At 66.5% G+C, this 56,866-nt stretch carries 53 protein-coding genes and 1 riboswitch (1 of these 54 running past the window's edge); of the genes, 11 read left to right on the plus strand and 42 right to left on the minus strand.

Annotated features, from left to right (window positions below; genetic code table 11):
* Nucleotides 1-57 precede the first annotated feature (57 nt).
* From fabI to ku, 7 genes are all read right to left on the minus strand, one after another.
* Entirely contained in the window at nt 58-861 is an 804-nt protein-coding gene (fabI, locus tag ABD050_RS02090) for an enoyl-ACP reductase FabI (RefSeq protein ID WP_343887475.1), read from the minus strand.
* On the minus strand, nt 858-1,826 hold the full coding sequence (locus ABD050_RS02095) for a YihY/virulence factor BrkB family protein (protein WP_343887476.1): 969 nt from the start codon (nt 1,824-1,826) through the stop codon (nt 858-860). Before ABD050_RS02095 ends, fabI begins: the two co-directional genes overlap by 4 nt.
* Nucleotides 1,827-2,029: 203 nt before the next feature.
* Nucleotides 2,030-2,962, minus strand: coding sequence for a DnaJ C-terminal domain-containing protein (locus tag ABD050_RS02100; RefSeq protein WP_343887477.1), 933 nt, complete (start codon nt 2,960-2,962; stop codon nt 2,030-2,032).
* Nucleotides 2,963-3,047: 85 nt separating this feature from the next.
* Complete coding sequence (locus ABD050_RS02105; protein ID WP_343887478.1) at nt 3,048-3,938, minus strand: transglutaminase family protein; 891 nt, start codon at nt 3,936-3,938, stop codon at nt 3,048-3,050.
* Nucleotides 3,935-6,415, minus strand: a complete 2,481-nt coding sequence (locus ABD050_RS02110; protein ID WP_343887479.1) for a circularly permuted type 2 ATP-grasp protein — start codon at nt 6,413-6,415, stop codon at nt 3,935-3,937. The genes ABD050_RS02105 and ABD050_RS02110 overlap by 4 nt, the downstream gene beginning before the upstream one ends.
* Nucleotides 6,416-6,496: 81 nt before the next feature.
* Nucleotides 6,497-8,980 carry a DNA ligase D gene (gene ligD, locus ABD050_RS02115; protein ID WP_343887480.1) on the minus strand — a complete coding sequence of 828 codons (2,484 nt, stop codon included), beginning with the start codon at nt 8,978-8,980 and terminating at the stop codon, nt 6,497-6,499.
* Entirely contained in the window at nt 8,973-9,854 is an 882-nt protein-coding gene (gene ku, locus ABD050_RS02120; protein ID WP_343887481.1) for a non-homologous end joining protein Ku, read from the minus strand. Before ku ends, ligD begins: the two co-directional genes overlap by 8 nt.
* 106 nt (nt 9,855-9,960) lie before the next feature.
* Here ku and pdxH point away from each other — a divergent pair, with 106 nt between their 5' ends.
* The 7 genes from pdxH to ABD050_RS02155 all read left to right on the plus strand — a co-directional run bounded on the left by pdxH (nt 9,961) and on the right by ABD050_RS02155 (nt 16,955).
* Entirely contained in the window at nt 9,961-10,542 is a 582-nt protein-coding gene (gene pdxH / locus ABD050_RS02125; RefSeq protein WP_343887482.1) for a pyridoxamine 5'-phosphate oxidase, read from the plus strand.
* Entirely contained in the window at nt 10,539-11,483 is a 945-nt protein-coding gene (locus ABD050_RS02130) for a cation diffusion facilitator family transporter (RefSeq protein ID WP_343887483.1), read from the plus strand. The genes pdxH and ABD050_RS02130 overlap by 4 nt, the downstream gene beginning before the upstream one ends.
* Complete coding sequence (locus ABD050_RS02135) at nt 11,480-12,289, plus strand: PhzF family phenazine biosynthesis protein (protein WP_343887484.1); 810 nt, start codon at nt 11,480-11,482, stop codon at nt 12,287-12,289. The genes ABD050_RS02130 and ABD050_RS02135 overlap by 4 nt, the downstream gene beginning before the upstream one ends.
* A 124-nt stretch (nt 12,290-12,413) precedes the next feature.
* On the plus strand, nt 12,414-13,451 hold the full coding sequence (locus tag ABD050_RS02140; RefSeq protein ID WP_343887485.1) for a hypothetical protein: 1,038 nt from the start codon (nt 12,414-12,416) through the stop codon (nt 13,449-13,451).
* 250 nt (nt 13,452-13,701) lie between these two features.
* Nucleotides 13,702-14,508, plus strand: a complete 807-nt coding sequence (locus tag ABD050_RS02145; RefSeq protein WP_343887486.1) for an SDR family NAD(P)-dependent oxidoreductase — start codon at nt 13,702-13,704, stop codon at nt 14,506-14,508.
* Between the two features lie 39 nt (nt 14,509-14,547).
* A complete protein-coding gene (locus ABD050_RS02150; protein WP_343887487.1) occupies nt 14,548-15,594 on the plus strand; it encodes an NAD(P)H-dependent amine dehydrogenase family protein in 1,047 nt (348 codons plus the stop codon).
* A gap of 59 nt (nt 15,595-15,653) precedes the next feature.
* On the plus strand, nt 15,654-16,955 hold the full coding sequence (locus ABD050_RS02155; RefSeq protein WP_343887488.1) for an Hsp70 family protein: 1,302 nt from the start codon (nt 15,654-15,656) through the stop codon (nt 16,953-16,955).
* A 5-nt stretch (nt 16,956-16,960) separates the two neighbouring features.
* Here the strand turns inward: ABD050_RS02155 and ABD050_RS02160 are convergent, their stop codons facing one another.
* Nucleotides 16,961-17,950 (minus strand): GNAT family N-acetyltransferase, encoded by a 990-nt coding sequence (locus ABD050_RS02160; protein WP_343887489.1) that lies wholly within the window; start codon nt 17,948-17,950, stop codon nt 16,961-16,963.
* A gap of 266 nt (nt 17,951-18,216) precedes the next feature.
* On the opposite strand from ABD050_RS02160, the gene ABD050_RS02165 reads away from it, so the two are divergent.
* The gene (locus ABD050_RS02165) at nt 18,217-19,281 is read left to right on the plus strand and encodes a LysR family transcriptional regulator (protein WP_343887490.1); all 1,065 of its coding nucleotides are present in this window, start codon (nt 18,217-18,219) and stop codon (nt 19,279-19,281) included.
* A gap of 10 nt (nt 19,282-19,291) precedes the next feature.
* Here ABD050_RS02165 and guaD read toward each other — a convergent pair whose 3' ends face one another.
* The 15 genes from guaD to ABD050_RS02240 all read right to left on the minus strand — a co-directional run bounded on the left by guaD (nt 19,292) and on the right by ABD050_RS02240 (nt 35,517).
* Nucleotides 19,292-20,578, minus strand: a complete 1,287-nt coding sequence (gene guaD / locus ABD050_RS02170) for a guanine deaminase (RefSeq protein ID WP_343887491.1) — start codon at nt 20,576-20,578, stop codon at nt 19,292-19,294.
* Nucleotides 20,575-21,507, minus strand: a complete 933-nt coding sequence (xdhC, locus tag ABD050_RS02175) for a xanthine dehydrogenase accessory protein XdhC (RefSeq protein ID WP_343887492.1) — start codon at nt 21,505-21,507, stop codon at nt 20,575-20,577. The genes guaD and xdhC overlap by 4 nt, the downstream gene beginning before the upstream one ends.
* On the minus strand, nt 21,500-23,815 hold the full coding sequence (gene xdhB, locus ABD050_RS02180) for a xanthine dehydrogenase molybdopterin binding subunit (protein ID WP_343887493.1): 2,316 nt from the start codon (nt 23,813-23,815) through the stop codon (nt 21,500-21,502). Before xdhB ends, xdhC begins: the two co-directional genes overlap by 8 nt.
* Complete coding sequence (gene xdhA, locus ABD050_RS02185; protein ID WP_343887494.1) at nt 23,808-25,211, minus strand: xanthine dehydrogenase small subunit; 1,404 nt, start codon at nt 25,209-25,211, stop codon at nt 23,808-23,810. Before xdhA ends, xdhB begins: the two co-directional genes overlap by 8 nt.
* Nucleotides 25,208-26,404, minus strand: coding sequence for a urate hydroxylase PuuD (locus tag ABD050_RS02190; protein ID WP_343887495.1), 1,197 nt, complete (start codon nt 26,402-26,404; stop codon nt 25,208-25,210). Before ABD050_RS02190 ends, xdhA begins: the two co-directional genes overlap by 4 nt.
* 4 nt (nt 26,405-26,408) lie before the next feature.
* Nucleotides 26,409-26,744, minus strand: coding sequence for a hydroxyisourate hydrolase (gene uraH / locus ABD050_RS02195; RefSeq protein WP_343887496.1), 336 nt, complete (start codon nt 26,742-26,744; stop codon nt 26,409-26,411).
* Nucleotides 26,741-27,220: a 2-oxo-4-hydroxy-4-carboxy-5-ureidoimidazoline decarboxylase gene (gene uraD / locus ABD050_RS02200; RefSeq protein ID WP_343887497.1), complete on the minus strand. Its 480-nt coding sequence runs from the start codon at nt 27,218-27,220 to the stop codon at nt 26,741-26,743. Before uraD ends, uraH begins: the two co-directional genes overlap by 4 nt.
* Complete coding sequence (gene hpxZ, locus ABD050_RS02205) at nt 27,217-27,597, minus strand: oxalurate catabolism protein HpxZ (RefSeq protein ID WP_343887498.1); 381 nt, start codon at nt 27,595-27,597, stop codon at nt 27,217-27,219. Before hpxZ ends, uraD begins: the two co-directional genes overlap by 4 nt.
* On the minus strand, nt 27,594-28,481 hold the full coding sequence (gene puuE, locus ABD050_RS02210; RefSeq protein WP_343887499.1) for an allantoinase PuuE: 888 nt from the start codon (nt 28,479-28,481) through the stop codon (nt 27,594-27,596). The genes hpxZ and puuE overlap by 4 nt, the downstream gene beginning before the upstream one ends.
* Entirely contained in the window at nt 28,478-29,659 is a 1,182-nt protein-coding gene (locus ABD050_RS02215; protein ID WP_343887543.1) for a pyridoxal-phosphate-dependent aminotransferase family protein, read from the minus strand. The genes puuE and ABD050_RS02215 overlap by 4 nt, the downstream gene beginning before the upstream one ends.
* 59 nt (nt 29,660-29,718) lie before the next feature.
* Nucleotides 29,719-30,954, minus strand: coding sequence for an allantoate amidohydrolase (locus tag ABD050_RS02220; protein ID WP_343887500.1), 1,236 nt, complete (start codon nt 30,952-30,954; stop codon nt 29,719-29,721).
* A 41-nt stretch (nt 30,955-30,995) separates the two neighbouring features.
* Nucleotides 30,996-32,576 (minus strand): gamma-glutamyltransferase family protein, encoded by a 1,581-nt coding sequence (locus ABD050_RS02225; RefSeq protein WP_343887501.1) that lies wholly within the window; start codon nt 32,574-32,576, stop codon nt 30,996-30,998.
* A 27-nt stretch (nt 32,577-32,603) separates the two neighbouring features.
* On the minus strand, nt 32,604-33,950 hold the full coding sequence (locus ABD050_RS02230; RefSeq protein WP_343887502.1) for an NCS2 family permease: 1,347 nt from the start codon (nt 33,948-33,950) through the stop codon (nt 32,604-32,606).
* A gap of 99 nt (nt 33,951-34,049) precedes the next feature.
* The gene (locus ABD050_RS02235) at nt 34,050-35,369 is read right to left on the minus strand and encodes an amidase family protein (protein WP_343887503.1); all 1,320 of its coding nucleotides are present in this window, start codon (nt 35,367-35,369) and stop codon (nt 34,050-34,052) included.
* Nucleotides 35,362-35,517: an AtzG-like protein gene (locus ABD050_RS02240; RefSeq protein WP_343887505.1), complete on the minus strand. Its 156-nt coding sequence runs from the start codon at nt 35,515-35,517 to the stop codon at nt 35,362-35,364. The genes ABD050_RS02235 and ABD050_RS02240 overlap by 8 nt, the downstream gene beginning before the upstream one ends.
* A 76-nt stretch (nt 35,518-35,593) precedes the next feature.
* Here ABD050_RS02240 and ABD050_RS02245 point away from each other — a divergent pair, with 76 nt between their 5' ends.
* A complete protein-coding gene (locus ABD050_RS02245) occupies nt 35,594-36,559 on the plus strand; it encodes a bile acid:sodium symporter family protein (RefSeq protein WP_343887506.1) in 966 nt (321 codons plus the stop codon).
* A gap of 1 nt (nt 36,560) precedes the next feature.
* On the opposite strand, the gene ABD050_RS02250 is transcribed toward ABD050_RS02245, so the two are convergent.
* The 5 genes from ABD050_RS02250 to rpiA are packed head-to-tail and all read right to left on the minus strand — an operon-like array spanning nt 36,561 to nt 42,324.
* The gene (locus ABD050_RS02250; protein ID WP_343887507.1) at nt 36,561-37,373 is read right to left on the minus strand and encodes a Cof-type HAD-IIB family hydrolase; all 813 of its coding nucleotides are present in this window, start codon (nt 37,371-37,373) and stop codon (nt 36,561-36,563) included.
* Nucleotides 37,370-38,437: a phosphogluconate dehydrogenase (NAD(+)-dependent, decarboxylating) gene (gene gnd, locus ABD050_RS02255; protein ID WP_343887544.1), complete on the minus strand. Its 1,068-nt coding sequence runs from the start codon at nt 38,435-38,437 to the stop codon at nt 37,370-37,372. The genes ABD050_RS02250 and gnd overlap by 4 nt, the downstream gene beginning before the upstream one ends.
* Complete coding sequence (tal, locus tag ABD050_RS02260) at nt 38,383-39,510, minus strand: transaldolase (RefSeq protein WP_343887508.1); 1,128 nt, start codon at nt 39,508-39,510, stop codon at nt 38,383-38,385. The genes gnd and tal overlap by 55 nt, the downstream gene beginning before the upstream one ends.
* Nucleotides 39,511-39,512: 2 nt before the next feature.
* The gene (gene tkt, locus ABD050_RS02265) at nt 39,513-41,609 is read right to left on the minus strand and encodes a transketolase (RefSeq protein WP_343887509.1); all 2,097 of its coding nucleotides are present in this window, start codon (nt 41,607-41,609) and stop codon (nt 39,513-39,515) included.
* Nucleotides 41,610-41,643: 34 nt separating this feature from the next.
* Nucleotides 41,644-42,324 carry a ribose-5-phosphate isomerase RpiA gene (gene rpiA, locus ABD050_RS02270; RefSeq protein ID WP_343887510.1) on the minus strand — a complete coding sequence of 227 codons (681 nt, stop codon included), beginning with the start codon at nt 42,322-42,324 and terminating at the stop codon, nt 41,644-41,646.
* Between the two features lie 110 nt (nt 42,325-42,434).
* Between rpiA and ABD050_RS02275 the strand changes: the two genes are divergently transcribed.
* Nucleotides 42,435-43,067, plus strand: coding sequence for a DedA family protein (locus tag ABD050_RS02275; protein ID WP_343887511.1), 633 nt, complete (start codon nt 42,435-42,437; stop codon nt 43,065-43,067).
* Between the two features lie 396 nt (nt 43,068-43,463).
* On the opposite strand, the gene ABD050_RS02280 is transcribed toward ABD050_RS02275, so the two are convergent.
* From ABD050_RS02280 to ABD050_RS02290, 3 genes are all read right to left on the minus strand, one after another.
* A complete protein-coding gene (locus tag ABD050_RS02280; protein WP_343887512.1) occupies nt 43,464-44,006 on the minus strand; it encodes a DUF1003 domain-containing protein in 543 nt (180 codons plus the stop codon).
* Between the two features lie 64 nt (nt 44,007-44,070).
* Nucleotides 44,071-44,910, minus strand: coding sequence for an arylamine N-acetyltransferase family protein (locus ABD050_RS02285; protein ID WP_343887513.1), 840 nt, complete (start codon nt 44,908-44,910; stop codon nt 44,071-44,073).
* Between the two features lie 198 nt (nt 44,911-45,108).
* On the minus strand, nt 45,109-45,699 hold the full coding sequence (locus ABD050_RS02290; protein ID WP_343887514.1) for an NADPH-dependent FMN reductase: 591 nt from the start codon (nt 45,697-45,699) through the stop codon (nt 45,109-45,111).
* Between the two features lie 75 nt (nt 45,700-45,774).
* On the opposite strand from ABD050_RS02290, the gene ABD050_RS02295 reads away from it, so the two are divergent.
* A complete protein-coding gene (locus tag ABD050_RS02295; protein WP_343887515.1) occupies nt 45,775-46,179 on the plus strand; it encodes a winged helix-turn-helix transcriptional regulator in 405 nt (134 codons plus the stop codon).
* A gap of 85 nt (nt 46,180-46,264) precedes the next feature.
* Here ABD050_RS02295 and ABD050_RS02300 read toward each other — a convergent pair whose 3' ends face one another.
* From ABD050_RS02300 to ABD050_RS02350, 11 genes are all read right to left on the minus strand, one after another.
* On the minus strand, nt 46,265-46,984 hold the full coding sequence (locus ABD050_RS02300; protein WP_343887516.1) for a DUF3142 domain-containing protein: 720 nt from the start codon (nt 46,982-46,984) through the stop codon (nt 46,265-46,267).
* Nucleotides 46,985-46,987: 3 nt separating this feature from the next.
* On the minus strand, nt 46,988-49,132 hold the full coding sequence (locus ABD050_RS02305; RefSeq protein ID WP_343887517.1) for a PA5441 family protein: 2,145 nt from the start codon (nt 49,130-49,132) through the stop codon (nt 46,988-46,990).
* Between the two features lie 180 nt (nt 49,133-49,312).
* Entirely contained in the window at nt 49,313-50,032 is a 720-nt protein-coding gene (locus tag ABD050_RS02310; RefSeq protein ID WP_343887518.1) for a DJ-1/PfpI family protein, read from the minus strand.
* A 17-nt stretch (nt 50,033-50,049) separates the two neighbouring features.
* Nucleotides 50,050-50,128, minus strand: a riboswitch (ZMP/ZTP riboswitch).
* Nucleotides 50,115-51,584 (minus strand): hypothetical protein, encoded by a 1,470-nt coding sequence (locus tag ABD050_RS02315; protein WP_343887519.1) that lies wholly within the window; start codon nt 51,582-51,584, stop codon nt 50,115-50,117. It overlaps the preceding riboswitch by 14 nt.
* Nucleotides 51,585-51,588: 4 nt before the next feature.
* Nucleotides 51,589-52,098: a DUF2306 domain-containing protein gene (locus ABD050_RS02320; protein ID WP_343887520.1), complete on the minus strand. Its 510-nt coding sequence runs from the start codon at nt 52,096-52,098 to the stop codon at nt 51,589-51,591.
* A gap of 84 nt (nt 52,099-52,182) precedes the next feature.
* The gene (locus ABD050_RS02325; protein ID WP_343887521.1) at nt 52,183-52,728 is read right to left on the minus strand and encodes a hypothetical protein; all 546 of its coding nucleotides are present in this window, start codon (nt 52,726-52,728) and stop codon (nt 52,183-52,185) included.
* Between the two features lie 14 nt (nt 52,729-52,742).
* Nucleotides 52,743-53,291 (minus strand): demethoxyubiquinone hydroxylase family protein, encoded by a 549-nt coding sequence (locus tag ABD050_RS02330; protein ID WP_343887522.1) that lies wholly within the window; start codon nt 53,289-53,291, stop codon nt 52,743-52,745.
* The gene (locus ABD050_RS02335; RefSeq protein WP_343887524.1) at nt 53,288-53,776 is read right to left on the minus strand and encodes a disulfide bond formation protein B; all 489 of its coding nucleotides are present in this window, start codon (nt 53,774-53,776) and stop codon (nt 53,288-53,290) included. Before ABD050_RS02335 ends, ABD050_RS02330 begins: the two co-directional genes overlap by 4 nt.
* A 108-nt stretch (nt 53,777-53,884) precedes the next feature.
* Nucleotides 53,885-55,222: a S41 family peptidase gene (locus ABD050_RS02340; protein ID WP_343887525.1), complete on the minus strand. Its 1,338-nt coding sequence runs from the start codon at nt 55,220-55,222 to the stop codon at nt 53,885-53,887.
* 94 nt (nt 55,223-55,316) lie between these two features.
* On the minus strand, nt 55,317-56,516 hold the full coding sequence (locus ABD050_RS02345) for a murein hydrolase activator EnvC family protein (protein WP_343887526.1): 1,200 nt from the start codon (nt 56,514-56,516) through the stop codon (nt 55,317-55,319).
* Nucleotides 56,517-56,520: 4 nt separating this feature from the next.
* Nucleotides 56,521-56,866, minus strand: the 3' portion of a protein-coding gene (locus ABD050_RS02350) for a 23S rRNA (pseudouridine(1915)-N(3))-methyltransferase RlmH (RefSeq protein ID WP_343887527.1). The gene runs 77 nt beyond the window's last position; only the last 346 of its 423 coding nucleotides appear in the window; its start codon lies off the right edge, out of view; it ends in the stop codon at nt 56,521-56,523.

The following is a 56,866-nucleotide window of genomic DNA, read 5'->3' on the forward strand; positions in this document are numbered from 1 at the left end:
CTCACCCTTCCCACCGCTTCGCGGCGGGCCCCTTCCCTCTCCCGCAGCGAGAGGGTGTTACGCCAGCGCGATATCCGGCGCGTCCTCGGCCTTCATGCCGATCACGTGATAGCCGGCATCGACATGATGCGTCTCGCCGGTCACGCCGCTGGCGAGATCGCTCAGCAGGTAGAGGCCGGCGCCGCCGACATCCTCGATCGTCACGTTGCGCTTCAAGGGCGAGTTGAGCTCGTTCCACTTCAGGATCAGGCGGAAATCGCCGATTCCCGATGCGGCCAGGGTCTTGATCGGCCCGGCGGAGATCGCATTGACGCGGATATTGTCGCGGCCGAGATCGACCGCCAGATATTTCACGCTGGTCTCGAGTGCTGCCTTGGCCACGCCCATCACATTGTAATGCGGGATGACCTTCTCGGCGCCGTAATAAGACAGCGTCAGCAGCGAGCCGCCGTTCGGCATCATCGCCGCCGCGCGCTGCGCCACCGCGACGAAGCTGTAGACCGAGATGTTCATGGTCTGCAGGAAATTGTCGAGGCTTGTGTCCATGAAGCGGCCGCGCAGCTCGTTCTTGTCCGAAAAGCCGATCGCATGAACGACGAAATCGATCGTCGGCCAGTCCTTCGCCAGCGAAGTGAAGGTGGAGTCGAGCGCCGCCATGTCCGAAACGTCGCATTCGATCAGGCGCGCGACGCCGAGCTGTTCGGCGAGCGGGCGAACCCGCTTCTCCATCGCTTCGCCCTGATAGCTGAACGCGAGTTCGGCTCCGGCTTCGCTCAGTTTCTTGGCGATCCCCCAGGCGAGTGACCGATCGTTCGCAAGGCCCATGATCAGCCCGCGCTTGCCTTGCATCAATCCCGTCACGCCGCTGCCGCCTCCTGTTTGTTGCTGCCGCCGAGGTCCTCTACTCCTTCATCGTCCGCTTCCGCCAGTGCCGCATTCAACTCAGCGCCGACGACGAGCCCCAGTCCGACGAAAAAGAAGAAGATCAACGAGATCATCACGCCGGCAAGGCTGCCATAGGTCAGGTCGTAATTGGCGAGATTGGAGAGGATGATCGGCAGGAGCGCCGTCACCAGCAGCCACCAGGCAGTGGTGAAAAGCGCGCCGGGCCATTTGGGGCATTTGCTCTCGCGATATTTGCGCGGGGTGAGCGCGTAGAACACCATATAGAGCGCCGCGAACAGCGCGAGACCGGGCGCGATCCGGCTCACCGACACCACCGTCGCCGTGCTCGCCGCATAGGGAAGCACGCGCAGGATGAACTGCTCGACCGCGAGCAGCATGATCTGGAAACTGAAGGCGACCAGGATCAGGATCATCGAGGCGAGGATCAGCCCGATCGACCAGAGCCGATAATGCCAGAAGGGACGGATCGATTTGACGCCGTAGGCGCGCCGCAGAATGTCGCGGATCGTCTCGATGAAGCTCGCCGTCGTCCAGAGACCGACGATCGCGCCGAACCACAGCAGCGAGCCCGACCGCGCGGCGAGCACATCGTGGATCGGCGTCTGCAGCACATTCGCCACGCTCGGCGGCACCGTGTGAAGAAAGGCCTCGACGGTGTGCAATCCCTCGCCCGTCTGGCCGAACAGCCGCGCGACCGCGGCGGCGACGATGAAGAAGGGAAACAGCGTGACCAGCGACATATAGGCAAGGTTGCCGGCATGGACGAAACCGTCGCTGTACACACCAACGAAGACCCGCTTCAGCACTTCTCGCGCATAGCTGCCGGGCTGCATGAAGGCGAGGCGGCGGCTGAGCTTGGTCCGTTCATCGCCCGGTTGCTTCCTGCGCTCCTCGGGCGACTGGGGCGATACTTCCTGCACCTCTAGGGCATCGCGCGTAAAATCTGATTCGCTCGCCCCGAGATGCCATCGAGGCGCCGCGCAGCGGCGTATCGAGCGGGCGTATCGAAGGACAGGCCACGAGCGACAACCTGTCCTTCGCTACGGACCCTCGATACGCCTTCGCCTACTTGGTCCCTACGCAGGACGAACGGGGTGGTGGTTCCGATTTCACACATGGCGCACTAAACGCCCAAATTGCCGCGCGGGTTGCCCTTGTCGCGATCCTTCCAACCGCGGACGAATTCGACCAGTGCGTCGTCGCCCACCGGCAAATCGACCATCAGCGTTACCATCTGATCACCGCGGCTGCCGTCCTTCTTGTGAAAGCCGCGCCCGCGCAGGCGCAGCACCTTGCCCGAGGTCGAGCCCGCCGGCACCGTCAGCATCACCGCACCCTCGACGGTCGGCACGCGCACCGACGCGCCGAGCACGGCCTCGGACAGGCTGATCGGCAGATCGAGCCGGACATCGTCGCCGTCCCGTGTGAAGAAGCGGTGCGGCTGGATGTTGATCGTCACGATCCCGTCCCCGGCGCCGCCGGGGCCGGGCTGGCCCTTGCCAGCCAGCCGCATCTGCGCGCCGCTCTCGAGCCCGGCCGGCAGCTTCAGGTCGATCGTCTTGCCATCGGCAAGGGTGATGCGCTGCGGGCTGAGCGTGGCCGCATCGGTGAAGGAGACATTCAGCCGATAGGCGACATTGGCGCCCTTTGGCGGCGGCTGCTTGCGGCCGAAACCGCCAAAGCCGCCGAAACCGCCGCCGCGATTGCCGCCTGAGAACATCCCTTCGAAAATGTCGCTGAGATCCGGGCCTTCGGCCTCGAAGGGCGAGCCGCCCGGCCCGGGGCGAAAGCCGCCCTGTCCGCCACCGCCGCCAAAGCCGAACGGCGCGGCGGGATTGCCGTCGCCGTCTATCTCGCCACGGTCGAAGCGGGCGCGCTTGTCCTTGTCGGTCAGCAGGTCATAGGCGTTGGTGACGGTGCTGAACCGCTCGCTCGCCTTGGGATTGTCCTTGTTGCGATCGGGATGGAGCTCCTTGGCGAGCTTCCGATACGCCTTCTTGATTTCGGCCTCGCTGGCGGTACGCGCCACGCCCAGCGTTGCATAGGGATCGGCCACTGTGTCCTCAGTCCTTCAGTTTCGTTCACTTTGCGGGATTTGCGGAGCAAGCGCAAACCTCAACCCCGCTCTCCCGGGAAGGTAGTTACGCCACGACCTCCATCAATGGCGCGACATCAACCGAGACCACCATCTTTTGCGCGCCGGAGCCGAGCACCACCCCGTCGATCGGCGCGATCTCGCCATAATCGCGACCGATCGCCATCACGATGTGATCGCCCGCCATCCAGATGCCGTTGGTCGGATCGACTCCGACCCAGCCGAGATCGGGCCCGCACCACAGCAAGACCCAGGCATGAGTCGCGTCGGCGCCGACCAGACGTGCCTGACCGGGCGGCGGGATGGTGCGGATATAACCCGAGGCATAGGCTGCGGGGAGGCCGGCGGCGCGCAGGCCGGTGATCATGATCTGGGCGAAATCCTGGCAGACACCGCCGCGTTTCATGAAAGCCTCGTGCGGCGCGGTATCGACCAGGGTCGCCTCGGGATCGAACGCGAAGTCGCGCTGGATGCGGCGGGCAAGCTCGATCGCCGCCTCCAGTACCGGCCGGTCCGGCCGCAGATCCTCGGCGCACCAGGCGGCGATATCGCGATCGAGCGGGATCAAGGGCGAGGGAAACAGGTAATTGGCCGGCCCCGCGGGCGACGGATCGCGGCTTGTCCGGGCGGCGACCGCCACCTGGCCGAGCGTCGGATCGCTGTCCGACGGCATCGGCACCGGACGATCGACCACCACGCGCGATACGCTTTCGATGACGAGATGGCGCACCGGCTCCTCGACCACCAGCCGAACGACATTGGCGAGGCCAGCCTCGGCGCGCGCCGGCGCAGTGCGGCCCGAGGGAGAGATGGTCAGGCGGTAATCGACGAGATCCTGGCCGGACCAGTGAATCGGCTTCAACCTCAGGTTGCAGCGCGCGAACTTGACCGACCCGCCATAATCGAAGCGGGTGACGTGGCGGATGTCGTAGATCACGCCAGGGTCAATCCGCCTGCCCGAAGCGGCTCGGCACCCTGCAGGAAATAGCGCCGCGCGATTGCCTCGGACAGCGCGAACAGGCGGCGCTCGAGATCGCCCAATATAGTCTCGTCGAGCGTCGCCGCGGTCGCCGTCGAGATGATCGCGACGAGGCCAGTCGCCTGGGCCTGTTGGGGCTCGTCCATGCCGTCATCGCCGAGCACCGGCAGCGCGCTCAAATGCTCGCAGATCCGCTCGATCTGGAAGGCGAGCGCGCGCGGGTTGCCGGGATCGAGCGCGACGAGATCGACCACCGGCACGCGGGCGATGCCGGTCAGATAGCGCTGGCGGTAACTGATCTGGCTGTCGGCCAGATCGAGCAGGGTCGACAGATCGTCGGTCGTCCCGTTCGGCATGCCGAAGACGCGGACCGCGCGAGTCACCATCAGCGCGCGTTCGATTCGGCGGCCGAGATCATGGAAGCGCCACGCCGAGGTGCGGCCCATATGCTCGGCCGACAGGCCCGACAGTGCCGCGTAGCGACGCTGGAGCGAGCCGGCGCGATCGAGCATGCCGCCTTTGGTCGGATAGGGCGCGTCGAGCAGGCGGACCATGTCAGCCGAGAGCCGGTCGCGCGAGCCCTGGCCGATGCCGCGGGCGAGACGATTGATCGCCCTGACGCTGTGCCAGCCGGCCGATTCCATCGCGGTCCGCGCGAAGGGGGTCAGCTCGGTGCGGCGAAGGCTCGCCGGATGCGGCGCCGCGCCGCCATTCACCACCAGCCCGACCAGCCGCCCGACCGTTTCCGGCCCGAGCGCAGCGCCGGCATCCGCATCGATCGAATTGCCGAGCATCACCCGGATGACGCCCAGCAACGCCTCGCCGCGCTCCAGATAACGGCCGAGCCAGAAGAAATTGTCGGCGACGCGGCTCGGCAGCGTGCCGGGGTTGCGGCGGACATGGATCGAATCGCTTGGCGGCAGCAGCGACACGGGTGCGACCGGTTCGGGGCCGTAGACAGCGACATCGGCCGACCAATTGCCCTCGCCCATCACGCTAGCGCGCGGATCCGGGTGCTCGCCGATCCGCGCGAAGCCGCCCGGCATCACCGTCCAGCTGCCGTCAGCGCCACGCGCGGCGAAGACGCGGAGCGTGAAGGGCCGTGCTGCCAGACCGGCATCGGTGACGACGGGCATGGTCGACAGCCGCGTGATCTCCTGCCCGACATAATCCTGCGGCCGCCGGCTGAGATCGTCGAACAGCGCCGCGCGCGCCGGGCCGGTGATCTCGGCGCCGTGGCGTGGCGCAATGCCTTCGAAACCGAGCGGCGCGACGCCGAACGCCGGGCCGATCAGCAATTGATCGAAATCCTCGATGACGCGGGCGCGCTCCTCGTCCTGGCCGCACCACCAGGTCGCAATATTGGGAAGCAGCAGGTCAGCGCCCATCAGCCGGGTTGCGAGCCGGGGCAGGAAGGCGCTGAACGCCGGCGATTCGAGCACGCCGGCGCCCGGAACATTGGAGACGACGACATTCCCCGCAGCCATCGCATCGACCAGGCCGGGCACGCCGATCCCCGAATGCGAATCGAAGGCGAGCGGATCGAGCAGGCGCGGATCGAGCCGGTTCCAGATCGCATCGACCCGCTTCAACCCACCGATCGTGCGGACATAAAGCTTGTCCTCAAGCGCGGCGAGATCCGCGCCTTCGACGAGCAGCAGCCCGAGATAGCGGGCGAGATGCGCCTGCTCGGCATAGCTGGGATTGTAGCGGCCGGGGGTCAGCAGGCCGATCCGCGGCTCGGCGCGCCGGCACGCGGCGGCGAGGCCGTCGCGAAAGGCAGCGAAAAAGGGAGCGTGACGCTTGACGTTGAGGCGCGACTGCAGCCCGCCAAGCGTGCGCGAGATCGCCAGCCGGTTCTCGAGCGCATAGCCGGCGCCCGCCGGCGCGCGGAGATGGTCGGCAAGGACGCGCCACTCGCCGGTCGGGCCGCGCCCCAGGTCGATCGCGATGAAGTGGAGGTGGTGGCCGCCGGGCGGCACCAGCCCGGCCATTGGCCTCAGGAAGAAGGGGCTGCCGCCGATCAGCGCAGCCGGGATCAGCCCGCGCTCGACGAGCTTCGCGTCGCCGTACAGGTCAGCGAGGACCATCTCGAGCAGTTCGGCACGCTGTTCGACGCCGGCGGCGATACCGGCCCATTCATCCTCCTCGATCAGCAGCGGCACCGGCGAGAGCGGCCAGGGCCGTTCCTCGCTTTCACCGATGATGCGGAAGCCGGTGCCGATATCCTCCGCATGGCGCTGCACGCGCTCGCGGGCATGGTTCAGGTCATCGCCGGCGACCGCAGCGAGTTCCTCGAACATCGCGGTCCAGGCGGGGTCCTTCGGTGTGGCGCAGAGCACGTCGCCCTTTTGCTCGCGCGCGCAATAATCGGCGATCCACCGGGCGGCGTGGATCGATGGATCGAGCAGTGAAGGCGCAGGCTGGGTGGCCATCGAGTAAGTGCAGTCCCCGAGCTAAGGCGCCGACTCGACCACAATCCTTTCGCGGGTGCAACAAGCATGAGAGATTTGGGATCAAAGATCGGGCAGGACCTGATCCGCGACTCCCCACCCCGCCAGCGCCCGGCTATTGGCGCGTTCGAGCAATTCGGCCGAGTCGCGCACGCCCCAGCGATGCGCGCTGTCGATGTCGCGAAGCTCGGTCCAGGTCACCGGTGCCGCGACCGGCGCGCCGGCGCGGGCGCGGGCGACATAGGGCAGCACCGCGGTCGCGCCGCGCTGGTTGCGCAGATAATCGATGAAGATGCGGCCCTTGCGCTTCGCCTTTGACATGTTCGCGACATAGCGATCGGGCTCGGCCTCGCCGAGCGCGCGGGCGAAGCGTTCCGAGAAGTCCTTCACGGCGGGCCATTCGGCCTCGGGCTTGAGCGGCACCACGACATGCACGCCCTTGCCGCCCGACAGCATCGGGAAACTGACCAGGCCGATCTCGGCGAGATGGTTTTTGATATCCTCGGCCGCCTTCTTGACCAGGTCGAAGCCGAGGCCCTCGTCGGGATCGAGATCGAATATCATGCGATCGGGCTTTTCGACATCGGCGACCGTCGATCCCCAGCCATGAAATTCGATCGTGCCCATCTGTACGCACATCACCAGCCCATCGGCATCCTCGATATAGAGATAGGGCTCGACCGAGCCGTCCTTCTCGCGGATCGGCACATGCTTCACATGCTCGCCAAAGGTGCCGGCGTCGTGCTTCTGGAAGAAACAGCGCTTGGCGCGGCCCTGGGGGCACCGCACCAGGCTGATCGGACGGTTGGCGGCCCAGGGGAGGACGACCGGCGCCATGCGGGCATAATAATCGGCGAGATCACCCTTGGTGACGTCCGAATCGGGGAAGATCAGCCGGTCGCGGTTGCTGACCTTCACATGCACCTCGGGCACCGGCGGATCATCGACGGGCACCGGTTTCTCGGCGACGACGTCCTTCGCTGCCTTGTCCTCGCGCAGGCCGAGAAAGCTCGGATGGCGCAGCACGCCGTCGGGCGTGGTTTCGGTAAAGGCGATCTCGGCGACCAGCTTCGGCTTCACCCAGTGCGCGCCGCGCACCGCCGCGCGCGGGGCCTCGACGGTGGGTTGCTTGTGCTCGAGCCTGGCCAGCTTCGCGCTCAGATCCATCATGGTATCGGTGTTGAAACCCGTGCCGACCTTGCCGGCATAAGTGAAGCCGTCCGGCCCGTTCAGGCCGAGCAACAGCGCGCGGAAGCCGCGCGACTTGTCGGACGGGGTCCAGCCGACGATCACGAATTCCTGGCGCTTGATGCATTTGACCTTGAGCCAATTCCTGCTGCGCTGGCCGCGATAGGGCGCGTCGGCGCGCTTCGAGACGATCCCCTCATAGCCTTCGCGGCACATTGTTTCGAACAATTGTTCGCCCGAGCCGACAATATGTTCAGCGAACTGGAGGCGGGCATCACCGCCCTGGATCAACGGCCGCAACCGCTCCTTGCGCTGGATGTTGGGCAAGGCGGCGATGTCCTCGCCGTCAAGCTCGAGCAGGTCGAAGGCGAACAGGGTCATGTCGCCGCCCTTGGCGATGGCGTCCTGCAGGGCCGAGAAACTGGGCTTGCCATGCTTGAAGGCGACCACCTCGCCATCAATCAGCGCGCTGGCGACGTTCAGGGTTGCCGCAGCCTCGGCCACGCCGGGGAATTTGTCGGTCCAGTCCAGACCCGAGCGGCTGTAGATCTTCACCGTGCCACCGGCGACCGCGATCATCACGCGATAGCCGTCATATTTGACCTCATGCAGCCAGCGGCTGCCGGCGGGAACGCTGTCGACCAGCGTGGCGAGCTGGAAATCGCGGAATTTGGGCAGCGCGCCCTTGGTTGGAGGCTTGCCACCAGCGGCGCGCCTGGTGCCGCCCCCTCCACCAGCGGCGCCGGTCCCCCTCCCCCGCTTCGCGAGGGAGGAATGAGGTTTTGCGCCCTCCGCTATTTCCATCATCGTCCGGCCGGTGGCGACACTGGTCAGTCCGGTCTCGACCAGCGTGTCAGTGCCGCCGGCATAGTCGTCGTCGATCTTGCGGAGCAGCCAATTCTCGCTCTTTTCCTTGCCGCGCGGCTTGAGGCGGATCAGCAGCCATTCGCCCTTCATCCGCTCGCCATCGAGGACGAAATGGAGATGACCTTTCTCCAGGTCCTTCGCGCTCTTGCCCTTGATCGGCGACCAGGTGCCGCGATCCCAGAGCATCACCGTGCCGCCGCCATATTGACCCTTGGGGATCGTGCCCTCGAAGGTCGCATAGGAGAGCGGATGGTCTTCGGTGCGGACAGCGAGACGCTTCTCGTTCGGGTCGAGGCTGGGGCCGCGCGTCACCGCCCAGCTTTTGAGCACGCCGTCGATCTCGAGCCGGAAATCCCAGTGGAGCCGTCTCGCATCGTGCTTCTGGACCATGAAGCTGTTGCCGTGGCCGGGCGCGAGCGTGCCCGCCGGCTCGGCGGTGAGGGTGAAATCGCGCTTGGCGTTGTAGCGCTCGAGCGGGTTGCGATCAGGCACGCTTTTTCGCCGCCGGCTTCTTCGCGGACGCGTTCTTGGCCGCGGGCTTCTTCGTCGCTGCCTTGGCGGCAGGCGCCGCGCCCGGCTTCTCCATCGACTTCTTCAGCGCCGCCATCAGGTCGACGACGTTCGAGCCCGAGCGGCCGGTCGGCTCGTCGCTGGTGTCCTCGATGATCTTGCGCCCCTTTGCCTTGCGCTTGCGCTCAACCAGATCCTTCAGCGCATCGACATAGCGATCATGGAATTCCTGCGGATGGAAGGGGCCGGTCTTCTTCTCGATGAGTGCCTCGGCAAGGTCCATCAGATCCTCGTCGGGCTTGGAATCGGGGATGTCGCGAAAATAGCCCTGCGCCTTGTTGACCTCATCGGCATAGCGCAGCGTCTCGAGCACCATACCGCGACCGCAAGGCTTGAGGCTCACGACATATTCGCGGCCACGCATCGCGAGCTGGCCGAGCCCGACCTTCTTCGTCCGCCGGAGCGCCTCGCGCAGCACGATGAACGCCTCTTCGGCGAGATCGTCGGCGGGCACCACGAAATAGGGCTTCTCGTAATAAAGCACGTCGATCTCGCTCGCGTCGACGAACTGGGTGAGCTCGAGCGTCTTCTTCGATTCGAGCTTCACCGCGTCGATCTCATCCTGTTCGAGCAGGACGAATTCGCCCTTTTCATACTCGAAGCCCTTCATGATCTCGTCGGTGTCGACCGGGCCGATGCCGGTGACGACCTTCTCGTAATGGATCGGCTTGCCGCTCGGCTCATGGATCTGCTTGAAGCTGACCTGCGCGCCCGATTTGGTGGCGGTGTAGATCTCGACCGGGATCGAGACGAGCGCCAGCCTGATCTGTCCCTGCCAATAGGCACGTGCGGCCATTCCCGATTCCTTTGTTGCCCCGGTTCCCTGCTGATCGATTCAATCCTCAAGCGGCTGAGTCGTTCCGTTTCTCGACACCGGCGCGGCGGAACCCTAAAGCGCGGGCATGCCCGAGGCCAACCCATTCCCCCTGTTCGCCGCCTGGTTCGCCGAGGCGCGCGAGACCGAGCTCAATGATTCGAACGCGATGGCGCTCGCCACCGCTGACGCGGAGGGGCGACCCGCGGTGCGAATGGTGCTGCTCAAGGGGCACGGACCCGACGGCTTCGTCTTCTACACGAACCGGGAGAGCCGCAAGGCAGCCGATATTGCCGGCAACCCGCAGGCGGCCCTGCTCTTCCACTGGAAGTCGCTCCGCCGGCAGATCCGCATCGAGGGCCCGCTCGCGCCGGTCACCGCCGCCGAGGCCGACGCCTATTTCGCCAGCCGCCACCGCGATTCGCAGCTCGGCGCCTGGGCTTCGGACCAGTCGCGGCCGCTCGATTCCCGCGCGACGTTCGAGGCGCGGTTCGAGACGGTGCAGGCGCGCTTTGCCGGCGGCGATGTGCCGCGGCCGCCGCATTGGGGCGGCTATCGCCTCGCACCGAACCGGATCGAGTTCTGGCAGGATCGCGCGCACCGCCTTCATGAGCGCCGCCTGTTCGTCCGCACGGAAGACGGCTGGAGCGAGGGCTTGTTGTACCCGTGACCGAGGACCAGCGCCGCGCCATTCCCTATGTCGTCCGCGCCGCGCTGGCGAGCGTGGCGATGGCGTGCTTCCTGCTCGCGCTCAAATCCTTCGCCGCCTGGCAGACCGGATCGGTCGCGATGCTCGGCTCGCTCGCCGATACCGGGCTCGACCTGCTCGCCTCGCTGGTCACCCTGTACGGCGTGCGGCTCGCCGCGACGCCCGCCGACCATGACCATCGCTTCGGCCACGGCAAGGCCGAGGCGCTGGCCGCTTTGTTCCAGGTGATGCTGATCACTGCGTCCGCTGCGGGAATCGCCTGGCGGGCGATCACCGCGCTCGGCACGGCCAACCCGACCCAGGATGCCGAGCTCGGCATCGGCGTGTCGGTCGCCGCGATCCTCGCGACCATGATGCTGCTCATCTATCAGCGCCGGATCATCCGGCGCACCGGATCGGTCGCGATCATGGCCGACAATGTCCATTACCAGTCCGACGTCCTACTGAACGGATCAGTGATCGTCGCCCTGGTGCTCGACCAGTATCTGGGGCTGCACGGCGCCGATCCGCTGTTCGGCATCGTCATTGCGGCCTGGCTCGCCTTCGGTGCCTTTCGCGCCTCGAGCAATGCGATCGACCAGCTGATGGACAAGGAATGGCCCGAGGAGGAGCGTGCCCGTTTCATCGAGCTTGCGGCGACTCATCCCGAGCTGCGCGGGATGCACGATTTCCGCACCCGGCGATCGGGCGCGCATGATTTCGCTCAGTTCCACATGTATGTCGCGCCCGAGATGACGATCGCCGAGGCGCATGTCGTGATGGACGCAGTCGAGGCCGAGATCCGCAAGGCATTCCCCAAGGTCGAGGTGCTGATCCATCTCGACCCCGAAGGCCAGATCGACACCGACAACCCGTTGATCGAGGCGGACGTCACCCCGCACTGGTTCGGGAAACGCATATGAGGCTTCCCTTCGTCCAGATCGACGCCTTCGCGAGCGCGCCCTTCACCGGCAATCCGGCGGCGGTGGTGCCGCTTGCCGCCTGGCTCGACGATGCGACGCTGCAGGCGATCGGCGCCGAGAACAACCTCGCCGAAACCGCCTTCATCGTGCCCGATCAAAGCAGCGCCAGTGACGGCGAGGGGGCTGATTTCGAGCTGCGCTGGTTCACGCCGACGACTGAAGTGGCGTTGTGCGGCCATGCGACGCTGGCGAGCGGGCATTTCGTGCTGTCGAGCGATCCTGCGCTGGACAAGGTCAGGTTTCGCACCCGCCAGGCCGGCACGCTCGAGGTATCGCGCAAGGGCGATGGCTATAAGCTGGCGCTGCCGGCCTGGGCGCCGAGCCCGACGCCGCTGCCGGAGATCGTCGCGGCGCTCGGGCTGACCGATGCAGTCGAGACATTGTGGCAGCCGGCCCGCTACGCCCTGATCGTGCTCGACAGCGCCGACCAGGTCCGCGCCCTCGACCCCGATTTCCGCGCGCTCGCCGCTCTGGGCAATATCCTGACGATCGCGACGGCGCCCGGCGACGAGACCGACATCATCAGCCGCGCCTTCGCGCCCGGCGGGGGCATCGACGAGGATCCGGTGACTGGATCGGCGCATGCGGTGAGCGTCCCTTATTGGGCAAAGCGGCTCGGGCGGGACAGCTTCACTGCGTATCAGGCGAGCGCGCGCGGCGGTCATCTGGCGTGCCGCCTCGAGGGCGACCGGGTGGTGCTGGGCGGCACCTGCGTGACGGTGATCGAGGGGACCTTCTTCCTCTGACGCGAGGCAGGCCCGTCCGGTGAAGGGCGAGATTGAGACATGGCTTGGCCGGCTCGAATCAGCGGCGACGGCTTTCCCTACGGGCGTCGTTGACAGGCGACCCCACGCCAAGCACCCTGCCGCCATGCGGATACGCCTGTTGATTCTGCTACTCGCCTGCCTGGTCGCTGCGCCGAGCGCGGCCTCGGCGAAGGAAGCCAATACATGGGACAAGCGCTGCACCTTCGCCTCGGCGACCGCGACGACGATCAAGGCGATCACCCTCGATTATCATCGCTGGACCGGGCGTTGCGTTCGGCTGAGCGGCATTCTGGCGGGCCGGCATCTGCTCGATGGTCGAAAGGCAGTGCTCGAACCTGAATCGCCCTGGGATGAAAAGACGAAACACCGCCTCCTGCTCTACGCCCAGCCCTGGCGCGACATTGCACCGCTGCCCAAAGGCCGCCCCATCACGATCGAGGTGATCGGCAAGATCGGCAGCTGTGCGGACGCCAACGCCGCGGTTGAACAGATGAGCCGGGACTCGGGCGACATCGTGATGGTCGGTGGATATTGCCACACATCGCTCGAGACCTATGTCACCCCGGACATCGTCCGGGTGCTTTCCCGCGCGCCGATAGCGCGGCTGACCGAGGCCGAGGTGCCCGCCGAGCGCCGCAAGCTGGTCGAAGCACGGCCGATATCGGGCGGCCGTGACGCCCATGTGGCGGCGGCGCGGGCGTTTGCCGCGGCGATCGAGGCCCATGACGAGCCCACCTATCGACGCCTCCGTCATCCGGACGTCGCGGATGACATCGCGAAGTTCGCCGGCGCGTCGCCGCCGGACTGGCTTCGGGAGAATATCCGCGACGCGCATCGCGATTTCGCCCGCCAAGCCTTGCCGCGCTTTGCGCTAACGACGGGCGCCCGGGAGGAGCGGGTTTTCGTCGAGCGGGCCGACGCCGATGATAACGGCGATTCGCCCGACCGCTACGTCGTCTGCTGGTGCACCGGCCCGAACTGCACCGGGCGCTGGCCGGTCATTCCCGCGGATGCGGACAATGATCCGGTCCGACCCTATTTCTGCGCAACGACCGGTGCGTATGAGCTGGGCGCGGGTCGCGGCACCGTAATCGAGGTGGAAGCTGCCCGGCGTATCGATGGGTTTGCCGAGCCGGACTGAACGGGACAATCAAGCAGCTTCTCGTCGCAGTCTCGGTTTCGCAGATTGAAGCTGCCGGTCCTCCTGCTCCCTCGCGTTTTTCGCAATTTCTGTCGCCCGACTACCGAGAAATCTGCATCGCCCCGGTGATGCCGCATCCTCCCATCTGGGGATAGGTTCACCCGCCGACCTGTGATGTCGTGAGGCAGAGGCCGGTCCAGGCAATCGCCGGGCGATAAGCTGGCCAGGAAGCATCGCGGAGAGGAACATCATGGATTTGCAGCTCAAGGACCGGCGCGCGCTCGTCACGGGCAGCAGCAGCGGCATCGGCGAAGGGATTGCCCGCATGCTCGCGCAGGAAGGCTGTGCGGTGGTCGTCCATGGCCGGAACCGCGAGCGCGCCGAAAAGGTCGCGACCGAGATCGGCGCAGCCGGCGTCGCGATCGGCGATCTCGCGACTGACCAAGGCGCCGCGACGGTTCATGCCGAGGCGGTGGCAGCGCTCGGTGGCACGATCGAGATTCTCGTCAACAATGCCGGCGGCAGCTCGACCGGAAACACGACGAAGACCCCGATCCAGATCAGCACTGACGACTGGGTTTCGAACTATCATGCCAACGCGCTTTCATCGGTGCGACTGTGCCGGCTCGCCGTGCCGGACATGGTCGCGGCGACATTCGGGCGGGTCATCAATGTGTCGAGCGCGGTGGCCGTCCAGCCCAACAATCTGGGCGCTGATTATTCAGGCGCGAAATCGGCGCTGAACAATTTCACCGTCAGCCTCGCCGGATCGCTGAAAGGCGTCGGGGTGACGGTCAATACCGTCTCGCCCGGTATCATCATGGTCGATGGGCTGCTCCGGTTCGGACGCCTGAAATATGGCGACCCCAACCTGACGATCGAGGAGGTCACGCAGAGGCTGGCTGCCGACAAGGTGTTCGACCTGCCGCCGGCCGGCCGGCTCGGCACCCCGCGGGATCTCGCTCTGGTCGTCTGCATGCTCGCCAGCCCGATCTCGGGCTTCGTCACGGGTGCGAACTACCGGGTCGATGGCGGGCAGGTCCGCAGCGTCAACTGAGCCCCTTATCCCGACGATCTGAACAAGGCAGCGCACGCAATGTCCGAGAAAATCTATCGCGTCATCCAATGGGCCACCGGAACGGTCGGCCAGGCGACGCTCAGGCACTTCATCGAGAATCCCTTCATCGAGCTGGTCGGCGTGCACGTCACCAATCCCGAAAAGGTCGGCAAGGACGCAGGCGACCTGGTCGGCCTCCCCGTGACTGGCGTGATCGCCACCAACGATGCCGAGCAGCTTATCGCGATAGAGGCGGATTGCGTTCTCTTTGCCGGACTGGTGGCCGACGTGGACCTGTTCTGCCGTCTCCTGCGATCAGGCAAGAACGTCATCTCGACTGCCGGCCCGTTCATCCCCAACAAATGGTTCGAAGAGGCGAACGCAAGAATCGAGGATGCCTGCCGCGAGGGCGAAACATCCTATCATGGCTGCGGAATCCACCCCGGTTTCTCGGGCGATATCCTGCCGCTCACCTTGTCACGCCTGATGAGCCGGATCGACAGCATCGAGGTCACCGAGATCATCGACAAGCTCAGAAACCCGATGATCTATACCGAGATCATGGGCTTCGGGCGCGATCCGGACGATCTGCTCGCCAAGCCGAGCCGATCGCCCGACGCGCCGCGTCATTTCTACCAGTCAATGGCGATGGTCGTCGAAGGGCTCGGCAAGACGATCGAGAAGGTCACGACCGACCTCGAAGTCGCCAAGGCGACCCAGGACATCCACTATGATACGGGCGTCATCAAGCAGGGCACGGTCGGCGGCCAGCATTTCACCTGGACTGCCTGGGTCGATGGCGCGCCTTTCCTCTCCTATCATTTCTACTGGACGATGGGCAGGAACCTCGACCCGCTCTGGGACAATGGCGACAGCTGTTACCGGATCCGAATCAAGGGCGATCCGCCGCTCGAACTGAAACTGATGGGCGCCGAGGCTGAAGACGGGCGCACGCCGTTCCTCGGCCTGCCCTGGACCGGGCTGCTCGGCGCCACCGCCCTGCCCGCGGTCTGCGACGCGAGGCCGGGGGTGATCACGCATATCGAGCTGGGTGTCGTGCGGCCGAAGGGGCTGGTGAGGAAGTGATCCGCTGATCCGGAATGGCCTTTGCCTAACCGGGCCGCGCCGTGTAGCGGCGTCCGCCCATGCCGAATCCCACCCCCTCCTCGCCTTTTTCGCTGGGCCTCGATTTCGGCACGACCAACTCGGTCGCAGCGGTCGCGCGGGGCGATGCGTCCGAGCTGGTGCCGCTCGAAGCGCCCGACAGCCCGGAGGCGGTCTTCCGGTCAGCCTTGTGCTTCTGGGAAGATGAGAGCGTGCGCGGCGGGGCCGCCTGCGAGGCAGGGCCCTGGGCGATCGCCGAATATCTCGACTTTCCGCAAGGCAGCCGCTTCCTCCAGTCGTTCAAGTCAGTCGCGGCAAGCGCGAGCTTCGAGCATGCGACGGTGTTCGAGCGGCGCTATCGCTTCGAGGATCTCGGCCGGCTGTTTCTCGAGAAAATGGCAGCAAGGGCCGGCGGCGCGCTGAGCGGCGCGGCGCGCGTGGTGGTGGGCCGGCCGGTCGAATATGCCGGACACCGGCCCGACGAAGCGCTGGCTCGCCAGCGATACGACGCGATGTTCGGTTCGCTCGGCGCCGAGCTTCACTATGTCTATGAGCCGCTCGGCGCCGCGTACAGCTACGCCTCGCGGATAACCGACCCGGCGACCATCCTGGTGGCCGATTTCGGCGGCGGTACGAGCGACTTCTCGGTGGTTCGGATTGCTGCACCGGGCGCCGAGCGGCGCTGCGTTCCGCTCGGCCATGCCGGTGTCGGGATCGCCGGCGACCGGTTCGACTATCGGATCATCGACAATCTCGTCCTGCCGCTGCTCGGCAAGGGCGGCTCCTACCGATCCTTCGACAAGGTGCTCGAGATTCCGCGGGGTTACTTCACCGAGTTCGGCGACTGGTCCCGGCTCGCGCTGATGCGCAACCGCAAGACGCTCGCCGGGCTGGAAAAGCTGCGCCGCGCAGCGATCGATCCGGATGCGATAGGCCTGATGATCGGGGTGATCGAGCAGGAGCTCGGCTACCGGCTCTATGATTCGGTCGGCCGGGTGAAACGCGATCTGTCGTCGGCCGAAACGGCACATTTCCATTTCAGCGGCGCCGGCCTGACGGTCGAGGCCGATGTGACGCGCAGCGCCTTCGAGACGTGGATCGCCCCCGACATCATCCGGATCGAGGCGGCGATCGACCGCGCCCTGAGCGCATCCGGCGTGGCGGTGGACGATATCGACCGCGTGTTCCTGACCGGCGGCTCCTCGCTGATGCCGCGCATCCGCCGCCTGTTCGCGGAGCGCGTCGGCGAGGGGCGCATCGCGAGCGGCGGCGAACTCACCTCGATCGCCCACGGCCTGGCACTGATCGGCCGCCAGGACGACATCGCCGCCTGGGCTGCCTGATCCGATCAGTGCGCGCCGCGCCCGATCGTCCGCATGTCCTGGAAAAAGCCGGCGCGGCTCGGGCGCAGATTGGAGAGCTCGAGCGGCCCCGGCTCGTTCCAGGCGCCTTCGGGACGGATCGTCACCATGGGATCGTCGCCGATACCGATCGGATGGGCATGCGCATCGAGATCGATCACCATCTCGCGATATTCGACATCGGCGAATTTGAAGATGTCGGTATCGGGCAGCACGCGGGCGCCGAACATCCCCCAGAAAGGCACGAGATCAAGCCGGGCATGGCCATAGATCCGCCTGAAGCCCTTCTGGCGGGCCAGTGAGATCGCCTCGCGCACCAGCTTGAAAGCGAGCCGGCTGTTGCGATATTCGCGCCGCACCGCGAGCCGCTCCACCTTCACGAAATCGCCGAAATAGCGCATCCGGACGCAGCCAGCCGGATCGCCGTCGACCGAGCCGAGCAGATGAGTCGCGCAGAAATCATTGCCGTCGAATTCCTCGCGATAGAGGCACGGCTGCTCGCTGATATAGGTCGCCGCCCGGATCGCGAAGATCTTCGCCATATCCTCGAACGAGCGCACCGGGCGAACCTCGATCCTGGGCATTTGATGGACGGGCGCCGGCATCTCACGCTCCGGCAGTACGACAAGAAGCCATTCGGGCGCGCCGGGATAAATCTGCGATCCGGGCTGGAAGCCCATGGTGGCATGGATCCGGCGCGCATGCTCAGTGACCGCGCGCGAGAATAGCGGACAGCCGACCGGAGTAAGGCCGGAAAAAATCTGTGCCATGGCGGGAAGCACCCTGGCCAGCTTGCCCGGTGTCCACACCATCCAGATGTAGATGGCAGTGGGAACCTCCTTCTCGGTCACGATCCATTCGGGGAGCGGGGCAAGGCCATCGAACCCTCCATCGACCAGGCGATCGGCACCCAGCTCGGACAGCGGCAGATAGGCGAGCATCAACGGCTCATCGTTGCCGCCAACCGTTTCAATCATCTGGATAATGTTCGGGTTGCGGGCCCGCATCCGATCAACGGCCTCGCGCGAGGCGATGGGAAACATCCGGCCCGCTTTTTCAAGAACTGACTTGACATCTTCGTCAGTCGCCCGACGGCAGACCAGTTGAGTCGAGGATCTGGCGAGGCAGCGTTCGACGTTCCTGGAGAAGCGAAGGCGCCCGAAGCTGTTGGAATCGTTGCTGTGCGTGTCTACTCGCATTTTCCGGCTCCACCTGTTACCATGAACATTATCAGGGGAACCTAATGGCGAGTAAGCTTCCTGCTGCGATCCAGAATCAGGAACGAGGTGTTCCTAGCTGGAACACAAGCCATGTCCGCACCCTGGCGCGTGATCTGGATTGGGACGATCTTCGCGCCCTGTTGCATGTCGTTGACCAGGGAAGCTTCCGCGCCGCCGTCGAGACCTCGCGCCTCGCTCTAAACACGTTACGCCGCCGTATTGAAAGGCTCGAGAACCGGATCGGCACTGAATTGCTGCGCCGGTCGCGCAGCGGCGTGGTGCCCACCGACATCGGGCAGATGCTCGCCCGGGCTGCGCGCGAAATGGCCGGCGCGACGATCTCCGCCGACGAAGCCGGCAATGCGAATGTGCTGATCAACCCGGGCGAGTTGACGATCGGCTGCACCGAGGGCCTGGGCACGATGTGGCTGACGCCGCGGCTCAACGACCTGCTGCCCCAATTGCCGAAGCTGACGGTGTCGCTTCAACTCGATTATGACGTGTCACGCGACCGCAGCGACGATGTCGATGTCGGCATCGCCTTTGGCGCGCCACAGCGCCCCGATCTGGTGCGGGCGCGGCTCGCCACCGTGCATTACGCGCTTTTCGCCTCGGACGATTATCTCAAGCAGCATGGCGAGCTGAAGGCGCTGAGCGAAATCCGCGACCATCGCTTCGTCGAGCAGAGCGGGCCGGGCTATAATTCGAGCCTCATCAAATTCCTGGTCGGCGCCGAACTGCCCGAAGGCTTCATGCCGATCCGGTCAAACTCAGCGCTCGCCGCTTATTGGGCGGTGGTCAACGGCGCGGGGATCGCCGCGCTCCCCACCTATACGCGCGCGCTTTCGAAGCATGTCATCCCGCTGGCGCTGACCTTGCCGATCCGCTTCGACCTGTGGCTCTATTACCATGTCGAGGCGCGGCATTCGCCGGCGGTGCGGGCGACCGTCGACTGGTTGCGGGCTGCGTTCGATCCGATCCAATATCCCTGGTTTGCCGATCACTTCGTCCATCCGCGCGATTTCGCGCGCGAAAAGGACGGCAAGGTCGTGCCCCTGTTCGAAGGGCTGCTCGACCCCAAGGGATGAGCCGACGCGCCTAGGGGCGTGACCACGCGCAGCGCCCGGCGACATAGGTGCGGGCGATGGCGCGGTCGTCGCCGAGGATCTGCAGCGCGAACAGGCGATCGCGCAGCGTCGTGCCGGCGGTGCGGCGCGCGAGGAGCGGCGTGGCAGCGGAATCGAGCAGGACGAAATCAGCCTCCTGGCCCGGCTGGAGGCCGCCGATCCGCTCTCCCAGGCCAAGCGCGCGGGCGCCCCCGGCAGTAGCGAGGTGCAGGGCGCGGAACGGATCGAGGCTGGCGCCGCGCAGCTGGCCGACCTTATAGGCTTCGCCGAGCGTCGCAAGCAGCGAGAAGCTGGTGCCCGCGCCGATATCGGTGCCGATCCCGACCTTGACGCCGCGCGCGTCGGCGCGGGCGAGATCGAACAGGCCCGAACCGAGGAACAGGTTGCTGGTCGGGCAAAAGGCAATCGCTGCGCCCGCCTGGCTCATCCGCGCCAGGGCATGATCGTCCATATGGATGCAGTGCGCGAATACAGATCGAGGACCGACCAGCCCGAACCGATCATAAACGTCGAGATAGTCGCGCGCTTGCGGGAAGCGGGCGGCGACGGCAGCGATCTCGTCGTGATTTTCGGCGAGGTGGGTGTGCATCAGCACCTCCGGGTGCGCGGCGACGAGGGCGCCTGCACTGGCGAGTTGCTCGTCGGAGGAGGTGAGCGCGAAACGCGGCGTCACCGCATAGCCGAGCCGGCCACGCCCGCGCCACCGAGCGATCAGCGCTTCGCTGTCGGCGCGGCCGCTGCCCACGCTGTCGCGAAGCGTCTCCGGGCCACGATCCATCAGCACCTTGCCGGAGACGATCCGCATGTTCCGGGCGAGCGCTGCCTCGAACAGGGCGTCGACTGACTGGGCATGGACGGTGGCGAAGACAAGCGCGCTGGTGGTGCCGTTGTGCAGCAATTCGTCGAGGAAGAAGGCGGCGACAGTATCGGCATGGCCGCGATCGGCAAATTCCGCCTCGGCGGGGAAGATATGGCGATCGAGCCATTCGAGGAGCTGTTCGCCATAAGCGGCGATGCGATCGGTCTGGGGGTAGTGGATATGGGTGTCGACAAAGCCCGGGACGATCAAACCGGGCAGGGTTTCAACCGGGACATCGGCGAAGCGGGGGGCGAGATCGGCATGGGCGCCGAAGGCGACGACAAGGCCGTTCTCGACCACGAGCAGGCCGTCGGCATGATGGCGGATCGCCGTGTCGCCTGCCCGGGCGGGATCCTCGGGAACGCTCAGTAATTCAGCGCGGAACGCAGTGAAGCTCATGGCGCGGTCGTCAGGAGCTGGGCGAGGGTCGCCACCGCAATGACGCCGGGTTCCTTGCCGGTAATGCCGGGCAGGCCGATCGGGCAGGTGAGGCGGGACGAATCGATCCCGTCCGCCTGCAACCGCGAGACAAAGCGCGCGCGCTTGGTCCGCGATCCGATCAGGCCGATGAACGCGGCCGCGCCGGAGAGTGCTGCTGCGGTCAGGCGATAGTCGAAGGCATGATCATGGGTGAGGATCAGGACCGCGGCATCGGGCGCGGCGGCACGGGCACAGGCAATCATCGCATCGTCGGTTTCAAGCATCACGCCGAGTGTCTCGGCCATATCGGGGCGATTGTCGAACCAGGCGAGGTGAAAGGGCAGGCCGGGCAGCCGGGAGGCGATCGCGCGGCCGACATGACCGGCGCCGAACAGGATCAGCGGGGTGCCGGTGGTTTCAACGGGTTCGATGAATTCGGTTCCGGCGCCCGGAAGCGGTCCCCGTGCGCCAATGCTTTCCACCAACAAGCCAGCCGCAGCCGGGCCGCGGCCTTCGCCAGGGAGGGAGCTTCGTTGTATCTCCCCCGCGCCTAACTTCGTCAGAAGCTGTCCAGGTTCCTCGACGCTATCGATCCACCCGCTCTGACCGGGATCGAGCCGCTCGACCAGCAACCGCACCCGTCCGCCACAGCACTGCCCGAGCAGCGGCCCGAGCGGGTAATCCTGCACCCGCCAGCTCCCCGGCAGCAGATCGAGGATCGCGCGCGCCTGCTCGGCGACGCGATATTCGAGCGCGCCGCCGCCGATCGTGCCGAAGAGCGCGTCAGCAGTCACCACCATGCGCGCGCCCGCGCCACGGGGCGCCGAGCCCTCGGTGGCGAGGATCGTCACCAGCGCGACCGGGCCCCGCGCCAGGGCGATCCGGGCCGCTTCAGCCCAGTCAGCCATCGCGCGCCTTCAGCTCTTCGATCGCGGCGAGAATCCGCTCCGGCGTTGCCGGCGCATCGAAGCTGGGCAAGCCCTTGCCCGGCGCCGCGGCGGCGACTGCGTGGGTCAGCGCCGAGAAGACCGAGATGGCGAGCATGAAGGGCGGCTCGCCGACCGCCTTGGAGCGGTGGATCGTCGCCTCGGCATTGCGCCCGCGTTCCCACAGCCTGATGTCCATCCGGCGCGGACGGTCGCTCGCGGTGGGGATCTTGTAGGTCGAGGGCGCGTGGGTGAGCAGGCGGCCGCGATCGTCATAGACGAGCTCTTCAGTCGTCAGCCAGCCCATGCCCTGGATGAAACCGCCCTCGACCTGGCCGAGATCGATCGCGGGATTGAGCGAATGCCCGACGTCGTGAAGGATATCGACCGCGAGCACCCGGTGCTCGCCGGTGAGCGTGTCGATCACCACCTCCGACAAAGCGGCGCCATAGGCGAAATAGAGGAAAGGCCGGCCGCGGTGCGCCGCGCGGTCATATTCGATCTTCGGCGTCGCGTAGAAGCCTGTCGAGGACAGTGAGATACGGCCGATATGCGCCATTCGGCACAGGGCTTCGAACGGGACAATCTCGCCATTGGCCACCACTCCGTCGCCGGTGAAGCGTACCGCCTCGGGCGCGCCGCCGAACCTGTCCGCCGCGAAATCGGCGAGCCGTGCGCGGATTTGCTGCGCAGCATTATAGGCCGCCATGCCGTTCAGGTCGGCACCCGAGGAGGCGGCGGTGGCGGAGGTGTTGGGCACCTTGTCGGTGCGGGTCGATGTGACGCGCACCCTCTCCACAGGCACGGCGAAGACGTCGGCGACGATCTGCGCGACCTTGATCATCAGCCCCTGGCCCATCTCGGTGCCGCCATGGTTCAGCTGGATCGACCCATCGGCATGAAGCAGCACCAGCGCGCCGGCCTGGTTGAGATGGGTCGTGGTGAAGCTGATGCCGAACTTGACCGGAGTCAGCGCAAGCCCCTTTTTCAGCACCCGGTGGCTGGCGTTGAACGCCGCCACCGCCGCGCGGCGCACGTCATAGTCTGTCCGCTCAGCCAGTTCCTCGATCAGCTCCGGCGCGACATTGTCCTCGACGCGCATATGATAGGGCGTGATGTCCCGGCCCGGCGCGTAAAGATTGGCCCAGCGCACCGCGAGCGGATCAAGCCCACGCGCGGCGGCGATCGCATCCATCACCCGCTCGATCGCCATCATGCCCTGCGGCCCGCCGAAACCGCGAAACGCCGTGTTGGAGACGGTGTGGGTCTTCAGCCGGTGGCTGACGATCTCGACCGCCGGCAGCCAGTAGCAATTATCGGCATGGAACATCGCCCGGTCGTTGATCGCCGAGGACAGGTCGGCAGTCGCGCCGCAGCGCGAAGCGAGTTCGATCCGGACCCCCGCGATCCGGCCCGCATCGTCGAAACCGACATCGTAGCGGACGGCGAAGTCATGGCGCTTGCCCGTCATTGCCATGTCATCGTCGCGGTCGGCGCGGATCCTGGCCGGCCGGCCCGTCTTCGCCGCGACCAGCGCGCAGGCGACGGCATAGGCTGCGGCCTGGGTTTCCTTGCCGCCGAACGCACCGCCCATGCGGCGCACCTCGACCGTCACATCGGCATGCGAAAGCTTCAGCACCTTGGCGATCAGATGCTGCACCTCGCTCGGATGCTGGGTCGAGGACAGGACATGCAGCTGACCCCCTTCGCCGGGCGTCGCGAACGCGGCCTGGCCCTCGAGGTAGAAATGCTCCTGGCCGCCCATTTCCAGCCCACCGGTCAGCCGGTGCGGCGCGGCAGCGAGCGCCGCGGCAGCATCGCCTCGCGCCATGACCTGGGTGTCCTCGATCGCCGATTCCGCCGCCAGCGCCTGATCGATCGTTACGAGCGCCGGCAGCGGCTCGACCTCAGCCTTGCCGAGCCGCGCTGCGCGCCGTGCCGCAGCGACGCTGGTCGCGGCGACCACGAACAGGGGCTGGCCCGGATAGAGAATCTCCTTCTCGGCGAAGAGCTTGTCGTCGCCCTTGACCGGGCTCACGTCGTTGACGCCCGGGATATCGGCCGCGGTCAGCACGATCACCACGCCCGGCGCCGCGCGGACGGCCTCGAGATCGAGCGAGAGCAGCTTTGCATGGCCGTCGGCTGCGAGCCCGAAGGCGAGATGGAGCAGCCCCGGCGCTTCGGGCATATCATCGACATAGCGCGCCGTGCCGGCGACATGCTCGAGCGCGCTGTCGTGGTGGAGCGGCCGGTTGACCGCGCCGGTAGACTTGAAACCCGCGTCAGCCATCGAGCACCATGTCGAGCACGCTGACCGGCTCGCCCGATTGCTCGATCCACAGCCGGCGCAGGAGATTGGCGGCGGCGGTCAGGCGGTAAGCGCTCGAGCCCCTTACATCGGTGAGCGGCGTATAATCCTGCGCCAGCGCCTGCGCGGCGGCGTCGGCAGTGGCCTCGGACCAGACCTGCCCGATCAGCGCCGCCTCGCAGGCAGGCGCGCGCGCCGGAATGCCGGCCATGCCGCCGAAGGCAACCCGCGCATCGGTCACCAGGCCATCCGCGACCGAGATCGCAAAGGCGCCACACACTGCGGAGATGTCGCTGTCGAACCGCTTCGTCAGCTTGACCATGCTGACGATCGTGTCGGGCGCCGGGCGCGGGATATGGACGCTTTCGACGAACTCGCCCGCCCCCCGGTCCTGCACGCCATAGCTTTTGAAGAACGCCTCAAGCGGAATCGTCCGCCGCGCATCGCCGCGCCTGAGCGTCAGCGTGGCGCCGAGCGCGATCAGCGCGGGCGGCATGTCGCCGATCGGCGAGCCATTGGCGATATTGCCGCCGATCGTCCCGGCATTGCGGATCTGGAGCCCGCCAATCCGCCGCACCAGCTCGCCGAGATCGGGGCGGATGCGGGCGAGCGCCGCCTTCGCCTCAGTGTAGCGCACACCCGCGCCGAGGGTCAGGCCGCGCTCGTCCTCCTCGATCGCCTTCAGGTCGGCGACGTCGCCGATGAAGATCACTGTGCCGAGATCGTGGTGCCGCTTGGTGACCCATAGCCCGACATCGGTTGCGCCGGCGACGATCCGGGCGCCGGGATGTTCGATCAGCAGCACGGCCAGGTCATCGGCGGTGCGCGGTGCGAACCAGCCCTTGCCCGAAGTGCCGCGCGTCATGCTGCTCAGCATGACGGCGACATCGGCGTCGTCCGGAGCGCTTGCCGGCACCGCCTCGCCGGCATCCAGGATCGGGCCATAGCCGGTACAGCGGCACAGATTGCCGGCGATGACATCAGCGACCGGTTCGCCTTCAGTTCCCGCCGCCCCGATGCTGCGGCCGTACAGCGACATGACGAAGCCAGGGGTGCAGAAGCCGCATTGCGAACCATGCCGCTCGACCATCTCGCGCTGGACCGGGTGGAGCCCGCTGCTGCCCGACAGGCTCTCGACCGTGCGGAGCGCCTTTCCGTCGAGCATCGGCACGAACAGGATGCAGCTGTTGACCGCCCGCCAGCGCACCGCCTCGCCGTCGAGCTCGCCGAGCAGCACGGTGCAGGCGCCGCAATCGCCCTCGGCGCAGCCTTCCTTGGTGCCGGTGCGGCGGAGGCCGTAGCGGATCAGGTCAAGCGCCGTCTCGGTCGCGCCGGCCTCGACCTCGATCACCGCGCCGTCGAGGACAAAGCGGATCATCGCGGCGTTCCCGCCGCGATCCACTCGCCCAGCGTTCGACGCTCGGCGCTGGTCATGCCAGTGCTATTGCCGAGCGGCATGATCTCGGACTCGACCGCCACCTTCCGGATTCGCGGGGCGACGGTGCGGACGTGATCATAGCTGTCGAGCACCACGCCGAGCGGCGGCGCCGTGAATGCCGCGTTGGTGGGACGCAGGCTGTGGCAGGCAGCACAATGCGTCACGAGGATCGGCCGGATGTCAGCGTATGTTGGGTTTGGGGCCGACGCCGCCTCTCCCGTCGTCGCCACGACGCCGGTTTTCTCCAGGGAAACATAGGTCACACTGGCGAAGGCGAGGGCCAGCGCAAACGCAATTGTCGGCCCTGTTGCCTGCCCGCGATGCCGCAGGTTGAACACATGACGGACGGCCACGCCGGTCAGCCCGAGCAGCGCCAGCACGAGCCATGGCCGCTCGGCGCCATAGGTCATCGGATAGTGGTTGCTGATCATGATGAACAGCACCGGCAGCGTCATGTAATTATTGTGCAGCGAGCGCTGCTTGGCTGCCTTGCCCAGCGCCGGATCGGGCGTGCGGCCGGCTATCAGGTCGGCGACCACCTTGCGCTGGTTGGGGATGATGATGAAGAACACATTGGCCACCATCGCCGTGCCCATCATCGCCCCGACATGCATATAGGCCGCGCGCGCATTGAACAGGCGATCGAGCAGGATGGCCGAGGCGAGCAGAAAGGCGAACCAGACCAGGCCGAGCAGCCGGTTGTTCCTGCCCATCGGCGATCGGCACAGCAGGTCGTAGAAGAGCCAGCCGGCCGCGAGCGCTGTCACCCCGATGGAGACTGCCTCGGCGGGGCTGAGCGCCGCCTTGGCCGGATCGATCAGGAAATTCTGCGCGCCGACATAATAGATCAGCACCAGCAGCGAAAAGCCACTGATCCAGGTGAAATAGGCCTCCCATTTGAACCAGTGCAGCTGGTCCGGCATCTGGGCAGGCGCCACCTGATATTTCTGGTTGTGATAGAAACCGCCGCCATGCACCGACCAGAGCTCGCCCGAGGCCTCGCCACTGGCGGGCGGGGTCAGATGATTGTCGAGCCACACGAAATAGAAGGACGAGCCGATCCAGGCGATACCCGCCGTCAGATGCAGCCATCTGATCGCGAGATTGAGCCATTCGGCGAGGTCGATCGTCATGCTGTCAGCTGCCCCGGTAGGTTGAATAACCATAGGGAGAGACAAGCAGCGGCACATGATAATGCCCGCCATCCGCCGCCATGCCGAAATCGATCACCACTTCGTCGAGAAACGGCGGGTCGGGCAGCTCGACACCGAGGCTGCGGAAATAGTCAGCCACTCGGAAGCGGAGCGCGTAACGCCCCGATGCGAGCTCTTCCGACACGAGATCCGGGCAGCGGCCGTCGGCGTTGGTCGTGCCCCGCACGATCTCGCCGTCCGGCCGGGTCAGCGCCAGGGCAATGCCGGCCGCGGGCCTTCCGTGCATCGTGTCGAGCACATGGGTGGAAAGCGTGTTCATGCCACATCCTTGAGGCGGAGCGCGGTGATCTTGCCGATTTCGGCCAGCGCCGTGGCAATCTCGGTGTCGCGGTCATTGGCGAGCCTTGCTTCCATGGCGGCTAGGATGCCGGGCTTGTCGGTCAGTCGGACGCAGATGATGAAGGGAAAACCGAAGCGCTCGCGATAGGCGGTATTGAGCGCGTGGAAGCGAGCATATTCCTCCGGCGTCATGCGATCTAGGCCGGCCGAGGCCTGCTCGGTCGCGGACGCCTCGGTCAGGGTGCCGTCGATCGCAGCCTTGCCGGCAAGCTCCGGATGGGCGCGGATCAGCGACAGCTGTTCCTCGGGCGTCGCTTCGTACACGATCGCCATCAGGCCGGCATAGACATCGCCGAGCGGCAGCCGCGCGGCGGCGCGCATCACCACCCAGGGACTATGGTCGAACAGACCCCCATATTGGCGAATGAAGGCGTCCGGATCCGTATCGGGAGTCACGACGTCGATCCCTCCATCGAGACATGGGCTGAGACGACCTTCCACCCGTCAGCGAACTTGACCCACGCCTGACTCTGCCGGCCGCGCCGATCACTGCCGTCGCGGAAGAATTCGGCATTGGCGGTGGCGAAGCTGTCGCCATAGGTAGTGATCGCGACGCGGCCGAGCCGGCGCTGCGGCGACCCGCCCCGGCCTTTGCGGAAGGCGCGGATTTCGTCGGCACCATAAAGAACCTCACCGACCCCGTAGCGGACCGTGGTCGGCGCGTCGGCGAACAGCCGGTCCATCGCGGGCACATCGTCAGCCATCAAGGCACGCTCATACTCGTAAAAGGCTGCCGTAGCCTCGGCGAGGATTGCGGGATCGTCGATCGTCATGCCGGATGCACCTCCATCCAGTGCCGCGCGATATCGATACGGCGCGCGATCCAGGCGTCGCCGCTGGCGACGACATGATCGAGGAATTGCGCGACCGCGATTGCTCGGCCCGGCCGGCCGGCGATGCGGCCATGCAGGCCGACCGACATCATCCGGCCGCCTTCTTCCCTCAATTGCTCGAACGTATCGACGAGATAGCGGAAAAACTGAACACCCTCGGTGAAGCCGTTGAGCGCGACCATCTTCATGTCGTTGGCGTCGAGCGAATAGGGTACGATCAGCTGCGCCCTGCCGTGCCGCCGATCGTAATAGGGCAGGTCGTCGGCATAGGAATCGGCATCGTAGAGAAAGCCGCCCTCCTCTGCGACGAGGCGCGCCGTATTGGGTGAGGTGCGGCCCTGGTACCAGCCGAGCGGGCGCGTGCCCGTCAGCTTCGTGTGGAGCTCGATCGCCTTGGCGACATGCTCGCGCTCGACCTCTTCGGGCACATATTGATAGTCGATCCAGCGATAGCCGTGGCTGGCGATTTCCCATTCAGCGGCGAGCATCGCCTCGACAGCCGCCGGGTTCATCTCCATTGCCGTCGCGACGCCGAAGATGGTGATCGGCGTCTGGCGCTCGGTGAACAGCCGGTGGAGCCTCCAGAAGCCGGCCCGGCTGCCATATTCGTAGAGGCTCTCCATCGCCATCGCCCGCGCCGAATGGCTGGCGGCGCCGACCATTTCGGAGAGAAAGGCTTCCGAGCCCTTGTCACCATTGAGGATGCTGTTTTCCGCGCCCTCCTCGTAGTTGAGGACGATGTTGACCGCGATCCGCGCGCCGTTCGGCCAGCATGGGTCGGGCGGGGTCGGGCCGTAACCGATGAGATCGCGGGGAGCGCTCATGCTCGCCACGCCTCCAGCGCCGCATCGACCCCCGCGCCCGCCGGTGTCGCGAATCCCTCGGCCCGCAACACCGCCTCGAGCGCGCCCAGCGTGATCGCCACCTTATGCTTCATCGCATTGTAGCCCATTGCGCCGATCCGCCAGATCCTGCCCTGGAGCGGCCCGAACGCAGCGCCGATCTCGATCTCGAAATCCTCGCGCATCCGCCGCCGCACCGCCTCGCCATCGACGCCGTCGGGGATCAGGATGCCGGTGACATTGGTCATCCGATAGGCATCGTCGCCGAACACGGTCAGCCCCATCGCCCGGGCGCCCGCCACCACTGAAGCGCCGGCGCGCCGATGCCGCTCGAACCGTGCCTCAAGCCCCTCGCCAAGCACGACGCGGGCGCATTCGCGGGCGCCGTAGAGCATGGTCGTCGCCTCGGTGTGATGGTTGAGACGTTTCTCGGACCAATAATCCATCACCATGGCGAGATCGAAATAATTGGAGCCGATCCGCGCACCGGTGCCGTTCGATATGTCGTCCCGGACGATGCCCTTTTCGACATGGCGCCGCGCCGCGATATGCTCGGCGGCGCGATCGGAGATGGTGATCGGCGCCGAGCCCGAGGGTCCGCCCAGGCATTTCTGCAGACCGCCGGTGACGACATCGACTCCCCACAGGTCAGTCTCGATCGCCATGCCGCCGATCGTCGCTGTCGCATCGACATAGGAGAGAGCCCCCGCCGCGCGACACAGGGCGCCAAGCCCGGCCAGCGGCTGCGCCATGGTGGTCGAGGTGTCGCCGTGCACCGCCGCCACGACCTTCGGCCCGGTGCGCTCGATCGCGGCGGCAATTGCCTCCATCGGCACGATCTCGCCCCAGGGCGCGTCGACCGTTTCGATCACCGCGCCGATCCGCTCGCAGATCTCGCGCAGCAGCAGCCCGAAGCGGCCGAAATTGACGATCAACACGACGTCGCCGGGCGCGATCAGGCTGACCAATGCCGCCTCGATCGCAGCGCGCGCGGTGCCGTCGACCAGAAAGGTCCAGCGGTTCCGCGTCCCGAAGACCGGACGGTAGAGCGCCATCACCTGGTTCATATAGGCGGTCATCTCGGGATCGAACTGGCCGAGCAGATCAGCCGACATCGCCCGCAGCACCCGCGGATGCGCATTGACCGGACCCGGGCCCATCAGCAGCCGCTGTGGCGGGTCGATCTCACCGAACAGGTCGACGGGCAGGTCGGATATGGTCAAACAGCCTCTCCAAGTCGGTCGATGAAGCCGAGCATCGCCTGCAGTGCCGCGTCGGCGTCAGCCGGGTCGACATGCTCGTCAGGATTATGACTGATGCCCGCCACGCAGCGGATAAACAACATCGCCGTCGGGCACAGCGCCGCCATCACCATCGCATCATGCCCGGCGCCGCTGACCAGGCGGCGAACCGGCAGCCCCTCGGCCGCGACCGCTTCGGCGAGCCGGTCAGTGAGCCCGGGATCGCATGCGCTGGCCGCGAGATTCTGCACCCGCTCCGCCGAGATGGAGATGCAGCGCCGCGCGGCGATGGCATCAAGTTCGGCGAGGATAGCCGTTGCCGCCGCGTCACGAACCCCTTGGTCGCCCGACCGGATGTCGATGGTGAAGTCGACGCGCCCGGGGATCACATTGGCAGCGCCTGGCACCGCCAAGAGCCGGCCGACCGTGGCGACGAGATCGCCGGCGCCGCTACGCGCGACACGCTCGACCATAAGTACCGCCTCGGCCGCCGCGGCGAGCGCATCCCGGCGCAGGGCCATGGTGGTCGTGCCGGCGTGCCCGGCCACGCCCACGACGCCGACCTGATAGCGAAGCTGCGCGGCGATGCCGGTAACGACCCCAAGCGCCAGGCCCTCAGCGTCGAGCACCGGCCCCTGCTCGATATGCACCTCTAGATAAGCGAGCGGCGCGGCACGGCGCGCCGACCCGAAATCAGCGATGCCGCCAAAGGCCGGCTCCTCCTCGCGCTTGGATTGCCAGCCCGCAACCAAGCGGCGATAGGCAGCGAGCGCTTCGTGAAGCGTCACGCCGTCGCGGTCAGCCACTGCCAGCGCGGCCGGATCGAGCGTTCCCGCGACCGCCCGGCTGGTCAGCATCGCGGCGGGGAAGCGTGAGCCCTCCTCGTCGCCGAAGGCGATCACCTCGATCGGAAAATCGGGGCGGCGCCCAGCGGCGTTGAGCGCCGCGACCGCCTCGATCCCTAGCATCACGCCAAGCGGCCCGTCATAGCGGCCGGCGTCACGGACGCTGTCGATATGGCTGCCGATCAGCAAAGGCGGAGCAGCGAAGCCCGGGCCACCCTCGTATCGGCCGATCAGATTGGCTGCGGCGTCGATGCTGACTGTCATCCCCGCCTCGATCATCCATCCGGCGACCGCCTCCTGCGCGGCGGCATAAGCCGGCGTCAGATAGCCGCGGAACAGCCCGTCGGGCGTATCGCTATAGGGCGCCACGCCAAGCGCATCGCACCGCGCTACCGCCCTTTCTCCGCCACTCACCACGCGGCGACCTGCCCGTCGCTGCGCGGATCGGTCGCGCCTTCGAGCACACCGGTCGGATGCCGCACGATCGCGCCGGCATGGCCCATCATCGAGGTGAAGGCAGGCATCAGCTCGACCCGATGGCCGGCCGCGCGGAGATCGTCATAAAGATCGAGCGCAAAGCGATCCTCGATCTTGAGGCTGGTGCTCGATTCGCCCCAGGTCCTGCCGAGCAACCAGCGCGGGCGGCTGATCGCCTCCTGCAGGCCGATGCCGTAACGGGCATAGCGCGTGAAGAGCGCTGCCTGGGTCTGGGGCTGGCCCTCGCCCCCCATCGTGCCATAGGCCATCACCCGCCCATCATCGAAGCGCGCCAGCGCCGGATTGAGCGTGTGGAACGGCTTGCGGCCCGGCTTCAGCGCGTTCCAGCCGCTTTCGGCGAGGCGGAAGCTGCTGCCGCGATTCTGCCAGATGATGCCGGTCTGGGGCAGGACGATTCCCGATCCGAACTCGAAATAGGTGCTCTGGATGCAGCTGACGACGCGCCCCTGCGCGTCCGCCGTGCCGAACCAGCACGTGTCGCCGGCAGAGGCGGGCTGCGGCCAGGGCAAAGCGCGATCGAGATCAATCTGCATCGCCATCTCGTCGAGCGCCGCCGGACTGCCGAGCAGCGATTGCGGATCGACTGCCATATAAACGGGATCGCCGACATGGCGGTCGCGGTAGAGGAACGCCTGCTTCGTCGCCTCGACCAACCCGTGGACATAGTCGAATCCCTCAGCCTCGGCCGCGTGAAGGCGGTCGAACAACGCGAGGATCAGCAGCGAGGCGAGGCCCTGGGTCGGTGGCGCTGTGTTGAACAGGGTCGCGCCCGCCACGCCGACGCTGAGCGGTGCCGGCCGGGTCGCGCGGTGCGCGGCGAGATCGGCAGTGGAGACCGGGCTGCCGAGCGCCGCGAGATCGGCGGCGATCGCGTGGGAGAGCGGGCCGTCATAGAAGCTCTGCAGCCCGTCGCGCGCCAGCACGGTCAGCGTCGCGGCAAGCGCCGGCTGGCGAAGCACATCGCCTTCGACGAGCAGGCGACCTCCCGGCTCGAAAATATCCGCCCAGGCGCCCGGCTGCGCGCGAAGCTCAGCACCCTTCGCGGCCGCGATCCCGGCGCCGCCGCGCGTCACGACCACGCCGTCCCTTGCTTGGGTGATCGCGGGGCGAAGCAGGCGGCTGAGCGGGAGTGCGCCGCCATTGGTTTCGAGCGCTGCCGCCCAGCCCGAGATCGTGCCCGCCACGGTGTTCGCGGCAAGCGGCCCGCGCCATGGGATCGCATCGAGCCCGCGGTAGAGCGACAGGTCGGCTGCCTGCGCAGCCGCGCCACAGGCATGGATCGCATGGGTGCGCCCATCGGGCTCGGCGATCACCCAGAAGCCGTCGCCACCGATGCCGGTCATGTGCGGATAGACGACCGCAAGGCATGCGGCGACGGCGACTGCTGCTTCAACCGCGTTGCCGCCGTCCTGAAGCACACCGAGCCCGGCCTGCGCTGCCCGGTGGTGCGGCGCGGTCACCATGCCGCGCAGGCTCCTTACTTCATGCTGCATCGTGTCTCCATGAACCCGCGCGCCGTTTCACGCCACCGCCAGCCACGCAAAGCGGACGATGAAGAGCGCGGCCAGCACGAGAAGGAGCCAGTCCGTGCGGGTGATCCTGCCCCGCAGCAGCTTGAGCAGTGCATGGGCGGTGATCCCGAACGCTAGGCCGTTCGCGATCGAGAAGGTAAGCGGGATCATCGCGACCGTCAGGAACGCCGGTATCGCCGCCTCGGGATCGTCCCAGGCCACTTCGATCAGCGGCGACATCATCAGCGCACCAACCAGGATCAGCGCCGGCGCGGTCGCGGCGAGCGGCACGAGCTGCGCGAAGGGCGCGACGAACATCGCGGCGAGGAACAGCAGCCCGGTGACGATCGCGGTCAGCCCGGTACGTCCGCCCGCCTCGACGCCGGCGGCGCTCTCGACATAGGAAGTGACGGTGCTGGTGCCCGCGCAGGCGCCGATCATCGTCGCGACTGCATCAGTGAAGAGCATGCGGTTGAGGCGCGGGATCCTGCCATCGGCGCCGACCAGTCCGGCGCGCTTCGTCACCGCAACGAGCGTGCCGATATTGTCGAACAGGTCGACGAACAGGAAGACGAACAGGATCTCGAGCACCCCAAGCCCATGCTTGCCCCCGGCGCCGAACACCCCGCCGAGATCGAGCCTGAAGGCGGTCTCGGTCAGTGCCGCGATTGAATAGGGCTGCGGGGTGAAGGTGACGAGGCCCATCAGCCAGCCGACCAGGGTCGTCAGCACGATGCCGATCAGCACCGCGCCTTTGACCCGCCAGGCGCTCAGCACGGCAATCACGACCAGGCCGATCAGGGCGAGCACCGCGCTCGGTGCATGGAGATCGCCGAGCGCAACGCTGGTCGCCGCGTTGTTGACGACGATGCCTGCATTTTTCAGGCCGATGAAGCCGATGAACAGACCGATGCCGCCCGCCACCGCGGCGAGCAGGTGCGGCGGGATGGCGGCGAGGATCATCTGGCGGATGCCCGCCGCGGTCAGCAGCAGGAAGGCGACGCCCGAGATCAGCACGCAGCCAAGCGCAACCGGCCAGGGCACGCCCATGCCCTGCACCACGGTGAAGCTGAAATAGGCGTTCAATCCCATGCCCGGCGCGAGCGCGAGCGGGACATTGGCGATCGCCCCCATCAGGATGCTCGCCACCCCGGCCGCGAAGCAGGTCGCTGCGGCGACGGCGGCGACCGGCATGCCGGCCTGGCCGAGGATCGCCGGGTTGACGACGATGATATAGGCCATGGTCAGGAAAGTGGTCGCGCCGGCCAGGACTTCGGTTCGCACATCGGTGCCGCGGGCGGCAAGGTCGAACCATGCCACCTGCCTGCCCGTCTTCGCTTCCCCCGCAGTCGACATTGGCGGTCCCCCGGCTGCCTGATCCGCTCCCGCCGATTTCCGGTCGGCGCCGGATTAACGGACGAACATAGCGCGACTTTCCGCGAGCGGAAGAGGGGTTCAGGCGGGCGGGCTGAAGCCGATGACACCATCCGCCTCGAGACGCTCGGCAAGCGCGAACAACGCTCCCTCGCGCCCCGGCGTGCCGACGAGCTGCAGGCCGAGCGGCAGCTTGCCCGGCCGGTACAAAGGCACCGCGATCACCGGCAGGCCGATGAAGCTGAGCGGCTGGGTCAGCCGGCCGAGATGCGCGCGTGCCGGGACGCGGGCGCCATCGACGGTGATGAACGGGTCCTCGATCAGCGGCGCGACCTCGCCGACACAGGGGGCGATCAGCACGTCATGCTGCTCGAACAGGGCGCTTACGGCGCCGCTGAAGGTCGCGCGGAATGCCTGGGCGGCAAGATAGTGCGGCGTGGGCAGCATGGCGCCGGCGATCAGCCGGTCGCGGGTTGCCGGGTCGAATTCCATCGGGCGACGGCGCAATTCGGGGAGGTGGCGCGCGCCGCCTTCGGCCGCCGTCATCAGGAAGGCGGCCGAGCGAGCGCGGTCTACCTCCGGGAATTCAACGCGGGCAAGGCCACCGAGATGGGCGCCGAGCCGGTCGATCGCCTCGACAAGCTCAGTGGAGATATTGGCTTCGAACCAGCCGCCGAGCCGCGCGACCCTGACGCCGCTCGCGCCATCGACACCACCGAGCACCTGCCATGCCAGCTTCAGATCGGCGATCGATGTCGCAAAGGGACCGATATCGTCGAAGCTGTCGACAAAGGGGTAGACGCCGGACATCGCCAGGCTGCCATGGGCTGGCTTCAGGCCGTACAGACCGCACAGCGCGGCGGGGACGCGGATCGAGCCATTGGTATCCGAGCCAAGCGCCAACGGCAGCATGCCGGAGGCAACCGCCGCGGCCGATCCACCCGACGATCCGCCTGCGAGCCGCTCGCCATCATGGGGGTTACGGGTCGTGCCGAACGCCGCGTTGACGGTCGCGAAGCCATAAGCGAACTCGTCCATGTTGAGGGTCGCGACCAGTACCGCCCCGGCCCCGCGCATCCGCGCTATGGCTTCAGCGTCACCGGTCGCGGGAGCGGCGCCGCGGCGCATCGCCGCGCCGGCGGTGTTGGGCAGGCCGGCAACATCGAACAGGTCCTTCACGCCATAAGGGACGCCGGCGAGCGGGCCGGGATCGCCGCCCGCCGCGACAATGGTATCGACCGCGCGCGCCTCGGCCAGTGCGCGATCGTCAAGCAGCCGGGTGACGGCGCCGATCGCGCCGTTGCGCGCCCGGATCCGCGCGATGGCCTCCTCCGCAACCGACAGCGCCGAGCGCCTTCCGGCGCGGACCGCCTCGGCGATGGCCGCTGCCGTCTCAGTCATCGAGATCGCCGACCAGCCGCGCATGCTCAGCGAGCAAGGCGAGATTGGCGCGAACGCCTGGCAGGCATTCGGGCGGCACGTCGAGATCGAGCAGCGTCCGCGCTGCCTCGGCGATCGCCGCGTCGCTCAAGGAAGAAGGATCGGACATCGCCCAAGCTTAGAACGAAAAGCCGCGGGCAACGCAAACCCATTGCGAGCCGGCACCGATCGCGCGAAGGGGCCTGATGCTGAAGCGATTCTTCGTGCTGTTCGAGCCGTTCATCCTCACGCTGCTCGGAACGGTCATCCTTGCCTCGATCTTGCCGCCACGTGGCGGCGCCGTGCCCGTGTTCGAGACAATCGCCGACGCGGCGATCGTGCTGCTGTTCTTCCTCCACGGCGCGAAGCTGTCACGCGAAGCGATTCTTGCGGGCGCGAAGAACTGGCGGCTGCATCTCGCAGTGTTCGCCTCCACCTATATCCTGTTCCCGATCTTCGGGCTCGGCATCGCCGCCTTGCCGTTCCTCGCGCCGCCGGTCGCGGCGGGCTTGCTGTTCCTGACGCTGCTGCCCTCGACGGTGCAATCCTCGATCGCCTTCACCGCGATTGCGCGGGGCAATGTGGCGGCGGCAGTGTGCAGCGCCTCCTTCTCCAACCTGGTCGGCATCGTCCTGACCCCGGCGCTCGCCGCCCTGCTGATCCGCTCGGGCGGGAGCGCGAGCATATCCTTGTCCTCGATCGAAACGATCCTTCTCCAGCTGCTGCTCCCGTTCGTGCTCGGCCATCTGCTGCGGCCGGTGATCGGCAGCTTCGTCGCGCGGCAGAAAAGGCTGGTGACGATGGTCGATCGCGGGTCGATCCTGCTGGTCGTCTACACCGCCTTTGGTGCGGCGGTTGTCGGCGGGATCTGGCACCAGCTGTCGGGGGGGTCGCTCGCGGTGATCCTTGCGGTCTGCTCGGTGCTGCTGGCGCTGGTGCTGCTCGCGACCTGGGGCGCGGGCAAGCTGATGGGGCTGAGCCGCGAGGATGCGATCGTGCTCGTCTTCTGCGGCTCCAAGAAGAGCCTCGTCTCGGGCGTGCCGATGGCGGGAGTGCTGTTCCCGCCCGCGCAAGTCGGGCTCGTCATCCTGCCGCTGATGCTGTTCCACCAACTCCAGCTGATTGCGTGCGCGGTCATCGCGCGGCGTTACGCGGACGACCCGATCACCTGAATCAGCCGGTGCGCGGGAGGATGATCGCGTCGATTGCCCGCGCCACGCCATCGGCGTCGTTGCTGGCGGTGGTGAAATCGGCCTGGTCGCGCACCTCGATGGGCCCCTGCCCCATCGCCACCGACAGCCCCGCGCGCTCGAACATCGCCACGTCATTGGCCTGATCGCCGATCACGGCAAGCTCGGTGAGCGGCGTGTGCATGGCACTGGCGAGCAGGGTGACGCCGTCTCCCTTGTTCGCGGCCAGCGCCGTCACATCGAGATAATAGGTCTGCGACTGGACCACCGTCGCGCGGGTGCCGATCGCGGCACTTGCGCGGTCGTGCAACCCGGCGAGCAATGCGGGATCGTCGCTGACGAAGGTGATCTTGTCGGCACGGTCGAACAGCGGGGCAAAGTCCCGGGTGACGATCGGCGCCTGGTTGGAAGCGACCCGTTCTGAATCGACGTGATGGCCTTCGGCGCTGCTCGCATACCAGCGGTCATCAGCGAACAACCAGCGATCGACCGGCGCATCGCCGACAATCTCGAACATCGCGGCGACGAGTTGCGGATCAATCCGGTGCTGGACCATCACGGTGCCGTCGCGGCGGAAGATCGTGCCGCCGTTGAAGGCGCCCATCGGATCGTCGATCGCCAGCGTATCGGCGATCGGCATCATGCCCGAGCGCGGCCGCGCGCTGATGATGGTGAAACCAACCCCCGCCGCGCGGAGCCGCTCGACCGCGGCGACCGTGCCAGGCGTGAGCTTCTTGTCCTTGTCGACCAAAGTGCCGTCGACATCCGAAACGACGAGCCGCACGGGCTCGCTCATTGCGGCATCTCGACATGGCCGCCAAAGCCGAAGCGCATCGCCGAGAGCAATTTGTCGCCGAAGGTATGATCGACCCGGCTGCGGTAGCGCGCGAACAAGGCGGCGGAGAGCACATTGACCGGCACTGCCTCCTCCATCGCCGCCTCGATCGTCCAATGGCCTTCGCCCGAATCGGCAACCTTGCCGGAGAATTTCTCGAGCATCTGATCCTCGGCGAGCGCCGAGGCCGACAGATCGAGCAGCCAGGACGAAATCACGCTGCCGCGCCGCCACACTTCGGCGATGTCGGTCAGGTTGAGATCGAAGCGCTCATCCTCGGGCAGCTTGTCCGACGACTTGCCCTTGAGGATATCGAACCCTTCCGCATAGGCCTGCATCAGGCCGTACTCGATGCCGTTATGGACCATCTTGACGAAATGGCCCGCGCCGGCCGGCCCGGCATGGATATAGCCTTTCTCGGCGCGCGGATCCTCGCCTTCATTGGCCATGCGGTTGGGGGTGCGCGGAATGGTGCCGAGTCCGGGCGCCAGCGCCTCCAGGATCGGGTCCAGCGAATCGACCGCCGCCTTCTCACCGCCGACCATCATGCAATAGCCGCGCTCAAGCCCCCAGACGCCGCCTGAGGTGCCGACATCGACGTAGCGGATGCCCTTTTCGGCGAGCGCTTTCGAGCGGCGGATATCGTCCTTGTAGAAGCTATTGCCGCCGTCGATGATGATGTCGCCTTCGCCCGCGAATCCCGCGATCGTCTCGATCGTCTGCTCGGTCGGATCACCGGCCGGGAGCATCACCCAGAAGATCGCGGGCTCTTCGAGCTTCGCGTGCATGTCTTCGAGCGAGTCGGCGCCGACCGCGCCGTGCCCGACGCTCTCGGTGACGGCCTTGGGATCACGGTCATAAACGACAGTTTCGTGTCCTGCCCGCATCAACCGCTGCGCGATGTTGCCACCCATCCGGCCAAGGCCGATGATTCCGATACGCATGGACTGGTCTCCGGATGGTGGGCTGGTCAGTTCGCCGTTTCGGGATGCTTGGCGGCGATGGCGCCGAGCAGATCGTCGAATGCCTTGGAGAAGGAGGCGACACCTTCCTCGACCAGCGCATCGGTAACGCCATTCAGATCGAGGCCGAGCCGTTCGGCCTCGGCAAGGACATGGCGTGCGCCCTCGACATCGGCCGTCAGCGTCTCGGCGACGGTGCCGTGATCGCGGAACGCGTCCATCGTCTTTGGTGGGACGGTGTTGACCGTATCCTTGCCGATCAGCGTGTCGAGATAGAGCGTGTCGGGATAATCGGGGTTCTTGGTGCCGGTCGACGCCCAGAGCAGGCGCTGCGGCATCGCCCCCTTGGCGGCGAGCGCCTGCCAGCGATCCGACGCGATGAATTCCTCATACCAGGCATAAGCCAGCTTGGCGTTGGCGATCGCGACCTTGCCTTTGATCGCCTTCAGCGCCTTGGCCTCGGCATCGCCCGCCTTGACCCGCGCATCGATCGCATCGTCGATCTTGGTATCGATCCGGCTGACGAAGAAGCTCGCCACGCTGGCGATCCGGTCGATCGGCTCGCCACGCGCAACGCGAGCCTCGAGACCGGCGACATAGGCAAGCGCGACCGCCTTATAGGCTTCGATCGAGAAGAGCAGCGTGACGTTGACGTTGATCCCGGCGTCGATCGTCGCGGCAATCGCCGGCGTGCCCGCCGGGGTGCCAGGGATCTTGATCATCAGGTCAGGCCGGTCGACCAGCCCCCACAGCTTCGCTGCCTCCGCGATCGTGCCGTCGGTATCGTTGGCCAGATAGGGCGACACCTCGAGGCTGACATAACCGTCCTTGCCGCCGAGCCGGTCATAGACCGGGCGCAGCGTATCGGCGGCGGCCTGAATGTCCTGGATGGCGAGATGCTCGTAGCGCGCCATGGTCGAGGCATCGGGGTGAGCTCGGTCATAGTCGGCGAGCGCTGAATCATAGGCAGTGCCGTGGCCCATCGCCTTTTCGAAGATCGACGGGTTAGAGGTGACGCCGGTCAGCCCGTCCTCATCGACGAGCTTCTGCAGCCCGCCTTCAGCAAGGAACTTGCGGTCGACGAAATCGAGCCAGACTGCCTGGCCCTTCGCAGCGAGATCATTGAGACGGCCCATGATCAATCCTTTCCGAGCAATTGGCGGGCGACCTTGACGACATTGTCGACGGTGAACCCGAACTTGTCCTGCAGCTTCGCGATCGGGGCCGAGGCGCCGAAGGTCGACATGGTGATCGTCTTGCCCTCGAGCCCGACATAGCGATCCCAGCCGATCTCGCCGCCCATCTCGATCGCGACCCGTGCCTTGACCGATCCGGGCAGAACGCTGTCCTTGTAGGCCTGGTCCTGCAGCTCATAGCGGAACCAGCTGGGCATCGAGACAACGCGCGAGCGCACGCCCTGTGCCGTCAGTTCCTCATGCGCCTTGACCGCGAGCGACACTTCGCTGCCGGTTGCGATCAGGATCAGCTCCGGATCAGCATCGCCGGCCAGGACATAGGCGCCCTTCATCAGCCCCTCGGCCGAGGCATATTTGCCGCGGTCGAGCGTGGGGAGTGCCTGGCGCGAGAAGATCAGGGTGGTCGGGCGATGCCTGTGCTCGAGCGCGGCACGCCATGCCCAGGCGACCTCGTTTGCGTCGCCGGGGCGGATCGTGTCGAGGCCGGGGATCGCGCGCAGGGTCGCGAGATGCTCGATCGGCTGGTGAGTCGGACCGTCCTCGCCGACGCCGATCGAATCATGGGTGAAGACGAAGATCGCGGGCAGTTCCATGATCGCCGCGAGCCGAATCGGCGCGCGCATATAATCGGCGAAGACGAGGAAGGTGGAGCCGTAAGCGCGCAGGTGAGTCAGCGTCATGCCGTTGACCACCGCCCCCATGCCATGCTCGCGCACGCCGAAATGGAAGTTCGAGCCGCCATAGCTGCCCGCCTCGAAGGAGGGCTTGCCCTTCACGTCAGTCTTGGTCGAGGGGGCGAGATCGGCCGAGCCGCCGATCAGATAGGGCACCCGGTTGGCGATCGCGTTGAGCACCTTGCCGCCGGCGTCGCGCGAGGCAATGCCCTTTTCGTCAGCCTCGAATACAGGAATGTCGGCGTCCCAGCCTACAGGCAGATCGCCCTTGAGCAGCAGGTCGAGCTCTTTCGCCAGATCGCCATTTTGCGCGCGATAGGAAGCGAACATCGCCTCCCACGCCTCGCGGAGCGGCCGGCCGCGATCGGCGATCGCTTTCTCGAAGGCTTGCGCGACGCCGTCGGGCACCAGGAACTGGGCATCCTCGGGCCAGCCATAGGCTTTCTTGGTCTCCCGGATATTGTCGGCACCGAGCGGCTCGCCATGCGCCTTTTCGCTGCCGGCGCGGGGGGAGCCCCAGCCGATGACTGAATGGACGAGGATGAAGGTGGGGCGATCATCGGTGGCGCGGAAAGCGGCGAAGGCGGCGGCGAGCGCTTCGCAGTCATTGGCGTCGTTCACATGGATGACGTTCCAGCCATAGGCCTCGAACCGCTTGCCGACATCCTCGTCAAAGGCGAGGTCAGTCGAGCCCTCGATGCTGATCCGGTTGCTGTCGTAGATCCAGCACAGGTTCGAGAGCTTGAGATGGCCGGCGATGCTCGCCGCCTCGCTCGAGACGCCCTCCATCATGTCGCCGTCGCCGCACAGCGCATAGACGTCGTGATCGAACAGATCGAAGCCTGGCTTGTTGTAGCGCGCGGCGAGCCAGCGCTCCGCGATCGCCATGCCGACCGAGTTGCCGCAGCCCTGGCCGAGTGGTCCGGTGGTGGTCTCGACGCCCGTCGTGTGGCGATATTCGGGGTGACCCGGGGTCTTGGAGCCGAGCTGGCGGAAATTCTCGATGTCGGTGAGGCTGACCGCCAGGTTGCCGGTCTTGTTGCCGTCGCGGTCGATCTCCTTGATGCCGGCGAGGTGCAGCAGCGCATAAAGCAGCATCGAGGCATGGCCGACCGAGAGCAGGAAGCGGTCACGATTGGGCCAGTCGGGCGTGTCGGGATCAGTCCGCAGGAATTGTGACCAGAGGGTGTAGCCGACCGGCGCGAGCGCCATCGGCGTCCCGGGGTGGCCCGAATTCGCCTTCTGCACTGCGTCCATCGACAGGGTGCGGATCGTGTCGATCGCGAGGCGCGATGGCGAGCCGTCTTCGTGGAGGCCGGGAACCGGTGCGCTGGTCGTGGCCACCGCGGGCATGGGGTCGGACATGAGAATTCACTTTCGTAGATGTAGGTGCCGAACGCTAGGCAGTGCCGGAGGTTGCCTGCCGCTCGAGCCGAATGACGCGGTCGCCATCGCCGATATAGGCGCAATCGACCTCGTCAAGGAAAAGGCCGTGCCCGAGCATGCCGGGGATCGCGGAAAGATGGGCCGCCAGCGCGCAAGGATCTGGCATTTCGGGAAATATGCAGTCGATGATGAGATTGTCCTGATCAGTGCGATAGCCCTGCCGCAGCATGGCGCGCGCGCCCATGGCTTCGAGTCGGGCCGTGACGAAGCTCAGGGCGAAAGGCAGGACTTCGACAGGCACCCTGGCCGCCCCGATTCGGGCTACGCGCTTCGACGCATCGGCGATCACAATCATGCGGCGCGAGGCGGCGGCGACGATCTTCTCGCGGAGCATCGCGCCGCCCGCGCCCTTGATCGCGAAGAGGCGATGGTCGATCTCGTCGGCGCCGTCGATGGTCAGGTCGATTTCGGCGAGGCCGGCGAGGTCGATGATCGGGATGCCCATGGCCCGGGCAGCCTGTTCGGTGTGGACAGAGGTGGCGACCGCCCTGATGCTCAGGCCGGCGATGACCAGCTCGCCGAGGCGAGTGATCGCAAAGGCAGCGGTGGTGCCGGTGCCGAGGCCCACCAGCATACCGGGCTGAACCTCTTCGACCGCGGCGAGGGCGGCGGCTTTCTTGCCCGCTTCGTTCATCTCGGCGATCCCGTCATGGTTGGGAGATGGTGTCGTTTCGCGCGTCCGCCAGACGCCGGTGCGGCGATATTTTGCTGGCGGCGGACGCCGGCTTCGCGGAAAGGGCGGGGATGATCGAGAAAATCCTGACCCTCCTCGCCAGTTTCGCCATCGCCGTGATTTCGGGCGGCGGCTATCTCGGCATCGTGCTGCTGATGGCGATCGAATCCGCCTGCATCCCGCTCCCGTCCGAGATCATCATGCCATTCGCCGGTTATCTCGTCTCGACCGGGCGTTTCGACCTGTATCTGGCCGCGACCGCGGGGGCGATCGGCTGCAATCTCGGTTCGATCGTCGGCTACGAGATCGGCAAGCGCGGCGGACGGCCGGTCGCCGAGCGCTGGGGACGCTATGCGCTGATCGGCCCGGCTGAGCTCGACATGGCCGATCGCTTCTTCGACCGCTTCGGCGGGATCGCGGTGCTGATCGGGCGGCTGCTGCCGGTGATCCGCTCCTTCATCGCTTTCCCCGCCGGCGTCGCGCGAATGAAGCTGGTACCGTTCCACATCTACACCTTTATCGGTTCCTGGCCGTGGTGTTTCGGGCTGGCCTGGGTCGGCATGACGCTCGGCGACAAATGGAACAGCGATCCGCGGATCAAGACCGCCTTCCACAGCGCCGACGCGCTGATCGCGGTCGTGCTGGTCGCGGCAGTCGGCTTCTATATCTGGCACCGGATACGCGGACTGAAGAAGAAGGTGTGATTCTATTGCGGGGTTTGGACAAGAATGATTGAATTTGCCGCCGGAGAAGAAAAACAAATTCGCGCTTTTGACACGACCTTTTGCGATAATATTTCGGCCTTCGCGAGTTTTGCGAGGTGACGTTGCGGCGCAGCGTCCGCCTGAAGCTGATAAGCGATGACGTTCTCTAGTCATCTTTGCTGAAAGGCTGGCGACGAATACCCCGTCTATATTGCGGATTATTCTTTCAATACAGATAGAGTTCATTGGTTTTACTTCGATAGTTTCACAAGCTGAGATCGTGTTTCCGGTCACCGTACGGCATCCGCTCTCGCTTCGAATCCGCCATGCGGCTGCCGCGCCGCCGGCCCGTGGCGCGACCATCAATTCTCTATCCCGCCAGCCCTTGCCGGTGAATCAGCCGGCGGAAGGCTTCTGGGCTGCCGGCGCACAGAGGCCCGACCGGTTGATCAGATCGGTGAGGTCATTCACTGCCTTGGTCAGATACTGGACCTCGGTCTCGCGCAGCTGATCGAGCTTCTGGTGGAGCAGCTCGATCTCGAGCTCGGCCTTGATGTTGATGTGATAGTCGGTCTCAGCCGCGCGCCGGTCGATATCCTGCTGCCGGTTCTGGCTCATCATGATGAAGGGCGCCGCATAAGCCGCCTGGAACGACAAAGCGAGGTTGAGCAGGATGAAGGGATAGGGATCCCAATGCTTGATATAGGCAGTGATGTTCAGGGCGATCCAGAAGAGCAGGATGGTCGTCTGGATGATGATGAACCGCCACGAGCCCATCGTCGAGGCGACGGTATCGGCGATCTTCTGGCCGGCGGTGAGTAGCGGCACGCTACCGTCGGCAGTGCCTCCCGGTGTTCGCGCGACCCGGCGCACCCTGCGCAGCTCTTCGAGCAGCGCTTCTTCCGCTTTCGCGATGTCCTGTCCGATGGCTTGAGTCATTGCGTCTGCCCTCCCCGCATCGTTGTGCGGCGCGAGCTTAGATGTCGGGCGGTTTGCCGTCGCGCTAATTCATCGCATCGGCAGGCTCGAACAGCCCCAATTTCGCGACTTCCTCCACGGTCAGCTCGATGCCGAACGCCTCGTCGAGGCGCCTGCGATAGGCGTGGGGGTCAGTAATCTCGATCGCGATTTCCCCATCACCGTCACGCTCGCGATACTCTCGCCCGTTCAGGCTCGCCATGCCCCGGGGCAGGACCCTGGAGGCGAGGCGGACCTGCAGGAAGCGACTTTCCGGCGCTGCCGAGGTCCAGCGATTGCTGAGCGTCAGATCGGCATCCCAGACGGTCGCGAGGGCGAAGCTGTATTGCGGCTGGAAGCCGGCGCCGGTGTTGCGCCCGTCGGTCGTGCCGGGATGGCCGTCACGCGACAGCATCCAGCCATGGACCGGGTCGCGCGCAAGCCTGAAGCGGGCGCCGTCCGACGCTTCGACTTCGGTCTCCACGGCAAGCCGCATGATCGGCGCGTAGCTGCCGCCGAAACCGGCATCGGCGATCCAGTCCTCGCCGGCGATCGTCACCAGGCTGAGCGCATGGGTAACCGGCGGCGTCTCGATCGCGCCGAGCCAGACTCGCGCCAGCAGCGGCCGCGCCTCGAAGCCGAGCGCGGCCAGGGCGTCGAGGAACAGGCGGTTATGCTCGAAGCAATAGCCCCCGCGCCGCGCCGTCACGAGCTTGGCGAAGACCGACTCGCTGTCGATCCGGATGCCGCGGCCGAGGATGACGTCGAGATTCTCGAACGGGATGGCAAGCCGGTGCGCACGCTGGAGCATGGCGAGGCCATCGGCATCGGCGGCCGGGCGTCGTTCAAGGCCGATGCGGGCGAGATAAGCGTCGAGATCGATCATGACCCGCCTATAGCATCTCGGCCAGGGGCGTCAGCCTCCGGGCAGACCCGATCGGCTTTTCCGCACCGACTGTTCTTCATCCCGGTCGAATTCGTCTCGCCCGATGCCCTGCGCCCGCCGATGCGCGGGAGCCGAGGAGCGGCAAAGAGGATTCGCCGCGCCTCGCCATCCCGGCGGCCTCAGGCGGCTCGCGATCGCTCAGGCGTCAGCCGCGCGAGCCGGCATCGTCGCCCGCGCCCACCATACCAGCTCGTCGAGCGCAGCACTGGCGGACGGGATCAGGTTGGCTTCGATCGTCTCGATCGGCTGCTTCCCGAAATAGGGATGGATCGCCATGAAGTCGCCACCGCCGATATGGACGGCGGATTTGGTGGAGACCATCTGAAGCTCCACGCCGATGCCCCGCAGATGCTCAATCGCACGCGTGGCACCCGTGCCACCATAGCCGATCGCGGTGAACGGCTTGCGGTTCCACTCCTTATAGGCCTGGTCGAGCGCGTTCTTGAGCACGCCGGTGATCGAATGGTTATATTCGGCAACGACGAAGATATAGCCGTCATACCGGCCGATCGTCTGCTGCCAGCGGACCGCTTCCGGATTCTCGCTCGGCGCCCAGAGATTGGACATGGCCTCGTCGAAAAAGGGCATCGGATGGTCGCGCAGGTCGACGAGCTCTACGTCCATGTCGCCGCGCGCCTCGGCCTGTTTCAGCATCCACTGGGCTGGCGTGTCGGCAAAGCGCGTCGCGCGCGTCGAGCCGATAATGAGAGCGATCCGGGGCTTCGTCATTGGTGACCTCGTATTTTGTAGTTTCTTGAGGTAACCTAATTACGTATTGTGAGTGGGGTTCAACAAGGAGGCACCTTGGCGACACTAGATAACCTGATGGAAACCGTCCCGGTATGCGAGGCGGGCAACGCGGCGGCTTGCGAGCATATCAGCCGCACGCTGGCGCGGATCAGCGACAAATGGTCGATGCTGGTCGTGCGCGTGCTCGGACGGGGCCCGTGCCGGTTCAACGCGCTGCGGCGCGAAATCGGCGAGATCAGCCAGAAAGTGCTCGCATCGACGCTGCGGGACCTGGAAGAACATGGCTTCGTGTCGCGCAAGGTGACGCCGGTGACACCACCCCAGGTCGAATATGCGCTGACCGAGCTCGGGCGCGAGTTTCTCGAGCCGGTCCGGACACTCGCCGAATGGGTGATGGTGAACACGCCGCGCATGGATGCCGCGCGTGCCGCCTACGCGGCAAAACGCGCGAGCGACTAGCGCGATCGTGCGGCGCCATGGCGCACGTCATGACCCCCGGGCGATATCGAATGGTGCCAGCCGGGAGAGCCGGAGCGCTGCGCCCTCATGGCGCGGCCGGGTTTCGCAGGAAGACGACATAGCCCCTGAAGTGCGGGTTCGCGGCAAGCCCCGGCGGCGGCGCCCACTCCCCGCCCTGCAACAGGCCGATGCGGAACGGGATCTTCATCCGATCGAGCCGCGCGAGATAGCGGGCATAGCCTGGGATGACATGACGGCCCTGGTAGATCTGCAGCACGACCTCATCGACCACGCTCGCCAGGGCATCCAGCCCCTTGGGATCGCCATTGCTGCTCCAGTCGAGCAGGCCGGTGATGCCGAGCCGGCAATCGGCGGGCAGGCGGTGGCGAAGATCGCGAAGGAAGGCGGCATAGTCTTCGAGATGGCGGGTGCGGGCATCGAAATCGATCTGCACGCCGACGACCCGGTTGCCCGCCGATCGCCACCGGGTCAGCTGGGCAAGGACCTGGCGGTAGATGTCCGGGGTCCAGCGCAATGTTCCGACCCGGATGACCATCCACACGTCAGCGCCCCGGACATGCGGGATCGCCGGCCGCTGCGAGGTGAAGCGGATCGGATCGCGCGTGCCGACCTGGCCTTGCAGCAGATAGACCCGGCTTGCCTTGGCCAGCACCGGCTGCGGCCTCACCCCGGCCCAGAGCCAGAAGGCATCGTAATCGCGGGCATCGACCCGGACCTCGGGCGCTGCCTCGCCGCGCGCAGCGGCCAGCGCCAGCAGCAGGATCGCGGCGACAATGCGGATCATGCGCTACCAGAAATAGCGTTGCTGCTTCGACCAGGTCGTCGTGGCATAATCCTTTTTCAGGCGCAGGAACCAGGCCTTGCGTTGCGCCGGCTCAACCTCGACGCCGCCGCAGCTGTTATTGCCCGACGGGCCGTAGCAATTGACCGCGCGGTACAGCGCATAGGCCTTGTCGGCCGGCGCCGCCGTCGGATCGGCGATGATCGCCTTGTAGATTTCGAGCCGGGAAAAGGGCGTTCCCGGAAGCAGCGACGGCGTGCCGCCGAGTTCGTCCTTCGGAGGCTGGCTGTCGAGCGCATACTCGTCGAAGCCGTTCAGCCGGACGAATTCGGCAAGGCATAGCCGCGCCTTGATGCCGCGCGGATCGCCGGCGAGCTGGGTCGCCGTTTCCCTGAGCGACGGGCAGGCATAACCCTCCGAGGCGGCGCCATGCGTGAAGACGCCAAGCCAGGGATGCTCGGCGCCAAGCACATCAATGCTGCCCGCTTCCCTGGAGGCAGCAGCCGGCACCATCGCCAGATCAGCGACGAAATCGCGCGGGGCGCCCCGCGTCACCTCCTTGAAAAGCAAAGTGAACAGGGCAACCTCGCGCTCGTGGAGCGGCGCGGCCATATTCCGCGCCTGCTGCCGAAGCAGGGGCGCGCCGGCGACATTGGCGAGCAGGATTTCGCGAACCACCGGATCGCTGACCGGCGAGCCGGGTTCGAAGACGCGGCCGAGCGCTGCGGTGCGTTCATCGTGCAGGGCAAGGGCAAGCTCGATGGCGGCGTGTTGATAAGGAAGAGTCGCGCCGGGCAGCAGATCGAGCCAGAAGCCGCGTGCGTTGCGATCCCTTAGCGCATCGAGCGCCATGCCACGCAGCACCTGCCGGCTGAACTGGAGATAGCTGAACTTTTTCTGCCGCGCGGCGTCGGGGATGAGGCGGAGCACCTCGGCCGGCTTGTTCTCGACGAACCAGGCATGGGCCGCCAGCAGATAGTCGAACAGGGCGGGGTTGGCGGCAAAGGCAGGTCGTTGCGCCTGAAGCCGGGCGAGCGTGATCGGCGTGCCGCAACAGGCATTGCCCGTGTCGCTTTCCCCGCTGCGCATGGCGGCGAGATCAAGCACGGCGAGCAGGATCGGATCGGTCGTGTCGGCCGGCTTGATGGTCGGGAGCAGCTTGGTGTCGATCTCGTCGGCAAGCGCGCTGTCGTCGAGGCCGGCAGGGCCCTGGGCGAACAGGGACACATAGGTGGCGGCCAATTTCGCCTCGTTGCCGCCAAGCCAGTAGACCCGGCGCAACAGGCCGCGCGCCGAGGCCGCATAGGCGCCGTTCGGATAATCGTGAAGATAGGTGAGCAGCCCGGCTTCGGCGCGGGCGATGACCCGCGCGTCGATCGGAGTATCTTTCCGCGAACCAAATTCGTCAAAGGCGTCGACCTGGGCGCGGTTCACCTCGACCCGGCCGAGCATGTAGCGGGCGGTTTCTCTGAGCCAGGGCTGGCCGGCGCCGTTGAGAGCGGCAAAATGCGCGGCGGCTGCGTCATAATCGCCATCGTAGAAAGCGAGTGCGCCCTGCAGATAGCGGGCAAAGGCCCTGCCCGGCTCCGATCTCATGCGGCCAGGAAGGCCCGCGATGATCGCCGCCCCGCCGCTCGCCGCCGAGCAGGTCGGCTGAAGCGCCCGCCGCGCGGCGACGAGATCGGTGCGTTCGTTCTCCGGCAGTCCCCGCGCATCTTTCACTGCCGCCTCGAAGGCAGCGATGCCATTGGCGTTGCTCAGGCACCGGGACCCTTCGCCATCGGCATAGGCGCTGTCATCGGCCAGCGCCGCCGGCGGGAACATCACGTCCCTCAGCGCCGGCCATTCGAACAGGGCGGCCGGCGTCGGCCGGTCGGGCGGGACATTGCTCGCATGGGGCGGCGGCGCGGTGCGGGACCGGGCATCGAACAGCAGCAGGACCAGATTGACCCGCGTATCGTTGCCGGGCCCGAGCAACGCCATATTGTCGCAGCCGGAATACTGCTTGTGGCTCAGTTTCCACGCTGCCGAACAGCTGAAATCGCCGCTCGCATGGGCGGGTGACTGCCAGGCCAGGGCAAGCAGTGCCGTCAGGGCCAGCGCGCGAACTCGGACGAATCGACGGTTGGACAGCGAGGCTTTGAGATTCACGCAAAAGCGCGACGATGCGAAGAGAGCGCGCAGACGAAGAAGCGGAAGCGCGCCTTGCATGAGCTTCGTCGCGTCTTCGCGTCTTTGCGTGAATCCATTGTCGCGAAATCGAACGTCAATCGATCGTCGATGCATCAACCCCTCCGGAACGATGGTCGCGCCCTTGTGCACAGGATCGACCTACCGGTCGAGAGGCTCCGCCATCATCCGCTCAGCCGCCGCCCGTGTTCGCGCGTCGCGTTCGGGCACCGATCTCGCCACCAGCGCCTTGTAGCGATCGAGCGTCTCCGCATCGGCCCGCCCGGGCGAGCCGCAATCGAAGGGCGGCGCCGGATCATATTCGAGGCTGAGCTGGACGAGCTTCGCATGCGCCTCGCCGCGGAGGACGGCGGTCAGCGCGAGGCCGAAATCGATGCCGGCGGTGACCCCGCCGCCGGTCGCGCGGTTGCGATCGAACACGACGCGCTCGTGCACGGGAATCGCCCCGAACGCAGCAAGGTGATGGTGCGAGGCCCAGTGAGTCGTCGCCCGGTAGCCCCTGAGCAATCCGGCCGCGCCGAGAAGCAGAGCACCAGTGCAGACGCTCGTCACCCAGGTCGCGCCCGCCGCCGCCTGGCTGACCCAGGCAAGCGTCGCTTCATCCTCCATGGCATCCTGGGTGCCGAAGCCGCCAGGAATGCAGAGGATATCGGGCTGCGCCGCATCAGCGAAGGTCGCGGTCGGCAGCAACGCGAACCCCGCGTCGGTCGGCACCGGATCGCTGGTCTTCGCGACGAGATCGATCCGTGCGTTGCCGAGGCGCGACAGGACCTGGGCCGGTCCGGTCAGATCGAGCTGGGTGACGTTCGGGAAAAGCAGGAAGGCGATATGGGTTACGGGGCGGATCACGGGCTCGGTCATTTCGGGCTCCATCGTTGGAGGATTGCCCAGGCGAGCGGCTCTTGAGCCCCGCGCTTCCCCGTGGTGCTCCACGATTCGCCAGTCACGCGAGGTCTGGTTGGATATCCCTGGGCGCGGCGACGGGCAAGCGCGCCTCGCTGACGATCCACCACAGTAACGGCAGCGCGACCGCCAGCCAGGAGAGCAGCCCGAGCAGGGGCGGCCAGCCCCAATAGTCGCCGGGGATGTCGCGGATCTTGCCCTGGACGAAACCCTTCAGGATCGGGTTGACCAGCGGAAAGCGAAATTCGCTCGGTGCTGCGATCTCGGTGGCGGCGATGGCGAGATTGAGGACAATGCCCGAGGCCACCAGCCCCGCGATCCAGCCGCGGCCGGTCGCCCGCCAGTCCCGCCAGAGCGGCGCGATGCCGAGGGCGAGGAAACCGACCATCGGGATCGAATGGCGCGGCCCGGTCGAAAAGCCGCCGTCCCAATAGACGTAGGACGCATTGTAGAGCAGCACGAGAATGACGATCGCCGTCGCGAGCAGCCCGAGGTCGCGGGTCTCCGGAGCGCGGATCAGGCGAGCGATGCCGAACGGCGCGAGGAACAGGATCGGCGCGACCCAGAACAGGCCGCGCGCCGTGCCGAAGGTGATTTCGCCGAGCACGGCGAGCTTTGGATAGGTCAGCCCGAAAAAGCCCTGGTTCATGCCGTCGAACCCGACCACGCCCGAATAGCCGACCTTGAACAAGGTACCGAAGGCGATCTCATTATAGGCGATTAGCGGCAGCAGCGCGATGATGCCGGCGGCCGCCGTCAGCCCGAAGATCCTGGCCCGGCCCGGCCAGTCGAGAGTCCGCGTCCGCCAGATCGCCCAGGCGACGATCGGAAGGCCGGGGATCACGGTGGGATATTCGATCACCAGGGCCCAGCCGAGCGCCGCGCCGGCGATCAGCGGATAGCGCAGGCGGCCGAGCGTGCCCGCGCTCGAGGTGCTGCGCCAGATCGCCCAGGTCGCGATCAGCAGCAGGGCGCCGACCGCTGCGTGGCCGAACAGCGTGGTGGACCAGCCCCACACCGGCGTCGCCAATGCATAGCCGAGCGCGGTCACCAGCCCGGCCTGCGGGTTGCCGGTGATGCCGGTCGCCAGATCGAGCAGCAGCACAGCGGCCAGGGCAGTGAGGATCGCTATGCTCATGGCAACCGCCAGCCGGAGGCGCAGCCGCATGAACTGCGCCAGGCCGTGATTGGTGATCTTCTTGGGATAGAGCGCTGCGCTCGTGCCGGTCAGCATATCGGCGATCGCCACCGCGGGCATCGCCATCAGGGTCATGCCGGGTGCCTTGTCCAGATAGACATGCTGGCCGAACTCGGCCTTATCGATCGTCAGCGTCTTGAACTCGTCGATCGTCGCGTCGTGATTCTCGACCAGCGAGATCGCGGCGAACAGCCGGGTCGAATTGTTCGGATTATACTCGTTCGATCCGAACCAGATGATCGAGAACCAGATGAGCGCGAACAGGCCAAGCGCCACCTTGTGCGGCCCGCGGACGGGCTCTGAAATAGTCATAGGGTCAGCCGAACAACCAGGAACCGAGGAGCCGCCCGAACGGCAGGGTGAAGAGACCGGCAACGAGCAAGGCACCGGTGATCATCCCGCGCACATTGCCGCGGTGCGCGGCGACGCGGTGGGTATGGGCCGACCACCAGATGATCGGCGCCGAGACGATCACATAAGCCGACAGGATATGGATGATGCTGAAGCCGCCATGGTTGATCCCACGGACGAGGAAGGAGAAGGCGGCAGCGAGGAAGATGGCGACCACCCAGATCGTGCCGAGCAGGCGGTGCGGCTGATCGCCTCGGCGGCGCAGCAGCTGGAACGGGGTGAGCACCAGCGCGGTCAGGATCGTCACGAGATGCGCCCAGACCTGCCAGGGGACGTCGCCCCAATGCGCGCGGCCGCGCGCCAGGGCAGTCAGCACCGTGGCGAGCAGCAGGATCGCCGCGACGGCGAGGAACTTCTCATAGGCATCAGCCGAAATCGGCTTCACTCGCGCCGGGTTGCCCGTCACCGTCGCCATTGAACCCTTACCCCACCGAAAGACGCCGTCATTCTAGCTCAAGACCCCGCCCGCGCAACTGCGGATCGGGAGGCTGTTCGGGAATCAGGGCAGCGAATCCTCGACATGTTGTTGTTCGGCCTTCTTTTCCTTGTTCTCGGCCTTGGCCGCCTGGGCCTGCTTCAGGAAGCAGCCGGTCGATCCGCCCGGGCCGACCGTCGAGCAGCTGCCGATGCCGCCGGCGACCGTCGGGTCACCGACGATTCCCTGCGCCCTCGCCGCCCAGCTTTCATTCGCCGGGGTGACCTTGAACTCGCGCATCTCCTTGGGGATGCGGAATTGCTCGGACGCGCTGCGGCGGACGCAGACGACGACTTCATTGCCGTTGCTGTCGGTAGGGCAGCGCTCATTGCCGAACAACGTCAGCACGCCGTTGATCGGCGCGTTGCGCGAGACCTCGGCCGGCGCTTCGGGCTTCGGCGCCGCGGGCGCGCCGGGCAGTGCCGGGACTGGAGCGTGAGTCGCGGGCGTGGATGCGGTCGGGGCGGGGGTCTGCGTTGGCACGGGCGCGGGCGGCGTCGCTGCGGCCTGGGCGGCGGCGGGGCCGACGGCGGTCAGCGCGATCGCTCCCGCAATGAAGGTGACGATCATCGCTTTCTCCCAGCTCAAAACCGCTTGGCCGTCTCGATAGCTAGCCGGCAGCCGATCCGAATCAATCGGGTAAGTACCGGATAGCCAGGCGCGCGCTCGGCGCCTGCGCCGAGCGCCGTCTCGCGATGCTCGACTTCCTCGGCCTGGAAATCGGCGATCGCTGCCGACAATTCCGGGTCGCTCTCGCCCAGCGCTTCGAGTTGCTCGGCATAATGTTTGTCGATCTCGGTCTCGACCGCGACGGTGCAGGCCATCGCCGCCTCGGGCCCGAGCGCGGCGGTCGCTGCGCCGAGCGCGAAACCGGCCACATTCCAGAAGGGCTGGAGCAAGGTCGGCCGCACCCCGCGCCGCGCCATCATCGCATCGAAAAAGGCGCGGTGGCGCTCCTCCTGGTTGGCCATGCCGACGATCTTGCGCGCCACCGGCGTGCGATCGCCCATCACCGCGAGCTGCCCGGCATAGATCCGCGTCGCGCCATATTCGCCAGCCTGATCCACCCGGATCATCGAGCGGGTCGCGCGCTTCGCGTCGCCCGGTCGCCAGCCTGCGGCAGGAGTGGTCATGGCTGAGGCCGTCGCATCAGCGACAAGATGGTGGCGCCGCCGACCAACGAAAAGAGCGCGTTGAAGCCTGCAAGCGAAATGCCGAACAGGGTCCATTGCGCCACGTCGCAGCGGACGATCGGCGCGCTCATGATCCGCTTCAGCATGTCGTCGACCGAGCCGCCATGGCCACTCATCGTCGAGCTGCAGGCAGTGATACCCTGCCACCAATGATATTCGACCCCAGCATGGAAGACGCCGATCGCGCCGCTGGCGAGGATCGCAAGCGCGGCGAGCAGAACCAGCGCGCGCTTCGCCGCCATGCCCGGAACGACGAAAGCGAGGGCAGCGAGGGCGATCGCGGCGATATGCGGATAACGCTGCCACCAGCACATCTCGCAGGGGTAGAGGCCGCCGAGATACTGGAAGGCAAGCGCGCCCGCCATCAGCGCGAGCGGCAGGAGGAGGGCGAGCGCGCGGGCGCTGGCGAAATTATTGCGCGTCATCAACCCACCTCGTCATGCCGGACTTGTTCCGGCATCCACCTATCCATTCGTGCCGACGTGCCTTGGGACGACGCGAAACAAGTCCGAAGTGACGGAAGAGGCTGGAACTCACTTGCGCGTTACCGCCGCGACCTGCGGCGCGGTGGCGAGCCGCCCGATCGTCTTCAGCGCATAATCGAGCTGGAAGTCGGTTATCCCTTTCGCCTTCAGCTGCTCGACCGTGGCGGAGAAGCGCGGATCGGGCTTGGTGTCCTCCTCGAGCACTGAATTGTCAGCCTTGACCTCGTTGATCAAATGGCGGCGCAGATCATCCTCGCGGAACACCGGGCGCGACTTGTAATCGGGGTCGGAGAGCTGCGGCACCTTGATGTCGGGCTGGATCCCGCCCTCCTGCACCGAGCGGCCCGATGGCGTGTAATAGCGCGAGGTGGTGAGGCGCAGCGCAGTGCCGTTGCCGAGATCGAGCACGGTCTGCACCGATCCCTTGCCGAACGAGCGCTCGCCCATGATCAGCGCGCGGTGATGATCCTGGAGCGCACCGGCGACGATCTCTGAGGCCGATGCAGTGCCCGAGTTGGTCAGGACGATCACCGGCAGGCCGTGCGCATAATCGCCATTATGCGCGTAGAAGCGCTGGATATCGCCCTTTTCGCGGCCGCGCTCGGAGACGACCTCGCCATAGTTCAGGAAATCGTCGGCGACATTGACTGCCTCGTCGCGAAGCCCGCCGCCATTGTCGCGCAGATCGACGACATAGCCGAGCGGGGCATGGCCGAGCGACTTTTCGATGCCGAGGATCGCCGCCTTGGTCGCCTCGCCGGTATTTTCGGAGAAGGTGTTGATATCGATATAGCCGATGCCGTTCTTCACTTCCCATTTGACCGGCTTCTGGATGATCCGCTCACGCACTACCGAGACTTCGATCGGCTTGTCGCGGCCAGGGCGGATCAGGGTCAGCGTGATCTTGCTGCCGGGAGGCCCGCGCATCTCGGTGATCGCTTCGTCAAGCGTCTCGCCGTAGATCAGCTTGCCGTTGATATGGGTGATGTAATCGCCCGACTTGATCCCGGCGCGCCAGCCCGGCGTATCCTCCTGCGGGGCGATCACCTTGACCGCGCCATCCTCGAGCGTGACGCTGAGGCCGAGGCCGCCATAGCTGCCCGAGGTCTGGATGCGCAGATTGTCGTAATCGAGCCCGGTCTCATAGGCGCTGTGCGGATCGAGCGCTGCGAGCATGCCGCTGATCGCGCCCTTGATCAGGGTCTTGTCGTCGACCTTGTCGACATAATCGGCCTTCACCCGGTTGAAGACGTCCATGAACACGTCGATCTCGCGATAGGTGTCGGTATCGACCGCCGCCATCGCACTGGTGCCGACGGGGACGATCGCCAGCACCAGCGCGATCGCTGTGGCCTGGAGGAATGCGCGGGGCGCTGAACGTGTCATCGGATCAAGGTACCTGCAAGGAACGGATTGCGCCCACCGTAGCGGTATTTTCGGCGCGATCAAAGCGCGCGCGGGCTGAACGAAAGCTGAGCGGTCAGCCGAGCAAGGGCGTCATGTCGATCGGGCGATCGCGGCGGCGGAGCTCGATGGTGACATGAGGATCATCGCCGCCGCTCGCCTGGCCGATCGGCGCGCCCTGCCCGACCCGTTCGCCGACCCGGACCGACACCGCGCCGAGGCCCGAGATCAGCGAGGTCCAGCCGCCGCCGTGATCGATGATGACGATCGTGCCGTACCCGCGAAAAGGGCCGGCATAAGCGATCCGGCCGGCTGCCGGCGCGATCACCTCCGCCTCCTTCGCGCTGGCGATGGTCAGGCCGCGCGAGCGCACACCGGTATCGGAAAGCTCGCCCAGCCCGGTGACCACCCGCCCCATGACGGGAAGCCTGTAGGGCGGTGCGCTGTGCGACCAGGAGATGGTGTCGACCGGCGAGGCCACTTCGCCGGGGCGCGGCGGGCGCGGTAGTGGGCCGGGGAGCGATTCGAGCTCCTCGCGCGTCGTCGCCTGGTTGCCGAGCTGGTCCATCAGGTCGACGATGTCGCGGGCCTGTTCGCCGAGCGCGATGGCGCGATCCGATTCGAACAGGGCATCGCGGCCGAGCGCGCGCGAGCGCATGCGGTGCTCGGCCTCGAGCCGGGTGAGCGCCAGCCTTTGTGCCTCGAGCTGGGTGCGGCTGTCGGCCAGCGCCCTGGTCGCCTGGGTCGCACCGGCCTGGAGCGCGCGGGTGCGGGCGAGATCGGCGCGAACATCGGCGGTGCGGGCACGGATCACCGGCAGCGTGTTCGACAGCACCGCGCGGACATGGACGAGATCGTCGACCGAGCCGGGTTGGACCACGCTGATCATCGCCGGTCGCCTGGCGAGCGATTGAAGCGCCGCCATCAGCCGCGCGATCGGGCCCTGGCGAACCGCGAGCCGTGCGCGCTGGGCGGCAAGCAGCCGGTCGATGATCGCGATTCGGGCCTGGCCTGCCGCGATATCGGCCTCGGTCTGCTGGATCCGCGCGGCGACCGCTGCCTCCTGGGCGCGTGCCTGGAGCGCCTGGTCCTTCTCGTTGGCGGCCTCGCGTTCAAGCGCGGCGGAGCGGCGGGCGGCTGCGTCCGACTCGGCCTTTGCCGCGACGAGGCGCTGCTGCTGTTCCGACACCGGGCTCTGGGCCGAGGCCGCAGCGAAGAGGCCGCCGGCCGCGAGCGCGCCGATTGCGATTGCCCCACCAAAAGCCCGACCCCTCATCGCCTCATCCTTCGCGGTGATAGGGATGGTTGGCAAGGATGCTCGTCGCTCGCCACAATTGCTCGGCCAGCATCGCCCGGGCGAGCAGATGCGGCCAGGTCGCACGGCCGAAGGAGAGGAGGAGATCGGCATTCGCGCGCTCGGTGTCGTCGAAACCGTCAGCGGCGCCGATCAGGAAACGCGTTTCGCGAACGCCGTCGTCGCGCCACTTGCCGAGCCGGTCGGCAAAGGCGCGCGAGCCAAGCATCTCGCCGGTCTCGTCGAGCATCACGATCCGGGTCTGGCCCTCGGTCAAGGGCATCTTTCCGCCGCTGTCGGGCAGCTCGGTGAGCCGCACCGGCCAGGCGAGC

Source organism: Sphingomonas oligophenolica, from assembly GCF_039522915.1.
In the GTDB taxonomy this organism is placed as follows: Bacteria; Pseudomonadota; Alphaproteobacteria; order Sphingomonadales; family Sphingomonadaceae; genus Sphingomonas; species Sphingomonas oligophenolica.

Excerpts from the sequence above, each read along its gene's own strand:
- ABD050_RS02300 (WP_343887516.1), bottom strand. The coding sequence starts at position 46,984 with ATGATCCGCATTGTCGCCGCGATCCTGCTGCTGGCGCTGGCCGCTGCG.
- ABD050_RS02330 (WP_343887522.1), bottom strand. The coding sequence starts at position 53,291 with ATGACCACTCCTGCCGCAGGCTGGCGACCGGGCGACGCGAAGCGCGCG.
- ABD050_RS02315 (WP_343887519.1), bottom strand. The coding sequence starts at position 51,584 with ATGACTATTTCAGAGCCCGTCCGCGGGCCGCACAAGGTGGCGCTTGGC.
- ku (WP_343887481.1), bottom strand. The coding sequence starts at position 9,854 with ATGGCCGCACGTGCCTATTGGCAGGGACAGATCAGGCTGGCGCTCGTC.
- ABD050_RS02215 (WP_343887543.1), bottom strand. The coding sequence starts at position 29,659 with ATGGGCCCGGGTCCGGTCAATGCGCATCCGCGGGTGCTGCGGGCGATG.
- tal (WP_343887508.1), bottom strand. The coding sequence starts at position 39,510 with ATGGGCCGTCTCAATGATCTCGCTGCGAAGGGCCAGGCAGTCTGGCTC.
- xdhB (WP_343887493.1), bottom strand. The coding sequence starts at position 23,815 with ATGGCTGACGCGGGTTTCAAGTCTACCGGCGCGGTCAACCGGCCGCTC.
- ABD050_RS02160 (WP_343887489.1), bottom strand. The coding sequence starts at position 17,950 with ATGATTGAAACGGTTGGCGGCAACGATGAGCCGTTGATGCTCGCCTAT.
- ABD050_RS02110 (WP_343887479.1), bottom strand. The coding sequence starts at position 6,415 with ATGGCCACCCAGCCTGCGCCTTCACTGCTCGATCCATCGATCCACGCC.
- ABD050_RS02325 (WP_343887521.1), bottom strand. The coding sequence starts at position 52,728 with ATGATCGTCACCTTCATTGCGGGAGCGATCGCGCTGACCGCCGTCGGC.
- ABD050_RS02250 (WP_343887507.1), bottom strand. The coding sequence starts at position 37,373 with ATGAGCGAGCCCGTGCGGCTCGTCGTTTCGGATGTCGACGGCACTTTG.
- ABD050_RS02150 (WP_343887487.1), top strand. The coding sequence starts at position 14,548 with ATGTCCGAGAAAATCTATCGCGTCATCCAATGGGCCACCGGAACGGTC.
- ABD050_RS02320 (WP_343887520.1), bottom strand. The coding sequence starts at position 52,098 with ATGGCGACGGTGACGGGCAACCCGGCGCGAGTGAAGCCGATTTCGGCT.
- guaD (WP_343887491.1), bottom strand. The coding sequence starts at position 20,578 with ATGAGCTTCACTGCGTTCCGCGCTGAATTACTGAGCGTTCCCGAGGAT.
- ABD050_RS02345 (WP_343887526.1), bottom strand. The coding sequence starts at position 56,516 with ATGAGGGGTCGGGCTTTTGGTGGGGCAATCGCAATCGGCGCGCTCGCG.
- puuE (WP_343887499.1), bottom strand. The coding sequence starts at position 28,481 with ATGAGCGCTCCCCGCGATCTCATCGGTTACGGCCCGACCCCGCCCGAC.
- ABD050_RS02335 (WP_343887524.1), bottom strand. The coding sequence starts at position 53,776 with ATGACGCGCAATAATTTCGCCAGCGCCCGCGCGCTCGCCCTCCTCCTG.
- ABD050_RS02190 (WP_343887495.1), bottom strand. The coding sequence starts at position 26,404 with ATGACGATCGACCTCGCCGAATGGCTCAATCTCGCGATCAGATGGCTG.
- ABD050_RS02235 (WP_343887503.1), bottom strand. The coding sequence starts at position 35,369 with ATGACTGAGACGGCAGCGGCCATCGCCGAGGCGGTCCGCGCCGGAAGG.
- ABD050_RS02340 (WP_343887525.1), bottom strand. The coding sequence starts at position 55,222 with ATGACACGTTCAGCGCCCCGCGCATTCCTCCAGGCCACAGCGATCGCG.
- ABD050_RS02230 (WP_343887502.1), bottom strand. The coding sequence starts at position 33,950 with ATGTCGACTGCGGGGGAAGCGAAGACGGGCAGGCAGGTGGCATGGTTC.
- ABD050_RS02245 (WP_343887506.1), top strand. The coding sequence starts at position 35,594 with ATGCTGAAGCGATTCTTCGTGCTGTTCGAGCCGTTCATCCTCACGCTG.
- tkt (WP_343887509.1), bottom strand. The coding sequence starts at position 41,609 with ATGTCCGACCCCATGCCCGCGGTGGCCACGACCAGCGCACCGGTTCCC.
- uraH (WP_343887496.1), bottom strand. The coding sequence starts at position 26,744 with ATGAACACGCTTTCCACCCATGTGCTCGACACGATGCACGGAAGGCCC.
- ABD050_RS02165 (WP_343887490.1), top strand. The coding sequence starts at position 18,217 with ATGGCGAGTAAGCTTCCTGCTGCGATCCAGAATCAGGAACGAGGTGTT.
- xdhA (WP_343887494.1), bottom strand. The coding sequence starts at position 25,211 with ATGATCCGCTTTGTCCTCGACGGCGCGGTGATCGAGGTCGAGGCCGGC.
- ABD050_RS02310 (WP_343887518.1), bottom strand. The coding sequence starts at position 50,032 with ATGACCGAGCCCGTGATCCGCCCCGTAACCCATATCGCCTTCCTGCTT.
- xdhC (WP_343887492.1), bottom strand. The coding sequence starts at position 21,507 with ATGGCTGACTGGGCTGAAGCGGCCCGGATCGCCCTGGCGCGGGGCCCG.
- ABD050_RS02135 (WP_343887484.1), top strand. The coding sequence starts at position 11,480 with ATGAGGCTTCCCTTCGTCCAGATCGACGCCTTCGCGAGCGCGCCCTTC.
- hpxZ (WP_343887498.1), bottom strand. The coding sequence starts at position 27,597 with ATGACGATCGACGATCCCGCAATCCTCGCCGAGGCTACGGCAGCCTTT.
- ABD050_RS02225 (WP_343887501.1), bottom strand. The coding sequence starts at position 32,576 with ATGCAGCATGAAGTAAGGAGCCTGCGCGGCATGGTGACCGCGCCGCAC.
- ABD050_RS02155 (WP_343887488.1), top strand. The coding sequence starts at position 15,654 with ATGCCGAATCCCACCCCCTCCTCGCCTTTTTCGCTGGGCCTCGATTTC.
- ABD050_RS02280 (WP_343887512.1), bottom strand. The coding sequence starts at position 44,006 with ATGACTCAAGCCATCGGACAGGACATCGCGAAAGCGGAAGAAGCGCTG.
- ABD050_RS02285 (WP_343887513.1), bottom strand. The coding sequence starts at position 44,910 with ATGATCGATCTCGACGCTTATCTCGCCCGCATCGGCCTTGAACGACGC.
- pdxH (WP_343887482.1), top strand. The coding sequence starts at position 9,961 with ATGCCCGAGGCCAACCCATTCCCCCTGTTCGCCGCCTGGTTCGCCGAG.
- rpiA (WP_343887510.1), bottom strand. The coding sequence starts at position 42,324 with ATGAACGAAGCGGGCAAGAAAGCCGCCGCCCTCGCCGCGGTCGAAGAG.
- ABD050_RS02240 (WP_343887505.1), bottom strand. The coding sequence starts at position 35,517 with ATGTCCGATCCTTCTTCCTTGAGCGACGCGGCGATCGCCGAGGCAGCG.
- ABD050_RS02275 (WP_343887511.1), top strand. The coding sequence starts at position 42,435 with ATGATCGAGAAAATCCTGACCCTCCTCGCCAGTTTCGCCATCGCCGTG.
- ABD050_RS02290 (WP_343887514.1), bottom strand. The coding sequence starts at position 45,699 with ATGACGAAGCCCCGGATCGCTCTCATTATCGGCTCGACGCGCGCGACG.
- ABD050_RS02140 (WP_343887485.1), top strand. The coding sequence starts at position 12,414 with ATGCGGATACGCCTGTTGATTCTGCTACTCGCCTGCCTGGTCGCTGCG.
- ABD050_RS02145 (WP_343887486.1), top strand. The coding sequence starts at position 13,702 with ATGGATTTGCAGCTCAAGGACCGGCGCGCGCTCGTCACGGGCAGCAGC.